Origin of the sequence: Mesorhizobium sp. WSM4313, assembly GCF_002294725.1 — a bacterium.
Lineage (GTDB): Bacteria > Pseudomonadota > Alphaproteobacteria > Rhizobiales > Rhizobiaceae > Mesorhizobium.
The window spans coordinates 1-57,671 of sequence record NZ_NSFT01000011.1 but is presented as its reverse complement, the minus strand read 5'-3'; the positions used below and the strand labels follow the sequence as shown (position 1 = coordinate 57,671).

Sequence of the window (57,671 nt, the reverse complement as noted above, 5' to 3'; positions counted from 1 at the left end):
AGCGAGGCGTGACCCTTCTCGTCCATCCAGTTCTCCAGCCCCGCGATCATTTCCTGCACGATCTTGAAGCCATAGGTCATCGCCGCCGTGCAGACCTGCACGTTGCCGGCGCCGAGCGCCATGAATTCGGCGGCGTCGCGCCAGGTGGTGATGCCGCCGATGCCTGAGATCGGCAGGCCATGCGTTTCCGGATCGCGGGCGATCTCGGCCACCATGTTCATGGCGATCGGCTTCACCGCCGGGCCGCAATAGCCGCCATGCGAGCCCTTGCCATCGATGGTCGGCTGCGGCGCGAAACTGTCGAGATCGACGCCGGTGATCGAGTTGATGGTGTTGATCAGCGACACCGCATCGGTGCCGCCGGCATGAGCCGCGCGGGCCGGCTTGCGGATGTCGGTGATGTTGGGCGTCAGCTTGGTGAGGACCGGCATGCGCGTGTACTGTTTGCACCAGCGCACGACCATCTCGATATATTCCGGCACCTGGCCGACCGCCGAGCCCATGCCGCGCTCGCTCATGCCGTGCGGGCAGCCGAAATTGAGCTCGATGCCGTCGGCGCCGGTCTCCTCGACCAGCGGCAGGATCGCCTTCCAGCTCTCCTCCACGCAAGGCACCATGATCGAGGCGATCAGCGCCCGGTCCGGCCAGTTCATCTTGACCTGCTTCATCTCGCGCAGATTGGTTTGCAGGTCGCGGTCGGTGATCAGCTCGATGTTGTTGAGGCCAAGCAGGCGGCGGTCGGCGCCCCAGATAGCACCGTAGCGCGGGCCGTTGACGTTGACGACCGGCGGGCCCTCCTCGCCCAGCGTCTTCCATACCACGCCGCCCCAGCCGGCCTTGAAGGCGCGCTCGACATTGTAGGCCTTGTCGGTCGGCGGCGCCGAGGCCAGCCAGAACGGGTTGGGCGATTTGATGCCGACGAAATTGTTGCGGATGTCTGCCATGCTCATGCCCTCCCGTTAGAGGTCAGCGCCCGGTGGATGCTCTCGGCCGCGTCGCGCCCGTGCGCCACCGCCGAGACAGTCAAATCGTCGCCGCCGAAAATGCAGTCGCCGCCGGCCCAGACTTTTGCCAGCGAGGTGCGGCCTTCGGCATCGACCTTGATGCGGCCGCCTTCGAGCTCGATCTGTTCCGCGCTGCCGTTGAGATGCGCCGGCACGAAGCTCTGGCCGATCGCCTTGAACACCTGGTCGGCATTGAGCCGCAGCGTTTCGCCAGTGCCGATAAGCTTGTCGCCGCTCATGGCGGTGTATTCGAGCTCGATGGCCGACACCTTGCCGTTCTCGGCAATGACGCGCTTCGGCTGCAGCCAGTGGCGGATGGTGACGCCGTTGGCGGCGGCCAGATCCTGCTCGAACTCCGAAGCATTCATATGCTCCTGGCCGCGCCGGTAGCAGATCGTCACCTCTTCCGCGCCAAGCAGCTTCGACTGCACCGCGGCGTCGATTGCCGTCATGCCGCCGCCGATGACGACGACGCGCCGGCCGACCGGCAGGCCGGAAAGATCGCTCGTCTGGCGCAGTTCCGAGATGAATTCCACCGCGTTGGCGACGCCGTCGGCGTCCTCGCCATCGGCGCGCAGCGCGTTGACGCCGCCAAGCCCCATGCCGAGGAAAACCGCATCATAGTTCCGGATCAGGTCGGCAAGCTGGAAGTCGCGGCCGAGCGCCTTGCCGTTCTGGATGTCGATGCCGCCGATCGCGGTGACATAGTCCACTTCCGCCTGGGCGAAATCGTCGACGCTCTTATAGGCGGCGATGCCGTACTCGTTGAGCCCGCCGGCCTTCGGGCGCGCCTCGAGGATCGTCACATCATGGCCGTGGCGGGCAAGCCGATGCGCCGCCGCCAGCCCCGCCGGGCCGGCGCCGACCACGGCGATGCTCTTCCCGGTCGGTTCGGCGCGCTTGTAGAACTGCTTGCCCTCGCCCATGGCGACATCGGTGGCATAGCGCTGCAGCCGGCCGATCTGCACCGGCTTGCCTTCGGCGACCTCGCGCACGCAGGCCTCTTCGCACAGCGTCTCGGTCGGGCAGACGCGGGCGCACATGCCGCCGAGAATATTCTGGTCGAAGATCGTCTTGGCCGAGCCCAGCGGATTGCCCGTCGCGATCTGCCGAATGAATAGCGGGATGTCGATCGACGTCGGGCACGCGTTCATGCAAGGGGCGTCGTAGCAGAAATAGCAGCGATCGGACTCGACCAGCGCCTCGTGATGATCGAGCGGCGGATGCAGGTCGGAAAAATTGTCGGCATATTGCTCGGAAGACAGCCGGCCGCCGGCAATGCCTTCGATGAAATGACCAGTCGCCATTCCAGTTCCCCTTGTTGTCGTTTTGGGGAAGGCTAGCACGTTTTATTTTTTTATCAATTGGTCAATTTTCGGCCAAGCCACTGTATTGTTTGCGCAAAAACATGATGAATGTAGTCATGTTATAGCCGGCTCGGCAACCTTTGCTGTGTCATGGCTTGCGACGCTGTGGCCATGGATGGACCGGATCTCGTCCGCCACCAGTTCCTGCAGCCGCACAGATTGCGGTCATGGATGCCAAAGGTCTCGAGGTGGCTGACGGTGTTGTAGAGATATTCGGCGCCAGAGCCGACATGGCCGCAGGCGCGTGCCAGTATCTTCGCCACGCTTTCCAGCGGCTGCCCGAGCGAAGTGCCCTTGCCGGTCACGCCGACCCAGAAGCCGAGCGCCCGCAAAGACCCTTGCGCCGTTCTTACCGGAACCCAGCGGACCGAGCTGACGCTTTCGTGGTCGTCGATTTCACGCCGCAGCAATCGCTCGATCTGGGCTGGTTTCTCGCCCTCCGGCAAACGATAGATAACCCCGTCGCAGCGCCCGCCCCGTTCCAGCGCCATCATCAATCCAGGCTGCTCGCGGCTGCCGCGCCAGCGCTTTATGTCGAGGCAGAACGAGCGGTGCCAGCCATGCGCGGCCGCGCGCCTTTGCTCGACCGATTCGAAGGCCGGCTTCCAGATCAGCGAGCCATAGGCGAACACCCACAGCGGACCGTCGTCGGCTTCGCCGGACAGGCGCATGGCAAGCGTCCGGAAATCATCATCGCTTAGCTGTGTCCAGCTGCCGTCGGGACCAGGGTCGACCTCGTCGCGATGGCACAAGGCCACGAGCTCAGGCGTGAGTGACATTCGACGCATGAAGACAGCCCCCTCTTTGAGGCCAGCAAAGTCGAAAAGCGCCGGATACGCAAGATCGTGGGCCTAATGCATGTCAGCGAGAAGTGTGCAGCGGTTCTGGGTGACAACGACATGCATCAAGACAAGGACTTAAAGCGCGCCGCCTGAATCCGTTTCAGCGCGACGCGATTTAAGCCGCTTGCCGTCCTCGAATTCTGGCCCAGATGTCGGATTCCTGTCGTCAGGATCGTCCTAGGGCGTGTTGAGATTCAGGTCAGGCCGCGCCGAAACGGGGGTTTTCGAGAACCGGAGCGGAGCGTACTCAAGTACGTGAGCACCGGAAGCGCAGGAAGCCGCCATTTGCAGGCCGGCATCACCTGGACATCAACATACCTTAGGATGGATCGAACAACGATCGCTGCCTGAACCGGTGAGGAGACCGACCATGCCGAAATCCCCGCAACCTTTCTTCTGGTACGAGTTGATGACCACCGACCTCGACGCCGCCGAGGCTTTCTACACCGCCGTTGTCGGCTGGCGGGCCGAGCCTTTCGACAAGGCGCCCGGCATGCCCCGCTACATCGTCGTGAACTCCGCCATGCGCGGCGTCGGCGGGCTGATGACGATGCCGGAAGAGCCCGCCAAGATGGGCATGCCGCCAGCCTGGATGGGCTACATCTACACCAAGGATGTCGACGCCTCGACGCAAGCGCTCAAGGACGCCGGCGGCGCCGTCCACCGCGCGCCGGACGACATTCCGGGCGTCGGCCGCTTCGCCGTCGTCGCGGACCCGCAAGGGGCTTCCTTCATGTTCCTGCAGCCTAATCAGGCCGAGCAGCCGCCGGTGCCGGCGACCACGCCCGGCCATGTCGGTTGGCATGAGCTCTACACATCGGACTGGAAAGCCGCCTTCGATTTCTATTCCAGCCAGTTCGGCTGGGAGAGCGCCGGCCAGTTCGACATGGGCGAGATGGGCATCTACCAGACTTTTGGCGCCGGCCCCGAATCCGGCGGCGGCATCATGAACAAGCCGCCGCAGATCCCGGTTCCCGTCTGGCAGTTCTATTTCAACGTCGACGCCATCGACGCCGCCGCCAAGCGCGTCACCGACAATGGCGGCAAAGTCATCATGGGTCCGATGGACGTGCCGAGCGGCCAGTGGATCATCCAGTGCCAGGACCCGCAAGGCGCGCATTTCGCGCTGCTGGCACCGGTTCGATAATAGCACCACTCGGCGGTCTGGCGCTGGATCATTCCGGCGTCAGTACCGCCAGCTTCAGATCGGCTTTCTTGGCGCCGCTGAGCTGGACGACGGCCGCTCCGCCCTGGAGCTTGGAACGCACGCTTTTGCGAATGCCCGGGCAGGTCTTCACGCCGCTGAAAGCCGCCGATTTCACGATCTTGCCATCCTGCACGACATCGATCCAGGCCTCGTCGGACAGGCTGAACTGCAGCTCGCCTTCAGGCGGCACGGTCACATTTGCCGTCGCGCCGAAGGTGCCGGCTTTCGGTGCACGGTCAGGCGGCACTTCAAAGCTGACCGTGTCGACAGCCGCGAGCGAGAAATCCACCGCTTCGCCGACCGTCAGGGTGGCGCCGGATTGGGCGGCGGGCGCGGCCGGAAACAGGGCCTGCTCACGTTCAACCGGCCATTTGAAGGCGTCGCAGCCGGTATCCGCGGCTGCGGCGAAGCTGGTGCCTGCAAGGATTGCGAATAGGCTGATGGCGACTTTTCTCATGGTTAAGAAACCTGCCTGGTTTGATGCGTCACCCCTAGTCATACAACCATAAGGATACATATGCAACCATAGAGAGAAGAAACATGGGGTTGAAACCATTTCCACTCACCGATTGTTGATGGCAGGCCACGGGAAGTGAGTGGTCCGTCGCCGGGCGATAATCTAAGGCCGAGCGGGATAGAACGGAGTTCTAGATGAAGCTTTTCGAAAGCCTGGCTCGGTACAGCCCGCAGGCGCTGGGTGTGTTGCGCATCATGACCGCCTTGCAGTTCGTCGAACACGGCTCGCAGAAACTGTTCAACTTCCCGGTCAGCGCCGAGCCGCACGTCCTCACCGGGCTGACGACGGCTGCCGGTATTCTCGAATTCGCCGGTGGCATCCTGCTGGCGCTCGGCCTCTTCACCCGCCCGGTCGCTTTCCTCCTGGCCGGCGAAATGGCGATCGCCTATTTCATGGCGCACATGCCGCGCGACTTCTTCCCCGTCAACAACGGCGGCGACTTGGCGATCTCCTTCTGCTTCATCTTCCTCTATCTGATCTTCGCCGGGGCCGGCGCCTTCGCGCTGGATAACCGCCGCAGCGCCTGAAGCATCGAAGGGTGCGCGCCTGGAGGCTTTTTGTTTTGACGCAATTCCGGATCGGAAACCGCTTCGCACTTTTCCTGGAATTGCTCTAGAGCATGATCCCGAAAAGTGGGAACCGGTTTTCGGAAAAGATCATGCTCCAACAAAGAGTTAGAGCAGGATGACGATTCAACGAAACGTCATCCTGCTCTAGCCGCGCATCCGCTCGAAATTGGCGTCGAACAGCGGCGCCGCCTGGATGCGCGCCGCATGGCGCTTGCCGAGGATCTCGATCTCGAAACCGTCCGGTCTGTCGGCGATCTCCTTGGGCACATAACCCATCGCGACCGACTTCTTCGAGTGATGCGCATAGCCGCCCGAGGTGACCCAGCCGCGCACAACGCCGTCATGCCAGATCGCCTCGTCACCGATCACATCGGCATCGGTGGCGTCGACGATGAAGCTGCGCAGCCTGAGCTTGCCGCCGTCTTTGCGCTCGGTAAGTGCTGCTTCCTTGCCGATGAAATCAGCGTCCTTGCCATAGGCGACGAAGCGGTCGAGCCCGGCCTCAAGCGGCCCATAGATCGGCCGGTACTCGCGCGCCCATGAGCCATAGTTCTTCTCGAGTCTCAGCGCATTGAGCGCGCGCGAGCCGAACAGGCCGATGCCTGACGCTTCGCCCGCGGCCAGCAGCGCCTGGTATGCGGCGCGCTGATATTCGGGCGCTACCCAGATCTCGTAGCCGAGATCGCCGGTGTAGCTGACACGGCCTACCAGGCATGGTGCCATGCCGATATCCATCCGCACAACCGCCATGAAAGGGAACGCCGCGTTGGAGACATCGGCGCGGGTGACCTTGGCGAGCACTTCTCTGGCCTTCGGTCCGGCGATCGCAAGGCCGGTGAGCTTCTGTCCCAGCGCCTCGATTTGCACCGAGCCGTCCTTCGGCAGATGCGCCTCGAACCAGCGCATGTGGTATTGCTCGGCGATGCCGGAGCCGGCGATGAACCACTCTGCGTCGTCGATATTGGCCAAAGTGAAATCGCCGATGAGTCTGCCGTCGTCCTTCAGCATCGGCGCCAAGGTCATGCGGCCGCGCTTTGGCAGCCTGCAGGCAAGCATGCGGTCGAGCCAGGCGGCCACGCCCTCGCCGGTCACCTTGTATTTGGCGAAGTTCGAGATCTCCGACAGGCCGACGCCGTCGCGCACCGCCGCGACTTCCTTGGCAACATGGTCGAAGTCGGTCGAGCGCCGCCACGAGAACTCGTCCTTGACGCCGTCCGGCGCATACCAGAGCGGCACTTCGAGCCCATAGGACACGCCCCATTGCGCGCCCTTGGCCGACAGCGTGTCATAGAGAGGCGTCGTCTTCAGCGGCCGCCCGGCCGGCAGTTCCTCATTCGGGAAGCGGATCGAGAAACGACGCGAATAATTCTCGCGCACCTTGGCGTTGGTGTAGGCTATCGTCGCCCAGTCGCCGTAGCGCGCCACATCCATCGCCCAGATGTCGGCGCCCGGATCACCCTCGATCATCCAGTTGGAGAGCGCGAGCCCCACGCCGCCGCCCTGGCTGAATCCGGCCATGACGCCGCAGGCGACCCAGAAGCCCGGCAGGCCGCGCACCGGGCCGACCAGCGGATTGCCGTCCGGCGCAAAGGTGAAGGGGCCGTTGATGATCTGCTTGATGCCGGTTTTCTGGAAGGCGGGGAAATGGCGGAAGCCGACTTCGAGCGACGGCGCGATGCGGTCGATGTCCGGCTCCAGGAGCTCATGGCCGAAATTCCAGGGTGTCTGGAACTCGGACCAGACCTTGTTGGCCTTCTCGTAAGTGCCCATCAGCATGCCGCCGCGCTCCTGGCGCAGATAGAGCTCGCCGTCGAAGTCCACGGCATGAATGATCTCGGTGCCGGTCTTCTTGTTCCAGTCGGCGACCTCCGGCATGTCCTCGGTGATCAGGTACATGTGTTCCATGGCCAGCACCGGCAGCTCGAGCCCGACCATGCGGCCGACCTCGCGCGCCCACAGCCCGCCGGCATTGACGACGTGCTCGGCAATGATATCCCCCTTGTTGGTGATGATCCGCCACAGCCCGTCGGGACGGCGCACGATGTCCTCGACCTTGGTGAAGCGCTCGACCTCGGCCCCCAGTTTCCGCGCCGCCTTGGCATAGGCATGCGTCACGCCGGACGGGTCGAGATGGCCGTCCTCCTTGTTGCGGACGGCGCCGACAAACTGGCTGGGATCGATGAGCGGCATCAGTTCCGCCGCTTCCTTGGCCGAGATCACTTCGAGGTCGATGCCGAGATAGCGGCCCTTGGACACCACGCCGCGCAGCCAGTCGAGCCGCGCTTCGGTCGCCGCTAGTAGCACGCCGCCCGTGAGGTGCACGCCGGTGGCTTGCCCCGACAGTTCCTCGATCTCCTTGTAGAGCGAGATCGTGTATTTCTGCAGCTTGGCGACGTTGGGGTCGCCGTTGATGGTGTGCATGCCGCCGGCCGCGTGCCAGGTCGAGCCGGACGTCAGTTCGTCGCGCTCCAGAAGCACGACGTCGGTCCAGCCATGGCGGGCAAGATGGAACAGCACCGAGCATCCGACGACACCGCCGCCGATGACCACGACCTTTGCATGCGACTTCATGGACTTTTCTCGTTGGTTCAGTAAGTTGAGAGATTGAAATGAATCAGGATGGGAAGCTGTTCCCTCACGGCTCACCCTGCCCGATCGCTTCCTTGCGGCGCGCCATATAGGCTTCGAGCGCCTCGCGCACCGCGGGATCCATGGCCGGCTGGACATATTCCTCCAGCGCCTTCTTCCACAGCCGCGTCGCGCGCGCCGTCGTGTCGAGCGCACCCGCCTCCTGCCAGGCCTCGTAATTCTGCCAGTTGGAAAGCATCGGCTGGTAGAAGGCGGTGGCGTAGCGCTCCAGCGTGTGCGGCTCGCCGAAGAAATGGCCGCCGGTCGGCACCGCGCCGAGCGCCTCGACCGCAAGTTCCGCCTCGTCGACGACGATCGGCCGCAGGAACTCCATCATGTGCTGGATCATCTCGACATCGATGATGAGCTTTTCGAACGACGCCGTCAGCCCACCTTCCTGCCAGCCGGCGGCGTGGTAGACGAGATTGCCGTGGCCGAGCACCGCGCCCCACAGCGCCATCAGCGTCTCGTAGGCGCCCTGCGCATCGGCGGCATTGGAGGCCGAGCCAGGCGTCGTGCGGTAAGGCAATTTGTAACGCCGCGCCAACTGCCCGGAAGCGATGTTGGCCTTGGTGTTCTCCGGCGTGCCGAAGGCGGGCGCGCCCGACTTCATGTCGACATTGGAAGTGAAGGCGCCATACATCACCGGCGCACCCGGACGCACCAGCTGCGTCAGCACGATGCCGAACAGCGCTTCGGCATTCTGCTGCGCCAGCGCGCCGGCCAGCGTTACCGGGCTCATCGCCCCCATCAGCGTGAACGGCGTCACCGCCACCGACTGGCCGTATTCGGCCATCGTCATCAGCCCTTCGGCCATCATCTCGTCGAAGCGGCGCGGCGAGTTGACCGAAATGATGGTGGTGACGCCGGGGTCCTCTCCCATCTGCTCAAGCGTCAGCCCGCGCGCGATCGCCATCATCTCGATGCCGTCTAGCGCCCTGCCCCGCCCGATCGCCGAGACGTGGAAGCATTTGTCGGTCAGCGTCAGATTGGCGAAATAGGTATCCATATGCCTGGTGTTCGCCGGCAGCTCGACCGGGGCGCAGACCTGGTTGCCCAGCATGTGGATGCAGTTGAAATGCTGCGCCAGCCGGACGAGGTCCGAGTAGTCGGCGAGGTTGCCGGCGCGGCGGCCGCGTTCCATGTCATGCACATTGGGCGGCCCGGCGACGAGCGTGAAGTTGATGGTGCTGCCGCCAAGACGGATGGCGTGCTCCGGGTTTCGGGGCGTCAGCGTGTAGGCCGAGCGCGTCGACTTCAGCGCCTCCTCGACCATGCCGCGGTCGACGCGCACATTCATCGAGCCGTGGTCGACCTTGGCGCCGGCGCGCTCGAACAGCGACAGGGCGCGTGCGCTCATCACCTCGATGCCGAAATTCTCCAGTATGTGCATCGATGCCTGGTGGATGGCTTCGATCTGCTCGGCCGACAGCAGCGCCATCGGCGGATAGGGATTCTCCACCCGCCGCGCCGGCAGTTGCGGGATGGCGGCTGGTCCCCGGTTGCTGGTGCGCTCGGCGCCCCGCTTGCGTCTTGGTTCGCTCATGCGCGCATCAGAGCGCCGGCATCGCATGCGAGCTGTCAGAAATTCGCCATTTGCCGGCGCGATTTTAGCCAAGGCGGCATTTTTCAAATTCGAGGAAAAGAATAGCGACACGAGTAGTCGTGATATCGATACTTAGCTTTTCGCGCCTCCCACCCCTCGTTAAGGAAGCGCGCAACACTCCTTTTATGATTTCGGCCTATTCGTCTTCCAATGCGTAGGTCGAGTTTTAGTAAAATTGTCGCTGTCTCGGTGCTGCTGGCGCTTTCGGCCTGCGCGACGGCGCCCAGTCATATCAACAATGTCTGCGCGGTCTTCGACCAGAATGACGGCTGGTTCGACAACTGGCAGTCCGCCGCCGAACGGACCGAGCGGAAATACGGCGTTCCCGTCCCCGTGCTGATGGCGACGGTGCGCAAGGAATCCGGCTTCAAGAGCAATGCCCGGCCGCCGCGCACCAAGCTGCTCGGCTTCATCCCGTGGACGCATGTCTCGAGCGCCACCGGCTACTCGCAGGCGCTCGACGGCACATGGTCGCAATATCAAAGCGAGACCGGCAACTGGGCGGCGCGCCGCACGCGCTTTGCCGACGCCATCGATTTCGTCGGCTGGTACCACTCAAAGACGGCCGACACGTTCGGCGTCGCCCGCAACGACACCTACAATCTCTATCTGGCCTATTATCTCGGCTGGACCGCCTATGGCCGCGGCAACCGCGGCGATGGCGGCGTTCAAAACTACGCGCGCGCCACCGACCAGATGGCGCGCGATTACGCCGCGCAGATGCGGCAGTGCGGCAACTAGTTCCTCAACACGGTGATTTTGAAAGATTGAAGGCTTGTCGGGCAAGGCTATCAACGCAAACGCTGGCGATGAGCTGAGGCTCCTGAACCTCGTCATTCTAGGGCGGAGCAAGGAGCGTAGCGACGCGCGCAGACCCTAGAATCCATTCCGTTACCTAGACCGAAGTGTGCAACGGTGCAGAATTTCTGCCGCCGCGGCGCTTCCATGTCACGGCATGGATCCTCGGGTCTGCGCGCGTCGCTACGCTCCTTGCTCCGCCCGTGGATGACGATCGCGATAGGCGTCTCGGCCAATCGCCAAGGCATGGGCTTTGCCAACGCACACATAGCCAACCGGTCAAAACTTCTATGTTAAGGAACCGGGTCTAGTGCCGCCTTGTCGTGTCCTTCGGCCTTGAGACACCGGTTTCCGAATCCTCGTCGCGCACTTCGTGGCGACGGGCTTTGAGCACCTCGTCGTTCTCCTCGACGCCCTTTCCGATCGCATCGGCCTCCGCGCTGGCGTTTTTGCCGTCGGGACGCTGCGGCGGCGAACCGGCAAAGCCTGGCCCCTCGCCGTGCGGCGCATCATCCGGCACGCCTTCACGCGCGGCATGTTCCTTGTCGAACTTGATGACCGGTTCCATCTTGGCCAGGACATCGTCCGAGAGCCAGCACAGGCTCATATGGCCGTTGCCGAGATTCTTCACCGGCGGCACCTTCGTCTCGCACAGATTGTCGGGCACCAGCCTCTTGTAGCCGCAGCGCGTCTGGAACGGGCAGCCGGTCGGCGGGTTCATCGCCGACGGGATGTCGCCTTCCAGCACGATGTGCTTCTTGACCACGCTGGTGTCGGCGATCGGGATCGCCGACAGCAGCGCCTCGGTATAGGGGTGGTAAGGCGGCGAGAAGATCTGATCGGTCGTGCCTTGCTCGACGATGTAGCCGAGATACATGACGACGACGCGGTCGGCGATGTAGCGCACCACCGACAGATCGTGGCTGATGAACAGCATCGTGGTCTTGTTCTTGCGCTGGATGTCCATCAACAGCTCGGTCACCGCCGCCTGCACCGAGACGTCGAGCGCCGAGACCGGCTCGTCGGCCACCACCACCTTGGCGTCGCCGGCAAAGGCGCGCGCGACGCCGATACGCTGCTTCTGCCCGCCCGACAACTGGCGCGGCTTGCGCGTTTCGAAGGCGCGCGGCAGCTTCACCAGGTCGAGCAGTTCCAGCATCCGCTGGCGCCGCTCGGCGACTGTCCTGCCGACTTTGAACTTCTCCAGCGTGCGGATGATCTGCGAGCCGACCGTGTGGCTGGGGTTCAGCGTGTCGAACGGATTCTGGAACACCATCTGGATCGAAGACACCGTCTCGACATTGCGGCGCTCGATGCCGGTCGACTGGATCTCCTTGTTGCCCAGCGTCACGGTGCCGGAGCTTGCGGTCTCGAGGCCCAACAACACCTTGGCGAGCGTCGACTTGCCGCAGCCGGATTCGCCGACGATCGCGACCGTCTCGGATTCGCGCGCGGTGAACGAGATCGTCTCGTTGGCCTTGACGACGCGGCCTTCGCTGGAGCCGAACACCTCGCTGCCGCCGACCTTGTAGTATTTCTTGAGATCGTCGATCTTGAGCACCGGCGCGCCGGGCTCGACCTTTTCGTTGACCTTCTTGGCACCGGGCGGCAGCGCCTCCCAGTCGATCTCGTTGAACCGCACGCAGCGCGAGAAATGGCCCTCATGGCCCTCGACCGGGATCATCGGGATTTCCGCGGCGTTGCAGACGCCCTCGACGAAATGGTGGCAGCGTGGCCCGAAATTGCAGCCCTTCGGCCGCTCATGCGGCAGCGGCAACTGTCCAGGAATGGAGATCAGCGGCCGCGAGTTCTTGTCGGCGCCAGGCAGCGGGATCGAGCGGAACAGCCCTTGCGTGTAGGGATGGCGCATCCGGTCGAACACGTCTTCGATCTTGCCGGTCTCGACCGCCTCGCCGGAATACATCACCGTGATCTTGTCGCAGGTCTCGAGGATGAGGCCGAGATTGTGCGACACGAAGATCATCGAGGTGCCGAACTTCTCGCCCAGACCCTTGACCAATTCGACGATGCCGGCCTCGACAGTGACGTCGAGCGCGGTGGTCGGCTCGTCGAGCAGAAGCAGCGCCGGTTTCGACAGCAGCGCCATGGCGATGACGATGCGCTGCTGCTGCCCGCCCGACAGCTGGTGCGGATAGGAGCGCATCATGCGCTCCGGGTCGGGCAGCTTCACCGCCCGCACCATCTCCAGGGCGCGGTTGTAGGCCTCTTCCTTCGACACCTTGTCGTGGATTAGCGGCACTTCCATCAGCTGCTGGCCGATCTTCATCGCCGGATTGAGGCTCGCCATCGGCTCCTGGTAGATCATGGCGATCTTGTTGCCGCGGATCGAGCGCAGCTCATCCTCGGAGAGCTCGCCCATGTCCTTGCCCTGGAACTTGATCTTTCCGCCGACGATCTTCCCGATGTTGGAGAGGTCGCGCATGATCCCGAGCGACACGGTCGACTTGCCGCAACCGGACTCGCCGACGATGCCCATCGCCTCGCCGGGCATGACCGTGCAGGAAAAATCCATCACGGCCGGGATCTCGCCCTTGCGGGTGAAGAAGGAGATCGAGAGGTTCTCGATCTCGATGATCGGCTGACTGGTCGCCTTGGCTGGATCTCGAACTGCCTCGTTCATGGGTCGCTCCAATCCTTGGTCCTTGGAAGATGGGGCCGAAAACCCCGCCATCAATCTTTCATCGACTGTTCACGCAGCGAATCCGCCAACAGGTTCAGTCCCAGCACGAACGACATCAGCGCGATGGTCGGCGGCAGCGCCGGGTGGATGAAGGACCGCAAGAGGCGGCTGGCGTCCTTGATCGCTGTGCCCCAATCGGGGCTTTCCGGCGCCAGGCCCAGGCCGAAATAGCCGAGCGTTCCGAGCAGGATCGTCGTGTAGCCGATGCGCAGGCAGGCATCGACGATCAGCGGACCGCGCGCATTGGGCAGGATCTCCCACAGCATGATGTACCAGGGCGATTCACCGCGAGTCTGCGCCGCCGCCACATAGTCGCGCGTCTTGATGTCCATGGTCAGCCCGCGCACGATGCGGAACACGCCCGGGCTGGAGGCGAACACCACCGCAACGAAGATATTGAGCTGGTTGGGATCGATGTGGACGATGCGCAGCGGATCCTTGTCGAAGACGAGGCCCGTATAGATCCAGCCGCCTAGGACCAGCGTGATGCCGAGCAGGATATAGAGCCGGTCCGGCCGGTTCTTGTAGCGAGTCCAGAACAGCACGCAGAAGAAGATGATCGGGAACAGGAAGAACAGCCCCGCCATCCCATAGGGGATCGGCGTGTCCATGATGCCCGGCGTTACCAGCAGGTAGAACAAGAGGATGACCGGGAAGGCCAGCACCAGATTGGCAAGGAACGACAAGAACGTGTCGATCTTGCCGCCATAATAACCGGCCGGCAGGCCGAGCGTGATGCCGACCATCAGCGCGAAGCCGGTGGCGGCCGGCGCGATGATCAGCACGATCTGGCTGCCATAGACCATCCGCGAGAACACGTCGCGGGCAAGCTTGTCGCCGCCGAAATAATAGACGAGCTTCGATGCCGGCTCGATCGCCCCGGGCAGCGTGTCCTTCATCACCGAGACCTGCGCCAGCGGATCGAAGGGCGAGATGGTGGAGGCGAAGATCGCCGTGAACAGCCAGAACAGGCAGATGAAGACGCCGGCAATGCCGACGCCGCTGTCGAAGAGCTGGCCGTAGAGCCCGAGCCGCTTCTTGTAGGTAAAGCTGGCGCCCATCACCAGGATGAGCCCGACCCACACCGGCCAGAACCGCCAGAGCACGCCGATAACCACGTTGAAGGCGCTGATATATTCGGTTTGCATCGGCCCCTGCCCCTACTGAACCCTGATACGCGGATTGAGAAACGCGTAGCCGACGTCGGAAATCAGCTGCGTGATCAGCACGATGAACACCGAGACCAGCGAGCAGCCGAGCAGCAGGTCGATGTCGTTGTTGCCGGCGGCCTCGACCAGCGTGTAGCCGAAACCCTGGTAGCGGAACATCACCTCGACGATGACGACGCCGGTGAGCAGCCATGGGAACTGCAGCATGATGACGGTGAAGGGCGCAATCAGCGCGTTGCGCAACGCATGCTTGATCACCACGCTGCTGAAGGAGAGGCCCTTCAGCCGGGCGGTGCGGATATATTGCTGTGTCATCACCTCGACCATCGAGGCGCGTGTCATGCGCGCGATATAGCCGATGCCGTAGATCGCCAGCGTGATCACCGGCAGCGTGAAATTGTAGAAGGTTATGCCCTGGCTGGCGGACGCCGCCGAGCCGTTCAGCCAACCGAGCCAGGATGCGAAGATGACGGTGAAGATGACGCCCGACACATATTCGGGCGTCGCCGTCGAGGCGATCGAGGCCACCGACAGCACGCGGTCGGTGCGCGAGCCCTCGCGCATGCCGGCGAGAATGCCGATCAGCAGCGAGATCGGCACCATCACCGCCAGCACCCAGAACATCAGCAATCCGGTGGCGCCGAGGGCCGGGAACAGCTTGGCCGCGACCGTCGTCTTGAACTTGGTCGAGCAGCCGAAATCGCCCTGCAGGACGCCGGAGAATTGCGGCTCGGCCGGGTCGTTGCAGAACGAGAAGCGCTGCGTCGTCTTGCCGGTCGCCGGATCGGTGATCGGATGCTTCGGCAGGACACCCAGCCACTGGCCGTAGCGCACAAAGAAGTTCTGCCGGTAGCCATGATTGACCAGCCAGCTTTCGAGCTGGTCGGCTGGCGTATGCATCTCGGTCTGGCTGATCGCCAGTTTCTTCAGATTGGGCTCGAGATTGACGAGGAAGAAAACGACCAGCGTCAGGCAAAGCATCGTGAGCAGTATCGTGCCGATGCGTCTGGCGATGAATGAGAACATGTGCCCCCCTGCCGGCCGGGTTGGGGTCAGATACGTTCAACCCTGTTTCGAAAAGCGGATGACGCCCCGCCGCCGCTGCAGGATATGCAACGGCGACGAAGCTGCAAATACGAGGGGCCGCGGCCCCTCGTATCCATCGCGCTATGGATCATGCCTGCTCGAGCCAGACCTTGCCGAAGTCGTGCTCGTAGGTGGGGTGCATCGAGTGGTTCTTCACCTCGGGCTTGATGTTGATGTAGAGCTTGCGCCAGTAAGGCTGGATGATGATGCCGGAATCCTGCAGGGTCTGCTCGATATCCTTCATCACAACCTTGCGCTTCTCCGCATCGGCGATGCCGAGCGCCTCGTTCACCTTCTTGTCGAAGTCCGGATTGGCGTAGGCCGTCTCGTTCCAAGCTTCACCGGTGCGGTAAGCGATGGCGATCACCTGGATGCCCAGCGGGCGCATGTTCCAGTTGGTTTCCGAGAACGGATACTTCGTCCAGTCGTTCCAGAAGGTCGAGCTCGGCAGCACGGTGCGCTTCACCTTGATGCCGGCTTCGCGCAGCTGGGCGGCGATCGCGTCCGTGGTGTTCTTGTGGTAGTCCTCGTCGTTGCTGATCAGCTCGTGCTCGAAATCGATCGCGCCGGCCTCCGTCAGCATCTGCTTGGCCTTGGCGATGTCGCGCTTGACCTCCGGCAGCTTGACGTATTCCGGATGGATCGGCGCGACGTGGTGGTTTTCGGCCGGCGTGCCGGCATTGCCGTAGCCGAGCTGCAGCACGGTGGCGTTGTCGACGGCAAGCAACATCGCCTGACGAACCTTCTGGTCGTCATAGGGCTTGTGGGTGATGTTGAAGCGCGACACCACGGTGGCAGCCGTCACGACTTCCGAGACCGGAGCGCCGACGTCGGCGATGATCTTGATGTAGTCGGCGGTCGTTTCGTGGTTGGTCTGGACTTCGCCCGACTCGAAGGCCGAGACGGTCGCGGCCGGATCGGTGCCGTAATCGATGAACTCGACGCCATCGAGGAAAGCCTCGCCCTGCCACCACTTGCCGGTCTCGCGGCGCTTGTAGACCACCTTCTGGCCGACGTCGTAGGAGACGAGCTCGAACGGACCGGTGCCGATCGGGCAGCTCTTGAAGTTGGCGCCCTTCTCGTCGAAGGTCTTGTGCACGACCAGCGCCGGATAGTCGCAAAGGTTCGGGATGATGGCGATGTCGGGCTTGGTCAGCTTGAGCTTGACGGTCATGTCGTCGACCTTGACGACGGAGCCTTCGCGCAGCTTCTTGGTCGTGTCGTCGACGAGGCTGCCGAGACGGCCAGGCATCGAGTTGCCTTCCGCGCCCTTGTCCGCCCAGCGGGTGAAATTGTAGATCACGTCGTCGGCGGTGAACTTGTCGCCGTTGTTCCATTCGACGCCCGGCCGCACATGCAGCGTGTATTCGGTGGCGTCGTCATTGATGTCCCAGCTCGCCAGGAGATACGGCGCGAAGGTATATTCCTTCGTGTATTTCACCAGCGGCTCGAGCGCCTGGCGCTCGGCATTTGAGATTTCGGACCAGTCGGCGGTGCGCGGATCCTTCGGATCCTTGATCGACATCGCGACCTTGAGCACGCCGCCCTTCTTGCCCTGCACGTCCTCGGCCCGGGCCGGGGTCGGCGCGGCGAGGCCGAGCATGCCATAGGCCATTGCCGTCGATGCGCCGAAGACGCTGGCCAAAGCCAGAAATTCGCGGCGGTCCACGCCGCCCGATTTGGCTTCTTCGGCCATTTTCAAAATGTGATCGGGAACGCGATCACCATTGCTCTTATAGATTGCCATGACTTACTCCCATTGTTGGCTTTCCGCCTTTTAACATTCCGCATCCAGACCGCGTTGTCAAAAGACGGCGTGGAGCAGGAACATGCGAGGGAATGTGCATCTTTGGCTGCAACCCGGTTCGCGCGATAGCGACAGTCATGACGCAAATTTGTTATCGCGAGGCGGATTTCCCAAAAAATCGTCGCGGGCGATTAATATCAGTACATTTTAACGGATAGCGGCCCCGCCCCCGCGGCGGTCAGTCCGCTGGGGAGGCAGAGAAGCACCGGCGCGGCCTCAATATTCGCGTTCGTAAAAGACGCCGCCCTTTGCTTCGCCGGCGTCGTTGGCCTCGCCGCGCAGCTTCACGCCGCGACCGACATTGAGGTCGATCGTGGCCTTGCCGGAGCCCGGCTTGTCGCCCTTCTGTATGGTCACATAGGTGCGGTCGTTGAGGTACTTGCCGGCCGAAACCGCGGTACCGCCCTTCTCGTCCGTCGTCACGTCGAGATCGTCGATGCCGATCGCGTTGCGCAGGTTGTCGAGCAGCGAGGTCGAGCCGCCGGCGCCTGCCAATTGAGCGGCAGCGTCGGCCAGCTGGGCAATCTGCAGCGGCGAAAGATTCGACATCGAACGGCCGAAGATCAGCTGCGCCAGCACCTCATCCTCCGGCAGCGCCGGAACAGAGGAGAAGTTGAATTTTGGATTGGTCGCCTCGCCGGAAACCACGATTGTCACGGTGGCGCTGCTTGTCGTCGTGGTCGCGGTGAGATTGAGGTAAGGCACCAGCGATCCCTGGAATCCGACCGTACCCTCCGTGAATGTCAGCCGTTTGGCGAGGATCGTCAGCCGCCCGCGCTGCAAGGTGAAGGTGCCGACAGCCTGCGGTGACGATGCCGGGCCGGTTAGCTTGAGCGATCCGCCGAGCTCGGCGTCGACGCCCCTGCCCTGGATGAAAATCTGGTTAGGCGCATTCACTGTCAGATCGAGGGTGAGCCCGCTGCCGCTTTTGCTGCCGCTGGATGTGGCCGGGCGCAACGCCTTGTCCTGTGCCCGCACGGCGCGAGGCGCATTCTTATGCTTGACGTTGAGTTCCGAGAGTGACCCGGGCAGTTTGTCCGGAACGGTGATGACCGTCCTCGCCAGGTTGACGGTGCCGGCGATCACCGGCGCCGAGACGAGCGGCCCCTTGATCGTCAGGTCGCCGCCAAGATTGGCGGTCACCACCCGACCGTCGGTGTAGCGGCCATCGGTGAGCTTGATCGACAGGTCGGCCGGAAAGCCCTGCGCCGGCGTGATGCCCACCGTGCCGCTCGCCGACAGGCTGCCGCGCGTCGACAGCGTTCCGGTCAGGCGGTTGATCCTGGCGACGCCGCCGCCGATCGAAACGTCGGCGGCGATGTCGTTGACCGCCAGGCCGGAACGCGCATCGATAAGGCGCGCGCCCGATGTCGTCACTTTGCCGCTGATCACCGGCGCGGACGCAGGACCGCGCACCTGCACATCGACATTGGCGGTGCCGTTGAGCGCCAAGCCTTGCGCGGCAAGCTTGGCGGCAAGGAAGGAAAACGGCACCTTGCCCTTGAAGTCGAGCGCCAAGGTGGGCGTGCCTGCCGTCGTCACCGTGCCGCCACCCTTGAGGCCGAGGCCGGCGCCATCGCTGATGTCGGCATCGAAAGCGAGCTTGTTGCCGGCGAAGGTTCCCGACGACGACACATTCATGCCGCCGAGGCCGGCGCCGCGCGTCTGCGAGGTCTGCACGCCGGAAGCATCGATGTTGAAGGCGGCCGAGGGGGCCGCCGGCGCGCCGGTGACCTTGACCGTGCCCGAGACCGAGCCGGCCGCGTCGAGACCCGGCGAGAAACTATTGGCGAGCGAGATCGGCACCCGAGCCAGATTGGCGTTGATGTCGAGCGCCTGCGCGACCTTGCCCGTCACCGTCGCCGTGCCGCCGCCGAGGTTCAGCACCAGCCGGTCGAGCGTCGTCACACCGTTGGTTATGGTGATCGTCGAGGTCTGCGCGATCGCGGCCTTGACGCCCTGCACCGTCGCCTGGCCCGATGCGAGCTCGACGGTCGTCGTGCCGTTGGCGACCTTCACGCGGCCGGCGGCTTTGGCCGGAATATTCTTGACGGTGGCGCCGCCTGAAAAGCCGGTCCAGTCGCCGTCGCGCTTGAGGTCGACATCGATGCCGGTGATGGCGGTTCCGCCGGAAGTCACGCTCTCGGCGCGTATCGTGCCGCCAATAACCGGTGCTGCCATGTAATTCGCGATCTGCGCGTCGATGGCGACATTCCTGGCGGAAAGATCGCCGCGCTTGATCTCCGAGGTGTTCGCCTTGACGGCGACATTGGCCCCGTTGGCTGCCTTGGTAAAAGCGATCGTGCCGCGCACATTGCCCTCGGCCTTTTCCAAGGCCAGCGCTGCCAGCGGCCCGATATCGGGCAAGTCGAGCGAAACGGTGCCGACCGGCACGAAGGCATCGTCGAGAGTGAGATCGCCGGCAATCTTGTTCGGACCGAGCGACAGCAAAAGCCCATTGATCGCGCGGCTGCCATTGGTCGTGGCGAGCACCGCGCTGCCTTGCAGATTCTGCCCGGCGACATTGCCGGTGAGTTCAACATTGGCCGCCGGATTGGCGGCATCGGCCTTGCCGCTGGCCGTAAGCTTCAGTCCCGTGATCTCGCGCGCCGCCACGGAAAGCCGGTCGCTGCTCACCGTCATCGACAGGTCCGGCGTGGTGACCGGGCCTTGCGCGTTCAAGACAAAGGCGATGGCGCCCTTGGCGTCTTTCGACAGCCCCGAAACGTCGCTCAACGCGCCTCTGATCCCGGCGGCCAGCTTGCCGTCGGCAAGGCTCGCCTGCCCGTCGGCGCTGAGCGCGCCGGAATTCAGTTTCAGCCCGTCGACATTGACATTGCCATTGGCATCGCGCTTCAGCGAGGCGCTCAACGCAGCGCTCTCGCCAAGCATGCCGCGCACCGCCGCCGGCAAGGCTGAAGAGGCGACATTGGCGTTCATATTGAGGTCGACCGAACCGTCGCCCAGCGATATCCGGCCGGCGACCTGGCTGTTGAGTGCATCGCTTCTCAAGGAGCCGCTGTCGACGGCAACGGCATCGGTCGTCAGGCGGCCATTGACCTTGGCCGTGACCTTGCCGGCGATCAGCGGCGCGATCGTCGGATTGTCGAGGCCGATCCTGTCCACCGACACCGTGCCGGAAACCGGACCAGCCCGCCCCCTGAGGTCGAAGGCGTCCGAATGCAGCGCCAGGATGAGGCCGTCGACCGTCGCCTGGCTGGCGGCAATGGAAGGCAGGATCGCGGACACATCGAGCCGCGCCTGCGTGCTTTCGCCCGCCATCTTTGCCGACAAGGACCGGACGGCGATCTTGACCGGGCTTTGAGCGCTGCCGACCGTCAACGGCAGGCTGGCTCCGGATGAGGTAAGATCGAGAGAGAAATCGCTGGCGCCGTTCGGGTTGAGGGTGCCGGCGGCCTTGCCTGAAATCCCTTCGCCCGACAGCGTGGCGTGGTCCAGGGCGACGCCGCCCGCCAGCGTGTAGCTGCCCGCGGCGTCCAGATCCAGCGGCCCGAGCCCAGCCTGGCGGGTCTGGCTGGTCTCGGCGCCCGCCACCTTCGCGTCGAACTGAATGTCGGGATTGGACGATGGACCCGTGACGTGTGCCGTGCCCTCCAGCGTTCCGGCCCCGTCGAGGCCGGGCACGAAATCATTGGCGAGTGCCAGCGGGAGGTTGGCGAGATTGGCCGTCAGGTCCAGTGCCTCACCGGCACTGCCGGAAACCGTCGCCGAGCCGCCGCCGAGATTGAGCGCGAGCTTCTCGATGGCGGTCACGCCATTGGCGATGGAGAGGCTGGAAGGCTCGACTATGGCCGCCTTGATGCCGCGCACCGTCGCCTCGCCGGAAGCGATTTCCACGCTTGTCGTGCCGTTGGCGATCTTTACCCGGCCGGTGGCGGTGGCCGGAATGCCGGACGCCGTGGCGCCGCCGGTAAAGTCCGTCCAATCGCCGTCGCGCTTCAAATCGATGCCGATGCCGCTGATGACCGTGCCGCCGGAGGTCACGCTATCGGCCTTGATCGTGCCTGAGATCGCCGGCCCTTTCAGATAGTTGGCGATCAGCGCGTTGACGGTGATGGCTTTCGCCGCCAGATCGCCGCGGGCGATCGACGTGCTGGTCGCATTTACGGTGACGGTCGGCGCCTCGCCGTTCTTGGCGAAGGCGATCGTGCCGTTGATATCGCCGGTCGCGCTCTGATTTGCGAGCGCCGCGACCGGTCCGATGTCGGGCACGGCAAGCGTCAGCGTGCCGAGCGGCAGGAACTTGTCGTCGAGCGCGAGATCGCCCGAGACCTTGTTGTCGCCCAGCGCCAGGCTGAGACCCCTGATCGAGCGCTTGCCGTCGGCCGTCACCAGCGAGGCTTCGATGTCCAGCGCCTGCCCCTCGGCGCTGCCCGTCAGCGAGATTTCGGCGGACGGGTTGGCGATGTCGGCCTTGCCCTTGGCAGAGAGTTTGATGTCCTTCACCGTGCGGCCGGCGGCCGTCAGGCTGGCGCTGTCTGCTGAAACGGAGAAATCCGGCGCCCAGCGCGGGCCGCTCGTGGTCAGCGCGAAATTGACCCCGCCGGCAAGCGGCGTGCCGGCGAGCGACGACAGTGGCGAGACATCGCCCAACGTGCCTTTGACGCTGGCCTGGATATCCGATCCTTGCATGCTGCCGGTACCGCTGGCGCTGAGCGAGCCGGAACTGATCTCCAGCGAATTGGCGGCGAACGCGCCTTGCGGATCGCGCGTGGCGGTGGCCGAGAATTTCACCCGCTCGCCAAGCAGCGAGCTGATCTGCGGCGGCAATGCCTTCGAGACGGTGTCGGCATTCATCTTCAGCGTCATCGACAAATCGGCCAACGCCACATTTGCCGTCAGCCCGGCATTGAGCGCATCGCTGCGCAAGGTGCCTTTGTCGATGGTTACGGTCTCGCGGCTGATCGTGCCGGAAAGGTCCGCGGCGAGCTTGCCGGTCACCAGCGGCGCCAGCGTCGCGACGTCGGTCTTCAGGCCGGCGGCCGCGAGCCTTATGGCGACCGGGCCGCTAACGGTCTCGATGTCGAAGCCGTCGGAATGGATCTCGCCCGCAATATTGTTGAGCTGCGTGCCGCCGACGGCGACCGAAGTAAGCGACGTGCCGATATCGATCATCGGCGCCTTGCCGTCGCCGAAGGCGCGCACCGTAGCTTTTTCGACCGCGACCAGGATCGGAACCGCGCTGTTGCCGACATCGACGGTGACCGGCTTGTCCTTGGCGGAGAGCTCGACCGCCAGGTCGCTGGCGCCCTTCGGATCGACATTGCCGGTGGCAGTGCCGTGCACCGCATCGCTCTCTATGATGGCCTGCTCGATATCGATCCCACCCGACGCGGTCGCCGTTCCGGCAAGGTCGAAGCTCGTCTTACCGGCAAACAGAGCCTTTATCTTCTCCGGCAGGAACTCTTCGAACTGGCCGTCGCCCTTGGCCTCGATGCGGTGGCCCTTGTCAGTGAGCTGGTGCCGACCGGTCAGCTGGCTGACGATCCGGCCGTCGACCATGAAGGTGCCAACGCCGCTCCAGTTGGCCAAAGGCCCGCCGCCGGAAACGACGATGTTGACGGGCGGCGCATCCGGCAGCTTGAGCAAATTGGCGATGATGCCGCCGGCCGGTTCCGACGCCTTGAGGTCGAGGTCGAGCTTGTTGTCGGCCGGTGCAAAGTGGATCTTGGCGTCGACATTGCCTTGCTTGCCGTCATGGCGGCTGACGTTGAGCACGCTTTCGATCGCCAGCGGCGACGGATCGGCCTTGAGCGAACCCATGGCGGCCCATTCGGCGATGCCGCTGCCGGCAAGCTCCTGTCCAAGCGCGATCTCCGGCAGGTCGATCTGCTTCACGTCGATCGACACCGGCAGGCTGGACGAGCCACCTTGCGATGGCTGCTGGCTCGGCTGCGGCAGCCGCGCCAGCTCGATGCGCTCGGCGGCTAAGTGATCGGCATCGAAATTCCAGGACAGCAGCGCCGCCGGCGACCAGTCGAGCGCTACCTTGCGCGCCACCATCCAGGGGCCGGCGCGGTCTTCCAGCACGATGTGGTCGACCCTGAGCGCGCCCGACCAGATGCCTTCGATGCCGCTGACCGTCACCTTGCGGTCCTCGTTCGAAGCCATCTTCGATATCAGGCCGGCAAGATTCTGGCGGCCGCCTTCGGTGCCGGTCAGAACGACAAGCGCGCCGATCGCCACCACGAGCAGCACAAGCAGCGCGTAGAGGCAGATACGGACAATGCGCCAGACCATCTTCATCGTCAGAACGCCTGGCCGATGCCGGCATAAATGCCGAAATGCGGATCACCCGGATCGCGGTTGAGCGGCACGGCAGCGTCGATGCGCAACGGCCCGAAGGGAGTAATATAGCGCAGGCCGACGCCGGCGCCGACCTTCACATTCGAGAAATCGGGGAAGGATTTGGTCGAGACCGTGCCGGCATCGACGAAAGGCACGATGCCGATCGTGTCGGTGACGCCGATGCGCATCTCGACCGAGGTTTCGAAGAAGGAGAGACCGCCGATCGGCTGGCCGTTGATATCCTTCGGGCCGATGCCCTGATATGCATAGCCGCGCACAGAGCCGCCGCCGCCGGAATAGAAGCGACGGTCGGCCGGCACGTTCTGCAGCCCGGTGCCGACGATCGAGCCCAGCGTCGCGCGCTCGGCGAGCACGAACCGGCTTGCCGTGTCGAGCGACTGGTAGGTGTAGCCCTCGCCCTTCAGCTTCAGGAACGTCGCGCCGTTCAATATGTCGTAGCTCGGCTCGGCATAGGCTAAGAATCGGAATCCCCTGGTCGGGTTCAGCTTGTTGTCGCGGCTGTCATAGACATATTGCAGCGGCACGCTGGCGATCAGATAGGTATGCTTGCCGAAGGCGTCGGTGATCCTCGAATAATCGAGGTCGAATTCGGCCGACACCCGCTGCTTCTTGTCGAGATCGTAGGAAACGCCGACGTCGCCCTTGACCGAGAAATGGTCATAGGCATCGGGGTGTTCGAACACCGTCTTGATGCCGGTGAAGAATTTCGACGTCGGCCCGAGCACGCCCGGCTTCTCGAACATGACGCCGGCGTTGTAGTTGAGAGCGGAAAGGCTGTTGTTGCCGATGCCGCTGATCGATCCGTCGATGCGTAGCTTCTCCGCCTGGCCGAACAGATTGCGATGCCCCCAATAGCCCTCGAGCCCCAGGCCTTCCGTATTCGAGAAGCTGCCGCCGACGCCGAAATAGCGCGGCTTGCGCTCGCTCACCTGGACGCCGATCGGAATGTTGCCGTTGGCGTCGAGCCTGTCGCCTTCCTTGATCGTCACGCTGTTGAAGACCTCGAGCCCGAGCAGCCGGTCGCGCGCATCGTCGATCTCCTGCGGCGAATATTGCTGGCCACGTTTCAGCCCGGTCATGTATTCGGTGAAGTCGCGATCGACCTTTTCCGTGCCCTCGACCGTCGTGTCGCCATAGCCGGCGACTGGGCCGGCGGCCACCGTCAACGTCACGTCCAGCGTCGAGCTGGTGTGCTCGGCGACGATCTCGCGGTTCGTGACCCTGGCAAGCGGCCTGCCCTCTTCCTTCAGCGCCCGCACGATCAGCAGTTCGGCCTTGAGCACCGCGCCTGAACCGGCATCGCCGCCGGCGATCAGGCCGAAATCGGCTGCCGCCAACCCCGCCGCATCGCCCTTCAGCCGGATGTTGCCAAGCGTGAATTTCGCCCCGGGGGAAACCGTAATGACCACCGGAATGGGCTGTGGCCCTTTGAACTCGGCATCCGGCGGCAATTCGTCGATCGACTTGCCCTCGATCGTGATGGTGACCACGCCTTCGTAGCGGGCATCGGCGTAGAGGGCGGCGACGAGCTGTTCGCGGTCGCCGCGTGCCTTGGCCATCAGGCCGAGCGACCCCGACACCGGATGATCCTCGTCATTTTTCAGCGCCGAGGCGTTTTCGAGCCTCTTGATCAGATCCTTGTCGGCATCAGGCGCATTGATCGTCACCGAGTAGCGCAGCGGATCGACGATGTCGGCATCTTCGTCCTTGGACGAGCCCCAAAGCTTGATGCCGAAAATCTCGAAAGCCGCCGCCTGCCGCACCTCGGCGGTCAGCACGGTCGAGCAGACGAGCGCCAAAAGCAGGGCGCGCGGAAGCCCGCGCCCTGGCGCGATCCCCTTTGACATCTGCGTTTCATGCGCCGGCATTAAGACAACCTAGTCGACAAAACTAAAATTGGAATGAAGTTCCGCAACGTTCGTAAAGGGGCCACAATCCAATTGTCTGAAATAGACCGGGCTTGGAATTCACACCTTTTGCATTTTCGCAAGAATGTGTGATCCGTCTCACAGAGGTTCTGTCGAAATACCGGCCTTTGGCCGGCATGGAAACCGTTCGCGGGTGATAAACCTGCGGCGCTCCGGCGTTGACAAGCCTGCACGAAGCTTGATCATGCCCGGACGCTGGCGATGTCTGGAGGGTGGTATGGCAATGCGCGCGGCTCGTGGTCTCTCTTTGCTTCTTCTCATCTTTTTCGCCCTGGGCGGAGCGGCCTTTGCGGCCGAAGCCCGGAGAATCGTGACGACCGATAATTCCGACTATTTCGGCTTCGACCTGAGATCGGAGCAGAATGTCAGCCTCGACCAGTGCAAGACCGCATGTCTCGGCGATCCCGCCTGCCGCGCCTTCACCTACAACACCAAGGCCAAATGGTGTTTTCTCAAATCCGACTATAACCAGTTGAAATCCTTCACCGGCGCAGTCGCCGGCAAGGTCGCCAATGTCGACGGCGATCCCGATATCGGCGCTCCGCCGGCACTGGCTTTTTTTCCCAACTGGATGGCCGACCAGGCCCAGCAGTTCCGCAACAAGCTGACCGATCCGGCCTATGACAAGCCGACCGAAGGGCTTGCCGCCCTGCAGGCCGCCGCTGAGCAGGCATCGCTTACCGGCGACCATCGTCTTGCCATGCAGAAATACCAGGCCGCGGTCTCGGTGCTGCCCGATGACGGCGCGCTGTGGCTGGCGCTGGCGCGCGAGACGCTTGCCGTGCAGCCGGCGTCGAACACCACTGAACCTTCGACTTTGCCGATGAATGTCACCTCGGCGGCCTTCAACGCCTACAAGCTGGTGCGCACGGCAAAGACTCGTGCCGAGGCGCTGGCGCTGCTTGGCGCCGGCCTCGACAAGCGCGACCTCTACCGGCCCTCGCTGCAGGCCTATGAGGCGAGCCTTGCGCTGGTGAGCTCGCCGGCCGTCCAGGCCGACTATGCCGATCTCAAGGCGCGCAAGGGCTTTCGCGTCGTCGAGCACACTGTCGATGCCGATTCCTCCTCGCCGCGCATCTGCGCCCAGTTTTCCGAGCAACTGGTCAAGACCGGGGTCGATTATTCGCAATTCGTGACGGTGGACAACGCCGCGCCCAAGGCCGTGGAGGCCAAGGACAAGCAGATCTGCGTCGAAGGCCTGGAACACGGCCAGCATTATGACGTGACCTTCCGCGCCGGCCTGCCGTCGGCGATCGGCGAGACGATCGCCGCGCCCGTCGTGCTGTCGATCTACGTCCAGGACCGCGCTCCCTCCGCCCGCTTCACCGGCGACAGCTTCGTGCTGCCGGCCGGGGCGCGCCGCGGCATCCCGGTCGTCACTGTCAACATGAGCGCCGCCAAGATGATGCTCTACCGCATCGGCGATCGTTCGCTGGCGCAGCTCCTGTCCGGTTATCAGTTCCTGCATCAGCTCGACGGCTATGACATTTCCACCATTTCCGACCAAATGGGCTCGCCCGTCTGGTCGGGCACGCTCGAAATCGCCAATGATCTCAATAAGGAGGTTACCACTTCGTTCCCGGTGGATGAGGCGATCCCGCAGCGCAAGCCCGGCGTCTATGTGCTGACCGCGCAGCCGGTCGACGACAAAAGCGACGACTATGGTTCACGCGCCACGCAGTGGTTCGTTGTCTCCGATATCGGCCTTTCCACCTATACCGGCCAGGACGGCCTCAACGTCTTTGCCCGTTCGCTGGGCTCGGCCAAGCCGATCTCCGGCGCCGAATTGACGCTGCTTGCCAGGAACAACGAGATTCTCGGCACGGCGACGACCGACGCCGAGGGTCACGCCGTCTTCAATCCGGGCCTCACCCGCGGCGAGAACGGCATGGTGCCGGCCGTGCTGATGGCCAAGCAGGGCGACAACGACTTCGTCTTCCTCGACATGGGCAAAGCCGGCTTCGACCTGTCGGATCGCGGCGTCGAGGGGCGCGCCTCGCCAGGCGCCCTCGACGTTTATGCCTGGACGGAGCGCGGCATCTACCGCGCCGGCGAGGACGTTCACGTCGCGGCCCTCGCCCGCGACGGCGCGGCAAAAGCGGTTGAGAACCTGCCGCTCACCTTCATCTTCACACGTCCAGACGGGGTCGAGAACCGCCGCATCATCAGCAATGGCGAGTCCGCCGGCGGCCACGCCGTCGACCTGCCGCTGGAGGCCAACGCCATGCGCGGCACCTGGACGGTGTCGATCTACACCGATCCCAAGCAGTCGCCGGTCGCAAGCCAGATGTTCCTGGTGGAAGACTTCGTGCCGGATCGCATCGAATTCGACCTGACCGCCGACAAAAAGGAGATCGCCCAGGGCGAGACCGCCAACGCCACCGTCGACGGCCGCTTCCTCTATGGCGCGCCGGCCGCGGGCCTGGCGCTGGAAGGCGAGCTGACGCTGTCGACCACAAGCACCTGGGACAGCTTCAAGGATTTCACCTTCGGCCTGGCCGACGAGCAGTCGGGCGAGCCGACCGTGACGCCTCTCGCCAACCTTCCGGTGGTCGGCGATGACGGCAAGGCGACTTTCCCGGTGACGATCGACCAGTTGCCGTCGACCACCAAGCTGGTCAACGCCAAGGTCATCGTCCGCATGCGCGAGGCCGGCGGCCGCGCCGTCGAGCGCTCGCTCGACATCGGCGTTCGCCCGCAGCGCGACGTCATCGGCATTCGCCCGGATTTCGAGGGCGATGAGGTGCCGCAGGGCGGCACCGCCAAGTTCAGCATCATTGCCGTCGACCCGAACGGCAAGCGCGAAGACTTGAAGGGCGCGCAGTGGTCGCTGGTCAAGGTCGAGCGCAACTATCAATGGTACCGTTCCAACAATTCGTGGAACTACGAAGCGGTCAGCCTCACCAAGGCCGTCGCCAACGGCGCGGTCGACCTGAAGGCCGATGGCGAGGCGACGGTGTCGCTGCCCGTCGACTGGGGCCGCTACCGGCTCGAGGTCGAGACGGCCGATCCCGACGGTCCGGCGACCAGCTATGAGTTCGACGCTGGCTGGTACGTCGCCTCGACCACCACCGAGACGCCGGACGGCCTGGAGATCGCGCTGGACAAGGACACTTATGCCGCCGGCGAAGTCGCCAAGCTGAAGGTCTCGCCGCATTTTGCCGGCGAGCTTCTGGTCACCATCGGTGCCGAAAAGCTGCTGAAGACCGTCACCGCTTCGGTGCCGGCCGGCGGCAGCACGGTCGACATCCCCGTCGGCGACGACTGGGGCGCCGGCGCCTATGTCACGGCGACCTTGTTCCGGCCCGGCGACGCGCAGGAATCGCGCATGCCGGCTCGCGCCATCGGCATCCAATGGCTGTCGGTCGATCCGGGCTCGAAGAAGCTCGCGGTCAGCCTGACGCCGCCGGAAAAGACCGTGCCGCGCCAGCAGCTGTCGATCCCGGTCGCCGTCAACGGCGCTCAGGCCGGCAGCAATGCCTATGTGATGGTGGCTGCCGTCGATGTTGGCATCCTCAACCTCACCAACTACAAGGCGCCCGATCCCGAGGACTGGTTCTTCGGCCAGCGCATGCTGGGGCTGGAGATCCGCGATCTCTACGGACGCCTGATCGATGGCTCGCTCGGCGCCATGGGCAAGATACGCACCGGCGGTGATGGGGCGAACATGCAGGCACAAGGCAGCCCGCCGACGGAAAAGCTGGTCGCCTTCTTCTCCGGCCCGGTCGAGCTCGATGCCAATGGCAAGGCCCGGGTCGATTTCGACATTCCGCAGTTCAACGGCACCGTGCGCATCATGGCCGTCGCCTGGACCAAGGATGCGGTCGGCCATGCCCAGACCGACGTCATCGTTCGCGATCCGGTGGTGATCACCGCCGGCCTGCCGCGCTTCCTGGCGCCGGGCGATGCGGCGACCATGCGCCTCGACATCGCCGACACCGACGGCCCGGCCGGCGACTATGCGCTCTCGGTCACCACGACCGGCGACCTGTCGACCGGCGACAAGCCACTGCCCGAGAAGCTGACGCTCGCCCAGGGCAAGCGGCAGTCGCTCTCCTTCCCGCTGGTCGCCAAGACCGCGGGCGACGCCTCGGTCACAGTCAAGCTCGCGCATGCCGATGGCACGGAAGTCGAGCAGACGCTCTATTTGCCGGTGCGCCCGGCGCAGCTTCCGGTCACCAACCGCATGGTTGTTGACCTCAAGCCCAATGGCGGCTCGCTGCGCGTCGACAAGGAACTGCTTGCCGCAAGCGTGCTCGACGGCGCTTCGGTCAGCGTCGGCGTCTCGCAGTCGTCCGCGCTCGACGTGCCGTCGCTTCTGATGTCGCTCGACCGCTACCCCTATGGCTGCGCCGAGCAGACCACCAGCCGCGCCATGCCGCTGCTCTATGTCAACGACATGGCCAAGAACATCGGCATGGAGAGCGATCCGGACCTGCATGGCCGCATCCAGGACGCCATCTACAAGGTGCTGTCCTACCAGGCGGCAAGCGGCAGCTTCGGCCTATGGGGCCCCGGCTCCGGCGATCTGTGGCTCGACGCCTATGTCACGGAGTTTCTGACCCGGGCGCGTGAGCAGAAATACGATGTGCCGGCGCTGGCCATGAACCAGGCGCTCAACAACCTGCAGAACGCACTCGGCTACGACCAGGACGTCCAGGACAAGGGCAGCGAGATCGCCTATGCGCTCTACGTGCTCGCCCGCAACAAGAAGGCCTCGATCGGCGACCTACGCTATTATGCCGACACGCAGCTCGAAGCCTTCTCCAGCCCGATGGCCGTCGCCCAGTTGGCGGCAAGCCTGGCGCTCTATGGCGACGCGCAGCGTTCGGAAGCCACCTTCCAGACGGCGCTCAGGCTGGCGAAGTCGGAAACCGACTACGACTACTACCGCTCGGACTACGGCTCGCGGCTGCGTGACGGCGCGGCGATGCTGGCGTTGGCGGCAGAATCGAAGCCGGTGCCGAGCATCATGCCGCAGCTGATCAAGCTGGTGGGAGTGGCACGCGCGGACGCCCGCTGGACGAGCACGCAGGACGAATCCTGGATGCTGCTGGCCGCGCGGGCGCTGAAGGAAGGCAATGATTCCATCACGCTTTCCGTCAACGGCGCGCCGCATTCGGGCGGCTATTCCGACCAGGTCGCCGGCAGCGAGCTTGTCGACAGCCCGCTCACCATCGCCAATACCGGCGCGACGCCGCTGCAGGCGGTGGTGACCGCGGTCGCCGCGCCGGTCGAGCCGCTGCCGGCCGGCGGCGACGGTTTCACCATCGCGCGCACTTACTACAAGCTCGACGGCACCGAGGCCAACGTCACCGAGGCCAAGCAGAACGAGCGCTACGTGATCGTGCTCAAGGTCTATGAGCAGAACAAATGGCCGTCGCGGCTCCTGATCACCGACCTGTTGCCGGCCGGCTTCGAGATCGACAATCCGAGCCTGGTTTCCAGCGCGCAACTATCGAACTTCTCCTGGCTGGCGCAAACCGACGCCGCGCATCTGGAGTTCCGCAACGACCGCTTCGTCGCCGCTTTCAATCCGAACGAAGGCGACGGCGACCGCAACATCACGCTGGCCTATGTCGTGCGCGCCGTGACGCCGGGCACCTACGCCCATCCGGCGGCGACGGTGGAGGACATGTACCGGCCGCAATATTCGGCCCGCACCGCCACCGGCGTGATGGAGGTGAAGGCCGAGTAAGGAGCCGGACGATGGCGCTGCCCCTCATCCGCCTGCCGGCACCTTCTCCCCCTGTAGTGACGGGGAGAAGGGGACCGTCACGATTGTTGGCCACTTTCCTGCAGCGTTGGAAATTGGCGAAAGCCTCTGCGCAGGCCCCTTTCTCCCCGTCACTATACGGGGAGAAATGCCCGGCAGGGCAATGAGGGGCAGCGCCATGCTCTCGAGGAAATTCCTGCGTCGAACAGCCATCGCCGGGATTTCTCTAGCCGGCTTCGCGGCGCTTTCAGTTGCTGCCCTTTGGGAAATCGACCGCGCTTTCCCGCCGCCGCTGCCGGCAAAGCTGACGGTCTCGACGGAGGTGCAGGACCGCGACGGTCAGCTGCTGCGCGCCTTCGCCACGCCGGACGGCTATTGGCGGCTCGAGACCCGCCTCGACCAGGTCGACCGGCAATTCGTTGACATGCTGGTAGCTTACGAAGACAAGCGCTTCTGGGATCACCGCGGCGTCGATGTCCTGGCGCTTTGCCGTGCCGCCGGCCAGCTCGTCACCAGCGGCCATATCGTGTCCGGCGGCTCGACCTTGTCGATGCAGCTTGCAAGGCTGATCGAGCCGCGCGACAGTCGCAGCCTTGCCTCCAAGCTCAAGCAGATGCTGCGCGCCATCCAGATCGAGCGGCGGCTCACCAAGCAGGAAATCCTCGAGCGCTATCTGACGCTGGCGCCTTATGGCGGCAATCTCGAAGGCGTGCGCGCCGCATCGCTCGCTTATTTCGGCAAGGAGCCGAAGCGGCTTACGGTTTCGGAAGCCGCCCTGCTCGTCGCGCTGCCGCAATTGCCGGAGAAGCGCCGGCCCGACCGCAATCTCGGCATTGCTCATACCGCGCGCGACCGCGTGCTCACCCGTATGGTCTCGGCCGGCCTGCTCGGCGAACGCGAAGCCGCGCGCGCCGCGCTGGACGACGTCTCCGGCCTGCGCAGAAAATTGCCGGCGCTGGCCGCGCATGCTTCCTATGCCATGCTGCCCAGGGCCGTGCCAGGCAAGCCGCTGCAGCTCACCATCCGCAAAAGCGTGCAGCAGGGGCTGGAACAGGTGGCACGAGATGCCGCCAGGAAGCTCGGGCCGAAACTTTCCGTCGCCATGGTCATGGCCGATGCGCGCACCGGCGACATTCTGGGCGAGGTCGGCTCGGCCGATTTCTTCGACGCCAGCCGCTCCGGCTGGATCGACATGACCAAGGTCGTGCGCTCACCCGGCTCGACGCTGAAGCCCTTCATCTATGGGCTGGCCTTCGAGCAGGGGCTGGTGGCGCAGGAGATGATCATCGAGGACAGCCCCGCCGATTTCGGCGGCTACCGTCCGAAGAATTTCGACATGGGCTACCAGGGCGATGTCTCGATCCGCCAGGCGCTGCAATTGTCGCTCAACGTGCCGGCGATCCGCGTGCTCGACGCGGTCGGCCCCGCGCGGCTCACCGCGCGCTTCCGCCAGGCGGGCGTCAACCCGATCCTGCCGGTCAACGAAGCGCCGGGCCTGGCGATCGGACTTGGCGGCGTCGGCGTGACCTTGCGCGACCTGGTGCAGCTCTATACAGGGCTCGCCAATGGCGGCAAGATGCATACGCTGCATGACGGCACCGAGCCCGCCAATGCCGAGCGCATCACCGCCACCATTCTCGACGACCAGGCGGCCTGGCAGATCAACGACATCCTGTCCGGGGTGAAGCCGCCGGAAGGCGCCATGCAACGCGGCATCGCCTACAAGACCGGCACCTCTTACGGCTATCGCGATGCCTGGTCCGTCGGCTTCGACGGCCGCTACGTGCTGGGTGTGTGGGTCGGCCGCGCCGATGCCAGCCCTGTCCCCGGTCTGTCGGGCTATGTCTCGGCAGCACCCATCCTGTTCGAAGGCTTCGTCCGTTCCGGTCTTGCCGGCGTGCCGTTGCCAAGCCGTCCGCCGGGCGTCTTCAACCCCAAACGCGAGGAATTGCCGGTGACGCTCGCCCGCTTCGGCGCCGGCGCCGACGGGCTGGTGCAGGCCACCGCCACCGAGCCGGCGCCGACCATCATCTTCCCGCCCAACGGCGCCCGCGTCGACCTCGGCACCAATTCGGCCGATGCCACACCGCTGGTGCTGAAGCTACAGGGCGGCCGGGCGCCGTTCCGATGGCTCGCCAACGGCAAGCCGCTCGCCGGCATCGACCGCCGCCGCACCGCGACCTGGCAACCCGACGGCACCGGCTATTCGACGCTGACGGTGATCGATGCTGGGGGGCGAGCGGCAAGCGTGAAGGTTTTCGTTGAATAGGATGCGGCAAGCGATTCAGGGGATTGCGTTTTTCCATCTTCTGGATGGTGCGAGGCCCCCCTCTCTGGCCTGCCGGCCATCTCCCCCTCAAGGGGGGAGATCAGCAGCTTCGTGGCCTTCGCTAATCTTCAAAGTCGGAAAGGCGGGCCCAGCGCCGAAACTGCCAATCTCCCCCCTTGAGGGGGAGATGCCCGGCAGGGCAGAGAGGGGGGCCTCGCGCCGACTTTTGTCGAGAGCATTCTTCGCGGCGCTTGCGCTAGCAATCGCGAGCCCTCTCTCAGTCCGCGCCGATCCCCTCCCCGCCGGCTTCGTCAGGCTGGCCGAAATCGACCCGACCATTCGCCAGGATATCCGCTACGCCGGCCTGGAAAATTTCCTGCACCGCAAAGCCGACGGCTATGACGCGCCGGTCTGCATCCTGACCACGCAGGCGGCGAAGGCGCTGTCCAGCGTTCAGAAAGCCATGACTGCTAAAGGCCTGACGCTGGTCGTGTTCGACTGCTACCGCCCGGCGCGAGCGGTTGCCGATATGGGCAGGTGGACAAGAGAAGGCGGCCGGCCTGACCCGCATTGGTATCCGACCGCCGAGCGTGGCGATCTCATCGCCAAAGGCTATATCGGCGAGTTCTCCAGCCATTCTCGAGGTTCGACGGTGGACCTTGCCATCGCCGAGCCCGGCAATAAAAGCGCGGTTCATCCGGCCTGCGGTGCGCCGGACGGCGGCACGCTCGACTTCGGCACCGGTTTCGACTGCTTTGACCCAAAGAGCGAAACCGCCAGCGCCTTGATCGACGCCGAAGCCACCGCAAACCGCAAGACGCTGCTGATCGCAATGCGCGCCGCCGGCTTTCGCAACTATGCGCGTGAATGGTGGCACTTCACCCTGGCCAAAGAGCCTTTCCCAAAACAGCGCTTCGATTTCCCGGTTAACGCCAATTGACGCGCCCGGGGTTGTCATCACCCTGACCGCTTCTAATTAGGGCCGGCGGATGAAGCCCTGCGGCCGCCGGCTGAGGAAGTTATTTCCTCAACCGGCCTAAGCTCGGCGAAAAATTGCTTCGAGGAGATGAAAAAGGCAACATTCAATGCATCTAAATTCTATAAACTCGGTAGAGTTCGCAGCAGTTCAACGGAGGCCGGAATGACCAAACCTCATTTCAGGAAACTGCTCGGCGCGCTGGTCGCCACGTCTGTCCAGTTCGGCACGCTCGGTTTCGCGTTTGCCGATACGACCATTCTGAATGTGTCCTATGACCCGACACGTGAGCTCTACAAAGCCTATGATGAGGCGTTTGCCGCGCACTGGAAGGCTGAGACCGGCGAAACAGTCACCATCCAGCAGTCGCATGGCGGTTCCGGCGCGCAGGCCAGGGCGGTGATCGACGGCCTTGACGCCGACGTCGTCACGCTGGCCCTCGAAGGCGACATCAACGCCATCGTCTCGAAGACGAAGAAGATCAACCCGGATTGGCGCTCGAAGTTCGAGAACAACTCGGCACCTTACACCTCGACCATCATCTTCCTGGTGCGCAAGGGCAATCCCAAGGGCATCCACGACTGGAGCGATCTGGTGAAGGACGGCGTCCAGGTGATCACGCCGAACCCGAAGACGTCCGGCGGCGCCCGTTGGAACTATCTTGCCGCCTGGGCCTACGCAAACGCCAATGACGGCAACGATGAAGCCAAGACCAAGGAGTTCGTCGGCAAGCTTTATGCGAATGTTCCGGTCCTCGATACCGGCGCGCGCGGCTCGACGGTGACCTTCGCTCAGAAGGGCCTGGGCGACGTGCTGATCGCCTGGGAGAATGAAGCCTATCTCGCGCTCGACGAATTCGGCGCCGACAATTTCGACATCGTCTACCCGCCGACCTCGATCCTGGCGGAGCCGCCGGTCGCGGTCGTCGACGCCAATGTCGACGCCAAGGGCACGCGCAAGGTCGCGGAGGCCTATCTGGGCTGGCTCTATTCCAAGGAAGCGCAGACCATCATCGCCAAGAACCACTATCGCCCGGCCAAGCCCGACCTGGTGCCGGCCGAGGACCTTGCCAAGCTGCCGGCAATCAAGCTGGTCACCATCGACGACCCGCAATTCGGCGGTTGGAAGAAAGCGCAGCCTTACCATTTCGGCGACGGTGGTATATTCGACCAGATCTACAAACCGGCGCAGTGAGGCCGGACGGCCGGTGAGCCTCGGGCATGCCGGCGGACTGCAACTGCGCAAAGCCATTCTGGTTTGAATAGAAGGGACGATCCAGAACAGCATGACCACAGCACCCGTCAAGGCGGGGTGGCGATTCAAGCAGCCGAGTGTCATTCCGGGTTTCGGACTGACGCTCGGCTTCTCACTTGCCTACCTCACGCTCATCATCCTCATCCCGCTTTCGGGGCTGGTCTGGCGTTCGGCAGCGCTCGGCTGGGCCGATTTCTGGGCGATCGCCGTCGACCGACGCACCCTCAACGCGCTGAAGATAAGCTTCGGCACCGCCTTGCTGGCGGCTGTTGTCAACGTCGTGTTCGGCACCATCGTCGCCTGGGTGCTGGTCCGCTACCGCTTCCCTGGACGCCGCATCGCCGACGCGATGGTCGACCTGCCCTTCGCCCTGCCAACGGCCGTCGCCGGCATCGCGCTCACCACGCTCTATGCGCCGAACGGCTGGATCGGCCAGCTTCTGATGCCGCTCGGCCTCAAGGTCGCCTACACGCCGATCGGCATCGTCGTCGCGCTGGTGTTCATCGGCCTGCCCTTCGTGGTGCGCACCGTACAGCCGATCATGGAAGAGATCGACAAGGAGGTCGAGGAAGCAGCCGCCACGCTCGGCGCCAGCCGTTTCCAGATCATCACCCGCGTGCTTTTCCCAGGCCTGGCGCCGGCGATCATCACCGGCTTTTCGCTCGCCTTCGCGCGCGGCGTCGGCGAATACGGCTCGGTCATCTTCATCGCCGGCAACCTGCCCTTCAAGTCCGAGATCGCGCCGCTTCTCATCGTGATCAGGCTCGAGGAATACAATTACGAGGCGGCGACTGCGATCGCCGCGATCATGCTGGCGCTGTCCTTCGTGATGCTTTTGGTGGTCAATCTCGTCCAGACATGGAGCCGCAAGCGCTATGGCTGATCCCGAGATCAAATCCTACGAGCCGCATCACGAGAGCCAGTCGGCTGCGGTGACCGAAAGCCGGCCCGTCAAGGCCGTGCTGATGGCAATCGCCTTCGCCTTCCTTGCAGTCTTCCTGCTTTTGCCGCTGATCGTCGTCTTTCATGAGGCGCTTGCCAAAGGCATCGGCGCCTACACGGAAGCCCTTTCCAGCCCCGATACGCGCTCCGCCATCCGTCTGACATTGCTTGTGGCGGCGATCTCGGTGCCGCTCAACGTCGTCTTCGGCATCTCTGCCGCCTGGGCCATCGCCAAGTTCGAATTCAAGGGCAAGGCGTTCCTGACCACGTTGATCGACCTGCCCTTCTCGGTCTCGCCGGTCATTTCCGGCCTGGTCTATGTGCTGCTCTTCGGCGCGCAAGGGCTGCTCGGCGCCTGGTTGAAGGCGCATGGCATCGTCATCCTCTTCGCCGTGCCCGGCATCGTGCTGGCCACCATCTTCGTCACCTTCCCCTTCGTCGCCCGCGAGCTCATCCCGCTGATGCAGGAACAGGGCAATGGCGACGAGGAGGCGGCGCTATCGCTGGGCGCCGGCGGCTGGCAGGCGTTCTGGTATGTGACGCTGCCCAACGTCAAATGGGGACTGCTCTACGGCGTGCTTCTGTGCAATGCGCGCGCCATGGGCGAGTTCGGCGCAGTCTCGGTGGTGTCGGGCCACATACGCGGCCTCACCAACACCATGCCGCTGCATGTCGAGATCCTTTATAACGAATACAACGCTGTCGGCGCCTTTGCCGTCGCTTCGCTGCTCGCCGGTCTGGCGCTGGTGACGCTGGTCTTGAAAACGCTTCTCGAGATGCGCTACGGCGCCGAGATCGCCGCGACGCGCGGACACTGAACACAATCTGTCGCCGAAGAGTGCCTGGCAATTTTAGGAACAACGACAGCATCAACGGACTGAGGGATTTGCATGGAAGTTCGCGTCGTCAACGTGCGCAAGGAGTTCGAGCGGTTTCCAGCGCTCCACGACGTATCGCTCGACATCAGGTCTGGCGAGCTCATCGCGCTGCTCGGGCCATCCGGCTCCGGCAAGACGACTCTGCTTCGGCTGATCGCCGGCCTGGAACGGCCGACCAAGGGCGCGATCTTCTTCGGCGACGAGGACGCCTCGCAGAAGTCGATCCAGGAGCGCAATGTCGGCTTTGTCTTCCAGCATTACGCGCTGTTCCGCCACATGACGGTTGCCGACAACATCGGCTTCGGCCTGAAGGTCCGGCACGGCGCCGCAAGGCCGTCGGGGCAGGAAATCCGCCGCCGGGCCCTGGAATTGCTCGATCTCGTCCAGCTGTCGGGCCTGGAGAAACGCTACCCCGCTCAGCTTTCAGGCGGCCAGCGCCAGCGCGTCGCGCTCGCCCGCGCCATGGCGATCGAGCCCAAGGTGCTTTTGCTCGACGAACCGTTCGGCGCGCTCGACGCACAGGTTCGCCGTGAGCTGCGCCGCTGGCTGCGCGAGATCCACGACCGCACCGGCCACACGACCGTCTTCGTCACGCATGACCAGGAAGAAGCGCTGGAGCTTGCCGACCGCGTCGTCGTCATGAGCCAGGGCCGCATCGAGCAGGTCGGCACCGCCGACGATATCTACGACACGCCGAACTCGCCCTTCGTCTACTCCTTCATCGGCGAGTCGAGCTCACTGCCGGTCAAGGTCGAGAACGGCGAGGTGTGGATCGCCGACCGGCCGATCGGACTCTCGGCGCCGCATGCGCCTTCCGGTGAGGCGATCCTCCACTTCCGTCCGCATGACGTCGACCTGGTCGACGGCTGCAGCGGCTGCATCGCCGGCACCGTTGCCGCCAGCCGCCGCGTCGCCGGCACCAGGCGCGTCGAGCTCGAGATCGGCGGTGAGCGCCAGCGCGTCGAGATCGAGCTGCCCGTAGACCATCCTGCGGCGCAGAAGAGCCGGGTGGCTTTCAGGCCGCGACGCTGGAAGCTTTTTCCGGCGTCGTGATCGTCGCGTCGAGCGCTACTCCAACCAGTTCTCGAGCTTCAGCCTGCCGATCCGGCTGAACTCGGCCATGTTGGCTGTCACCAGCGTGGAACCTGACGCGCAGGCGTGAGCAGCGATAAAGAGGTCGTTGTGGCCGATGGTCTCGCCCCTGCCTTCCAGTTCGGCGCGCAGCGCGCCGTACTCGGCATCCGCCGGCACATCGAGCGGCAGCACCGGAATCTCGGCCAGCAGTTCCTCGACCTTCTTGAGCAACTTGGCTGATCCCTTCCTGGCGCAGCCGTACCGCAGTTCCGAAGCGACGACGATGCTGGTGCACACGGCAGCGTCTCCCTCGCGCGCCATGACGCCGGCGGCTTTGCCGCCTGGGTTTCGGATCATGTCGCTAATGATGTTTGTGTCGAGCATGAACCGCATCAAAAAATGTCCTCGGGTCCGACAGGACTATCCTTGATCTCGGGGAAGTCATCCTCAGGACCCAGCGGGGCTTCCTTCGCCCACTGGGCGAGCAGCGCCGTGAGACCTGATTTACGAATGGGCTCGATAACAAGACGGTCGCCCTCGCGGCTGATCAGGACCTTGTCGCCGGGGAGTTCGAACTCGACTGGAATCCGCACCGCCTGGCTGCGGTTGTTGCGGAACAGCTTTGCCTCTTTCGGCGGCGTCGCTGCATGGCGTTGTTGGCTCATCACGGTATTCCCTTGTATATGCCATATGTATATGCCAAGGCGCCGAAGCGCAATCTTTTTGCCTATGGATATCGCTCCACAATGACTCTTGCTGGAAAGAAATACTAACAACCGACTGTTCCGGCGGTGACTTTTTTCACCTGACGCCGTCTAGCCGGCGCGCGTGTCTCGCCGCTCAACAGCGCCACGGCTATCATCGGCCATTGCCATATTTTCCTCGGAGTCCGTTTTCATGAAGCGTCTGTTGCTCGGCATCGCGGCTGTTGCCGGTCTCGTCCTCGCGTCCACCCAAGCCTGGTCGGCCGACAAGCTTTTGAATGCATCCTATGATGTCGGCCGCGAGTTGTTCGCCGACATCAATAAGGCTTTCATCGCCAAGCACCCCGGCGTCACAGTCGATCAGTCGCATGCCGGCACCTCGGCGCAGGCGCGCGCAATCGCCGAAGGTCTTGGCGCCGATGTCGTCACCTTCAACCAGGTCACCGACGTCGACTTCCTGGTCAAGAAGGGATTGATCTCAGCCGATTGGCAGAAGGATTTTCCGGACAACGCCTCGCCCTTCTATTCGCTGCCGTCCTTTCTGGTGCGCGCCGGCAATCCCAAGCACATCAAGGACTGGAACGATCTGGTGCGCGACGACGTGCAGGTGATCTTCCCGAACCCGAAGACATCAGGCAATGCGCGCTACACCTATCTCGCCGCCACCGCCTACGCCAAGGAAGCCTTCAAGGGCGACGACGCCAAGGTGAAGGAGTTCATCACCAAGCTCTTCAGCAACGTGCCGATCTTCGACACCGGCGGCCGCGCCGCCACCACAACTTTCGTTCAGCGCGAGATCGGCGACGTGCTGATCACTTTCGAGTCGGAGACGCGCGGCATTCGCAAGGAGTATGGCGACGACAAGTTCGAGCAGGTCACGCCTTCGGTCAGCCTGCTGGCCGAGTTCCCCGTAGCGGTCGTCGACAAGGTTGCCGACGAGCATGGCAGCCGCGATCTCGCCAAGACCTATCTCGACTTCCTCTATACGCCGGAGGGCCAGGAGATCGCCGCCGGGAACGGCTTGCGTGTCCGCGACGCGACGGTCGCCGCCAAGCACAAGACGGACTTCCCGGATGTCCGGCTGCTGACCGTGGAGGACGTCTTTGGCGGCTGGGACAAGGTGCAGAAAGAGCATTTCGCCGCCGGCGGGCTGCTCGATCAGGCCTACGGCAGCCGTTGAAAGCTCCGCAATCAGGAAGAGCAGGAAAGCCGGCTTTGCCGGCTTTTTTCATGTAAGCGGGGCTGCATGAGTTCGCGGGGAAATCCCAACCCAAATGTGAAAAACGTTACGAAGAATCAACGCGTTTGTGCCTAAGCTGCGGTGCGAATTATTGGGCCAGGCGGCGTCAGGCGGTCAAACTGTCATGATTTGCACACAAACAACCGCCAGATGCAGGCGCATTGGGGTTGATGAACTGAATCGGGCATGCTGACCAAAAAAGGCAAATACGGCCTCAAGGCCCTCGTGCATCTTTCCGGCCTGCCGGCTGGCCAGCTTGCATTCGTCAACGACATCGCCGTCGCCAACAACATCCCGAAGAAATTCCTGGATGCGATCCTGGGCGAATTGCGCAATGCCGGTTTCGTCCAGAGCCGCAAGGGCAAGGAAGGCGGTTATCGCCTTGCCCGTCCCGCTTCCGAGATCAAGATCGGCCATGTCGTGCGCGTGCTCGACGGGCCGCTGGCGCCGATCCCTTGCGCCAGCCGCACGCAATACCAGCGCTGCGAGGATTGCGACGAGGCCACCTGCCAGGTCCGCCACATGATGCTGGAAGTACGCCAGGCAATCGCCGAGGTGCTCGACAACCGCAGCCTCGCCGCCATGCGCGACGCCGACAACGACGATTTCCCGGCGGAGCTCACCTCTCAGATTTGAAGCGACCCGGCCCTGACGGCAGTCCCGTCGGTTGCTTGTCTGCTTTCCACGCAGTAAAGCGGCTGGAGGATGAAACGGGGCTCTGACGCATGAGGCTGCCTTGGCTTGGCAATTCCCGTAAGGCCAGCCGGCAACCATCGTCGAACGACATCTATCACACCGAGATCACGGCCGACGTGCCGGTGCCGGAGCGCGGCGAGTCCGTTCGCTTCTTCAGCCGCAAGGTGGTGCGCCCCGGCAAATTGCGTCGCTTCACCAATCGGGATCCGCGCGAGAGCCTGTTGTCCTGTTTCTATCTCGGCGTCGCGGCGATGCTGCCGGTCTCCTGGTGGAGCTCGATCTGCGGCTGGGTGTCCAGGCTCAGGCGCAAGCGCCACTTCCGCAAGGAGTTTGCCCGTTACGACGTCGCGGTGAAGGCCGTGCTCGGCAATACCGTCGACACGAAAAGCATGTTCGAGGCGCAACTCGCCGCCGTTCACCGCCGGCGGCTGACGCTTGCGGCGCATCTCGTCGCCGGCTGGCGCTGGTCGCCGGCGATACGGCTCGAAGGCCTCGAGGCTCTGCAACAAGCCCTGCGCAACGGGCGCGGCGCCATCGTGTGGTGCGACCAGTTCACGGCGCAGACGATCATGGGCAAGCGCGCCCTGCATGAGGCCGGCGTCGATGCCCATCAGGTGAGCGCACGCTACCACGGCTTCTCGCCGAGCATGTTCGGCCTGCGCGTGATCAACCCGCCGCTGGTCAGGCTCGAGAACCGCTTCCTGAAAAGCCGGATCGTCTTTGAGCGCACCGACGCCTATCAGGTCACCACGCGTATCCAGAAGGTGCTGAAAGAAAACGGCGTGGTGCTGATGACCAACACCGTCTATGCCGGCTCCGCCTTCACCGAGGCCGCCATGGGCGAGCGCGGCTGGACCCACCTCGCCTCGGCGCCGGCAAACTTCGCCGCGCGCGCCGGCGCTGCGCTGTTTCATATGGCGACCATCGAGACGGCGCCCTTTCGCGAGTATAGGGCGATCGTCAAAGAACTGAGCGCGACGCCAGAGGCGCCCGCATCGCCTGCCAAGGACACGGCAGGGAAGAACCTCGTCGTTCAGGCAGGATTTATCCTGTCGAAGCGCGACCGGATGCTGGAGACGCTCAAACTCTGTCCTGAACAGATGATGGCCTGGTCGAGCGCCGTGCGGCTGACCGAGCAGCCAGCCGAAGCCGCGATCGGCAACGACGAAGCCTGATTACCAACTGATCTAGCGGATGATCTCTTGCAGGATTCCCGCTACACTTCGCGTTCCGTCGACCGCTACCGCCTGTTCGTCCGCCGTAGGCTCCTCCAGCGTGGCGAACTGGCTGTCGACCAGGCTGGCGGGCATGAAATGGCCCTTGCGATCGGCGACGCGCCGCCAGGCGGTCTCCCGATCGATCCTGAGATAGAGGAAGACCATACCGGGGCAGAAGCGGCTCAGCCGGTCACGATAACTTCGCTTCAGCGCCGAGCACGCCGCCACCGCCTTCCGCCCATCGGCAACCGAGGTCGCGATACGCTCGCCTATGGCGTCGAGCCAGCCGGCGCGCAACGCATCGGTTAGCGGCTCGCCGCGCGCCATGCGCGCCACGTTCTCCGGCGGATGCAGCAGGTCTCCTTCGATGAAGTCGGCGCCCAGCGCCTTGGCGAGCGCCTCGCCGACGGCGGTCTTGCCGCAGCCGGCAACGCCCATGACGACGATGGCGGGCGCCGTCCGAAGATCGTTCATGCCAGGCTCCGGGGTCTGCGGTCTTGCGCTCGCCTCATTTACCGTCAGCGGCTTGCCGGCGCGCGCCCGTAAAGCAGGAGCATGGCGACGATGACGACGCCATAGATGATCTGCCGCCCCGCTTCCGGCATCTGCATGACCGAGAGGATGGATTGCAGGAGCGTGATCAGGATCACGCCGGCCACCGTGCCGAGATAGGAGCCGCGCCCGCCCAGGATCGATGTGCCGCCCAGGACAACCGCCGCGATCGACGGCAGGAGATAGGCATCGCCCATGGACTGCGCCGCCTTGGATGCATAGCCCGCCAGAAGCACGCCGCCAAAGGCAGACAGCCCGCCGGAGACGGCGAAGGCGATCATCACGATGCGACGCGTGTCGATGCCGGACAGGTAGGCGGCGCGCTCACGGTTGCCGATGCCGTAAACGGCGCGGCCGAAGCTTGTGCGGGTCAGCGCGAAGACCATCGCGGCGCCGATCAGCACCCAGATGATGACGGCATTGGGAACGCCCGGGATGGTGAAACCGGTTGCCAGGTAGCGCATCGCGGCGGTCGCCGAATCCTGTGGCGAGAACCCGCCTGTGTAGACCACCATCAGCCCTTGCGCCACGGCATTGGTGGCTAAAGTAATGATCATCGAGGGGATGCGCAGGTAGGCGACGCCGATGCCGTTGACGATGCCTATCGCCACGCCGCACAGGACGCCGAAGGGGATGGCGAGAGCAACGCCGATCGGCCCGTAGGCCGCGGCCGCGCAGGCCATCATGGCGCCGGCGGCCACGGCCCATGGCACGGAAAGGTCGATCTGGCCAAGCAGGATGACCAGCATCATGCCGGTGGCGATGACGCCGAGGAAAGACGCGACCTTCAACTGCTGCAGGAGATATTCCGGCGATAGGAAGTTGCGCGAATAGAGGCTGCCGAGCAGGAGCAGGACCACGATGCAGGCAAAGGCCGTCAGCACCGCCGGGTCGGCGCGCCGGATGAATTTGGGCACGCGGCCGGCGATGCCGCCCATGATGCCGCCATGCGTCGTTTCGCTCACAGGAACCACTCCAGCCGGTTGCGTACCCGAAACAGCGCGAAGGCGCCAAGGCTGACCGCGATCAACAGGATAACGCCCTGGAACAACGGCTGCCAGAGCGGATCGAAATCGAAGACGAACAGGAGGTCGCCGATGGTGCGAAAGGCAAGCGCGCCGAAGATCGCGCCGATGGCGCTGCCCTTGCCGCCGAACAGCGACACGCCGCCGAGCACGACGGCGGCGATCGAAAACAGCGTATAGGCATTGCCGCTGGCATAGGCCGCCTCGCCCGTATAGGTGAAGAAGGTCAGGAACAGTCCGCCGATCGCCGCAAGCAGGCCGGCAAGCGTATAAGCCAGCAACTTGCCTCTGCGGATCGGCACCCCGGACATGTAGGCCGCCGTCTCCGACGAGCCCGCAGCATAAGCGGCGCGCCCAAGTTCGGAGCGGCTGAACGGCACCCAGACGACAAGCACGATGACGAGCAGCGCCACGAGGCTCGCCGGCACGACGCCGAAGAAACGTCCGGTCAGGAAATCGGCAAGATCCTCGTTGACCGATCCGCCCGGAACGGGGCGCAAAAGCAAGGCCAGGCCGAAATAGACGGCGCCCGTGGCGATGGTGGCCACGATCGGCTGCAGCCGCCCGTAGATGACGATGGCGCCGTTGACCGCCCCGCAGATGAGCCCGGTGCCCAGCACCGCCAGCACGCCGAACGCCGTTTCCAGGCCGGTGCCGACCACCAGCCATGAAGCCATGCAGTTGGTCAGCGTGAAGATCATGCCGACCGACAGATCGATGCCGGCGGTGATCACCACCAATGTCTGCGCCATCGCGACGAAGGCGAGCAGCACGCCCTTGTTGGCGGCCGTCTGCACGACATTGGCGGTGAAGCCGGCCGGATGGTTCGCGCTGTAAATTGCGAACATGACGATGAAGATGCCGAAGGCCAAAAGCGTTCCGCGTTGTTCGGCCAGCCGGTAGCGCCAATCCTTCACGCGTGCTCTCCCTGCCCGATGCGGACGTCATCGCCGTGGATGTTGAGCGCGCTGGCGATAAGCGCGTGCTCGGTGAGCCCCGCGCCGACCAGCTCGCGTTTGACCGCGCCGTCATAGAGCACGAGCACGCGGTCGCAGCAGCCGATCAGCTCGTCATAGTCCGTCGAATAGAACAGGATCGCGGCACCCGCATCCGCCAGCTTGCGCATCAGTTGGTAGAGCTCCTGCTTGGTGCCGACATCGATGCCGCGCGTCGGATCGTTGAGCAGGATGATGCGCGGCTGCCGCATCAGCCATTTGGCGATCACCACCTTCTGCTGGTTGCCGCCGGAAAGCGCGCCGACCGGAATGTCCAGGCCCGCCGTCTTGATCGCCAGCAGCCCGACCATGTCGTCGATCAGGCGCTGTTCGGCGGCGCGGTCGATGATGCCGGCCTTGGACAACCGGTCGAGTGCTGCAAACGACAGGTTCTCGCGCACCGTCATCGGCAGCATCAGTCCTTCGGTCTTGCGATCCTCGGGGATCAGCGCCATGCCGATGCGGCCGTGGCTGGCCGCGGTCGGGCTGGCGATCGAAACCGGCTTGCCATCGATCAGCACCTCGCCGCGCAGGCCGCGCAGCACGCCGAAGAAGGCAAGCAGCAATTCGCGCTGACCCTGCCCGTCGAGACCGCCCAGGCCCACAACCTCCCCTGCCCTGACGCTCAGCGAGATATTGTCCAGCCGGTCGGCCCAGGAGAGATTACGCGCTTCGAGCACCGTCGCAGCGGCCGGAGCGGAAGCGGGTTTCGGCGGGAAGATATGACTATATTCGCGGCCGATCATCAGCTCGACCACCTCATTGTCGCTCTTCGAGCCGGCCGGGTAGCTGGCGACGTTGCGGCCGTTGCGGAACACCGTGCAATGGTCGGCGAGTTCCGCGATCTCGTTCATGCGGTGCGAGATGTAGAGCAGCGCCAGCCCTTCCGAGCGCAGCCGTTTCAACACCTCGAAGACCTTGGCGACGTCCGCCGCCGTCAGCGCCGAGGTCGCCTCGTCGAGGATCAGGATGCGCGGCTTCCGAGCCAGCGCCTTGGCGATCTCCACCATCTGCCGGCGCGACAGCGGCAGGTCCTTGACCAGCGCGCGGGGATGAATGTCGGAAGCGCCGGCGCGTGCCAGCGCTTCCTCAGCGATCTTCCGCTGCGCCTTGCGGTCGATCATGCCGAAACGCTTGGGTGGATTGGAAATGACGATGTTGTCGGCGACGCTGAGTTCCGGAATCAGCGACAGCTCCTGGAAGATGCAGACGATGCCGGCCTGGTTGGCGGCGGCAGGCGAAGCGAAGGTGACCTCGCTTCCGTCCAGTGTCATGCGCCCTTCGTCCGGCGCCACGACGCCGGCCATGACCTTGATCAGCGTCGATTTGCCGGCGCCGTTCTCGCCGAGGATGGCGTGGATGCTGCCGGCGGTGACCGTCAGCTCGGCCTTCTCCAAGGCCCGCACGCCGCCATAACGCTTGGATATGCCTTCCATGCGGAAGAGCGGAGCCGTGCCGTCCATCAGCCCTCCCCGGCCGGTTTTGATTGGGGAGACAGTGCCGCGGGCTCGCCGCGGCACTGTCCAGTCAGACTATTTGTTTTCCTTGGTCTGGCCCATGATTTCCTGCGCGGTGAAATTGATGCCGCAGGTCGGGAAGGAATTGCCGACGAAGAAATTGTCGGACTGGTCGGGGAAGAAATCCTGACCTGCCTTGAAGTTCGGATCCTCGACGATAGCCAAGGGCAGCTTGACCGATTGCGGCACGACATTGCCTTCGAGCGCGGCAATCGCCGTCTTGATGGCAACCGCCACCTGGGCCGGACCGGTACCGGCGGACGAGCATTTCAGCCCGTCGGCCGCATGCGCGGCGCAGAATTTGCGGAAGCCGTTTTCCGTCTCGCCGCCGAACGGCACGAACGGATGCTTGGCGTCGATCATCGCCTGCACGATGCCGGTGTCGCCGCCCTGCCCGGTGATGCCGTCGAACGGGCCGCTGGTGGCGATCGCGTCGGCCGTGGCCTTTTGCGCCACACCGTCATCCCACTTGCCGACCACCTCGGTGACGGCCCACTTCTTGCCGGAACCGTCGAGCACCTCGTGGATGCCAATGTGGCGGTCGGTATCGACCGAAGTGCCGGCGACGCCGCGCACCTCGAGCACCTTGCCGCCGTTCGGCACATGCGCGACCAGCCACTTGCCCCAGAGCTCGCCGAGGCCCTTCTGATCGACATTGACGTTGATCGCGTCCTTGGTGTCGAGGATGTTGTCGAAGGCGACAAGCACGACACCGGCTTCCTTGGCGCGCTTGATGACCGGCCCGAATGCGGTCGGGTTCTGCGCGTTGACGACGATCGCGTCAAAGCCGGAATCGATGAAGTTGTTGATCGCCGAGATCTGCGCCGGCACATCCTCGCCGGTCGACACGACCTTGAATTCCTTGAGCTTCTTGGCGACATCCGGCTGCGCCGCATAGGCCTTGGCCGTCTGGATCATCTGGATGCGCCAGGTGTTGGCGATGTAGCCGTTGGCAAGCGCGATGCGGTATGGACCGTCCTTCTTCGGATACTTGAAAAACTGCGTGTCGGCCGACCACGGCGCGAAGCAGTCCGGCTCGGCCGCGGGCCCCTTGACGACCTCGGGTCCGGCGATCGCCGACGAACTCAGCATGACAAATGCGGTGGCGGCAATGACGCCGCCAACGAGTGACTTGATCATCGATATTCCTCCCAGTTGCAGTTCTGCTTGTTATGAATCTTTGGCGATACCGTCGGCAACCCTCCGGCCAACCAGACACCCACACAGGACGGCCGCGCCGCCCAGATCCTCCTCGTCCCCCTCAGCTCTCTGGCAATTTAGAAAACTATCATATTATACATAATAAACAAGTACGAGCTGTTGCTTATGTATAATAAACAGCCTTCCCGCCTCGCCGAGCCTTTACCGGCATGCAAATGGTAGCGCTACCATCTCAGGCTGTAAAGAATCATCTTAAGGAACCAACAGTACCGCGTCAGCGCCCGGTGCTCTCGCGCCGCATCAGCTCGAAACCGAGATCGACGATCCGCTGTTCCGGCCGGTTTCCGGCGATCGCTGACAGCGCCATGGCGACGGCACGGGTGCCGATTTCATAGCGATGCGTGCGCACGCTTGTGATTGAAGGAAACGACACCTGCATCATGTCGAGATCGTTGAAACCGACAATGCCGATCTGCTTCGGCACGTCGATCGATGCGCGATGGCATTCGAACAGAACGCCAAGCGCGATATCATCATTGTTGCAGAACACGCCGTCCAGCGTCGGCATCTTGGCCAGCGCCTCGCGGAACAACTCGCGCCCGAGCGTCACGCTTGACGGCACCGGCGTTGTGGTGACCAGCCGCGCGTCGAATAGGCCGGCGGCGTCCATCGCGGCGCGGTAGCCGGCAAGGCGCCGCTGCGAACGCGGATCCATCCGCGCGCCGATGAAGCCGATCTTGCGGTATCCGGCTTGCAGCAGGTGTTCGGCGGCGGTCCTGCCGCCGTCGAGATGCGAGAAGCCGACCATCATGTCGACCGGGTCCGGCCCGGTCTCCATCACTTGCACCACCGGGCAGCCGGCATTCTCCAGCAGTCGTCGCGCGCTGGGCGTCTGGTCTATGCCGGCCACGATCAGCGCCGCCGGGCGTTGCGATCCGAAGACCTGCAGCAGCCGCTCTTCCTCGAGGCCTGAATAATGGGTGTTGCCGATCTGGATGCGGAACGGACTGTCGGAAAGACTGTCATAGATGCCGCGCACCACCTCGGCGAAGACGTTGTTGGTCAGCGAAGGCACCAGCACGCCGAACACCTCGGCGCGCGCCGAGGCAAGCGCGCGGGCGTTCGGGTCGGGCACGTAGCCGAGCTCGTCGACCGCGGCCTGTATCTGCCGTCGAAGGTCTTCCGACACCCGCCCGGGCTCACGCAAGGCCCGCGACACGGTGATCGCGCCGACACCGGCCTTGCGCGCCACGTCCGCAATGGTCGGACGGCCGCCGCCACGGCGGGAGCGCGGCTTGGTCAAGGGCGAGCCTCGTGCGTCAAATCCAGCCTGCTGCGCGCTTGCAATGCCATTGACCCTGGTGTCGCCATCTAGCAGGCCTGTACCACATTCCCTGCCCTTGGCGTCGCGCAGCCGCGATTTGTTGTCAAGCTGAGGGCATTTCAGGAGAAGCGCCGGCGCGAGCCGTCAGGCCATGACGACGCCGCTGCGCCTTGCCCTCCAGAACACCACGACCATCATCAGGATGTTGAGCAGGTTCCACCCAATTCCGTTGAGGAACGCGGCCGCGTAAGATCCGGTGAGATCGTAGATCCAGCCCGACATCCAGCCGCCGATAGCCATGCCGAAAATGGTCGCCATGATGACGATGCCAACGCGCTGGCCGGCCTCCTTGGCGGGCATGTATTCGCGCACGATGATCGCATAGCAGGGCACGATGCCCCCTTGCGACAGGCCGAACACCAGCGAGACGACATAGAGCGAGGCAAGACCGTCGAAGGGAATGTAGAAGAACAGCGACAGGCACTGCAGCACCGAACCGATCAGCAAGGTCTTCACCCCGCCGATACGGTCGGCGACGAAGCCGGAAACAAGGCGGCTGACGACTCCGGCGGCCATCATGATCGACAGCATATCGGCGCCGTGGGCGACGCCATAGCCGAGGTCCATGCAATAGGCGACGATATGCACCTGCGGCATCGACATCGCCACGCAACAGCCAAGACCGGCTATGACGAGCAGCGCCTGAAGGGCGGCCGGCGACAATGAGATCGGCTGGACCGGGCGTGCGCCTGGCGAGCCGGCGACGACCACCGGGGCGCGACGTCGCAGCATTATGACCAGCGGCGCCATAGTCACAAGGCAAGCGATGCCGATGGCCACATAGGTGAAGCGCCAACCCTCCGCCTTCATCAGCGGCGGTATGATTGCTGGCCAGACCGTTCCGGCGAGATAGCTGCCCGCCGCCGCCGTAGCCACGGCAACGCCGCGCCGACGATTGAACCAGTGCGAGATGTCGGCGATCAGCGGCCCGAAAATCGCCGATGTCCCCACCCCGATGAGCAAGCCTTGGGCGAGCGTGAATTGCAGGATCGAAGTGGAGAGCGACGCCAGTGCGAAGCCTGCAACCAGGGCCATCGAGGAAACCAGCGCCGGGATCCAGTAACCGACACGGTCGATGGCGCGGCCGACCAGCACATTGCCGGCAGCGAATCCTACCATGGTAGCGGTGTAAGGCATCGAGGCGGCGGCACGATCGACGCCGAACTCGGCCTGCACGGCGGGCAGGACCACGACTACGGCCCACATGCCGACGCCGCCGATCGTCGCCAGCAGCAAGGAGATCCCGAGCCGCGTCCATGCATAGAAGCTATCGATGCCGGCGCTGTTTGCCGCGTTTCCTGGAATTGTCGTCACGGCGTCTCCTGTTCGCGATTTCTTCGAGATCGCGCGTTTGAGCGCACTATCGGCCCATTTCCTGAGCCGAGCAGCGCCACGACAGGCAAATCCGTGGCTCCAGAACCGGGAACCCGCCTCACCTCATGGGGTTTCTCTGAAGGAAGGAGTTTGTCATGACCGCCAAGAAGAAATGGTCGGCCGACGTGACCGAACACAGCGACGCCCTCAATCTCGAGGAGCACGTCTTCGAATCCGATGACGCGAAGAAGATCGCCGCCTCGCTCAAGCGCTCGGCCGAGCACAGCCACCGCCGCAAGGCAGAGCCGTTCCAATCCGCCATGTCGATGTTGAATTTCTACATCAACCGTGCCGGCAAGAATCTGCCTGACGAGCGCAAGAAGGTGTTGGAAAAGGCGAAGGACGAGCTGCGTGTCGCCTTCGGTCGCGAAAAGCAGGATTGAGGGTTGCTGGGAGCGCTAGCACCAGTTCCTCAACGCAGGGATCTGGAAAGATTGCAGGCTTGTCGGGCAAGGCTATCAGCATCCGTTTGGGGTGTTCAGCGCAAACGCTGGCGATGAGCTGAAGCCCCCAACCTCGTCATTCTAGGGCGGAGCTACGCGAAGCGGAGCGCAGACCCGAGGATGACGACCGCGATAGGCGTCTTGGCCAATCGCCAAGGCATGGGATCTGCCAACGCACGCACGGGCAGCGGTCAAAGTTTCTGTGCTGGCGAACTGGTCCGGTACAAGACCTCAGCGCGACTGGATCACTTCGTCGGTATTGGCCAGCAGCTTGCGCACCGCATTGCGCGCCGCGTCCGGCCTTTGCAGGCGGATACTGCGTTCGATCGCCTCATGCAGTTTCTGGGCGTGCTGCAGATTGTCGAGCTCGCGCGTCGTATAGGTGAAGAGATGGTCGAAGGCAGATTCGATCAAGACGCCCAGCGGTACCAGCAGGTCGTTGCCCGAAGCCCTGAGGATGGCAAGGTGGAAGCGCGTGTCGGCCCGGGTGCGCTCCTGCAGGTTGGTCGCCTCGCCCATCTCGCGACAGGCCTGGCTGATCTCGGCCATCTGCTCGCGGGTGCGCCGCATCGCCGCGAAGGCCGTCGCCTCCGGCTCGATGATGTGGCGGAACTCCTGCACGGTCTTGAGGAACACCTCGCGGTCCGGCGAGGTCGCGTACCAGGCGAGCACGTCGCGGTCGAGAAGGTTCCAGCGTTCCTTCGGTTCGACCCAGCTGCCGATCTTCGGTCGCGAGGCCAGAAGGCTCTTTGCCATCAGCATCTTGATCGCCTCGCGCACCGCCGAGCGGCTGACGTCGAAGGTCTCCGACCATTTGGCTTCATTGGGCAGGATGGTGCCCGGCGGATAGTCGCCGCGCACGATCCGAAGGCCGATTTCGCTCGCAAGCGAAGCATGCACGCTGGAGCCCGGGATGCGTGGCGCGTCGGCCCGGCGAACGCCGGCCGGACGCTCCGCGGCCGCTGCCTTTGTCGGCCTTTTTTCTTTGTTCGGCTTCGCGTCCCTCATTGTTCCACAAAATCCCGTTTTCAGAAGCTGTCAAGCACGGCAAGCCCGCTTTGCCGCAACGCGCGAGGATGTGCACAGATCAACCGGCATTTGCCGGCGGCTCACGCCGTCTTGACGTATTTGCGCCAGCTGTGCTGCGGCCGGAAGCCAAGCACATCGCGCGCCTTGCGGTTCGAAAGCAGCGTCTCATATTCGCCGAGTTCGGCCTTGACCGGCACGCCCGGATAAAAGCGCTTCAACAGCTCCGCCGTCGGCAGGTCCGACGAGGTGTCGTCGTTGGCCGCGTTGAACACCTGATAGCCCAGGCCATCCTTCTCGATGGCGCGCAAGGTGATCTGGCCGAGATCGCGCGCATCGATATAGCTCCAGGCGATGCGCTTGCGGAAACCGGGATCAGCGAACCATTTCGGGAATAGCGAATATTCATGCGGCTCGATGACATTGCCGATGCGCAGCGCATAGATGTCGAAGCCGCTGCGCAACGCGAAAGCCCGCGCGGTCTTCTCGTTGACGATCTTCGACAGCGCATAGGAGTCCATCGGGTCGACGTCATAATCCTCGTCGAGCGGGAAATGCGTCGGATTGCGAGGCTCGTTGGCGAAGACAAGACCGTAGGTCGTCTCGCTGGAAGCGATGATAACCTTGCGGATGCCGAGCTTCACCGCCGCCTCGATGACATTGTAGGTGCCCATCGCGTTGATGCGGAACACCTCGTTGTCCGGCGTGATCATGATGCGCGGGATCGCCGCGAAATGCACCACGGCGTCGACCGGCTGCGATCTCAACGACGGGTCGAACTCGTGCAGACCCATATAGCTCGACAGCGCGTTGAAAACCTGGCCGCTGTCGGTGATGTCGGTGACCAAAGTGCGCACCTTCGGATTATCGAGCGGCTTGGTGTCGATGTTGAGCACCTGGCAGCCATGTTCGACCAGATATTCCACGACATGCCGGCCAGCCTTGCCGCTGCCGCCGGTGAACATGATCCGCTTCGTCATTTTGCTCTCCACAATGCTAGGTAATTATGTGTATTGTCAGACAATATGACATTCCGCGATCGCCCGCCACCCGCGATCCGCGGAAACCTTCTGGACAATCGCCCGCCGCGCGGGCGCCCATCACCATGAAAGACAAGGAAGAGACGACATGAGCACCACCGCTGCCCGCGAGAACATCGGTTTCATCGGCCTTGGCCTGATGGGGCACGGCATCGCCAAGAACATCGTCGACAAGGGCTATCCGCTGACCTTCCTCGGTCGCAAGAACCGCAAGCCGGCGGAAGACTTGGCCGGACGCGGCGCCAAGGAAGTTGCCACGTCCAAGGAGGTGGCCGCGGCCTCCGACATCGTCTTCATCTGCGTCACCGGCTCGCGCGAGGTGGAGGCGATCATCCGCGGTCCCGACGGGCTGAAGGAGGGCCTGAAGCAAGGCTCGGTCGTCGTCGATTGCTCGACCTCCGATCCGGTCTCGACAGTGGCCCTGGCCGCCGAACTCAAGGCGCTCGGCGTCGACTATGTCGATGCGCCGCTCAGCCGCACGCCGAAGGAGGCCTGGGAAGGCACGCTCGACGCCATGGTCGGCGCGCCGGACGCCGTGTTCGCCAGGCTGAAGCCGGTGCTCGAGACCTGGGCCGGCCGCATCGTTCATATCGGCGATACCGGCGACGGCCACCGCATGAAGCTGCTCAACAACTTCATCTCGCTGGGCTACGCCGCGATCTATTCCGAGGCGCTGGCGCTGGCCGAGAAGGTCGGCATCTCGCCGCCCCGCTTCGACAGCGTCATTCGCAACGGCCGCATGGATTGCGGCTTCTACCAGACCTTCATGCGCTGGACGCTGGAGGGCGACCGCGACGCCCACAAATTCACCATCGCCAATGCCTTCAAGGACCTGACCTATCTGGAATCGATGGCGGGCGCGGCCGGCATCGCCAATCCTCTGGGCAACGCGACCAAGAATTCCTTTGCGACAGCCTTCGCCGCCGGTCCCACGGAACAGTATGTGCCGATGCTCGCCACGCATATCGGCAAGCTTAACGGCGTCGACCTGATGCCTTCGAAGGACGGCGTGAAGCAGAAGATTTAGGCGGGAGCCGCCCTGCCCTGTTCGACGGCGGGAGCAGGCGCTGGAAAAGATGGGGCGCCCACCGGGCGCCCCTTTTTGTCACTTCTGGATGCAGCCGGCGCCTACTTCTGGATGCAGGTGTCGGCCGTTTCCTTGGTGCATTCGTCGAGGCCGGTGAAGACCGGATCGTCGACCTTTTTGCCGCCGATGAGGTCGATCATCACCGAAGGCGCCTTGTAGCCCATTTCGAACGGCCGCTGGCCGACCAGCGCGGTCACCAAGCCTTCCTTGGCGATCGCCACCTCGTCGCCGATCGTGTCGGCGGCGCCGATGACGAACTCGTTCTTGGCGATCTTGTCGGCCATCGGCTTGAACAGGTCGCGATAAGGCTGCGGCGCGCCGAACAGCGGCCAGCCACCCATGATGCCGAAGGCGTCGAGCTTCGGGTTGGCGGCGAGGATGTCGGTCATCGCCTGCACGCCTTTGGCGCCGTCGTCATTGGTGAACACCGGGCAGCCGGGAGCTTCGGTCCAGCCGCCTTCGCCGGCAAGTGCTGCAAGACCTTCCTTCCCGGTCAGCGCATCGCGCATGCCTTGCGCGCGACGCAGGATGTTGTCGGCCGCCGGATTGCCCTCGATCGTGCAGATCGTGCCGCCATTCGGCTTGGCCTTCTTGATGTACTCGCCGATCTTCTTGCCCATCAGGTAGTTGTCGGTGCCGAGATAGGTCTTGCGAAGGGCGGCGTCTTCCTTGGCAAGGTCGGCGTCGACCGTCATGATCGGGATCGACGGATTGGCGCTCTTGATCGTCTGCGCGATCAGCGGCGCGTTCGACGGCGAGATCGCCATCGCCACCGTGTCTGGCTTGCTCAGCATATCCTGCACGATCTGCGCCTCGCCGGCCTCGTCGGAAGTCGATGCCGGGCCGGTGTAGAAGCATTCATATTCGGAGCTGGCGTTTTCCTTGTTCCACTTCTCGCAGCCCTGATGGATGGCTTCGAAGAACGGATTGTCGAGACCCTTCACAACGATGACGAGCTGTTTCTTGGCCAAAGCCGGCCCGGCGCCCAACGCCATGGCGGCGACGGCGGCAAGCAAAAGTGTTTTCCTCATGTCAGTCCTCCCTTGAAACAGACGGACACCGCGTGCCCGCCACACTGATCAACCCGGATACACAAGAACCACGACGAGCATCTCATGATGTTCGCGCCCCGCGCCGGGCTGATAAGCATTTGCCGATCCGTCCGCCCGAATACCGATGCAGCCGAATCCTTTACCCTCAAACCATCTGCCTGCCTCCGCCGGATAGACGGACGATTGGCAAAGTCTTGTTCCGAAGCTTAGCTAATATCGGCTTTTCGCCAGCGTCAATTGCTATTTGTCCTACAAAACCGATTTTTCGTCGAGTCTCGAAATTAATCGTCAGACAATTGATTGACGCCCCCGTCCGCTTTTGCCTAAATGCGTGGACGCACCGTTCGGGAGGAGATGGACGGGGCGAGACGCAAGCGCCGCCGCCGGGTTCGGTGGCCAGTTGCGCCAACAACGGGGAGGCTTAAGGCTGGTGTCGGTTCTGGAACTCGCCAACATCTCGAAGCATTTCGGCGCCATCCAGGCGGTCAACGATGTATCGTTTTCGCTGGAAGCTGGTGAGGTCGTCGGCCTGATGGGCGACAACGGTGCCGGCAAGTCGACGCTGGTGAAGATGATCGCTGGCAATTTCCACCCGAGCCACGGCACCATGCGGCTGGAGGGCAAGGACCTTGTCATGCACAAGCCGGCGGATGCGCGCCAGCACGGCATCGAGATCGTCCACCAGGACCTTGCGCTCTGCAACAACCTGACCGCCGCGGCCAACGTCTATCTCGGCCGCGAGCTGCGCCGCGGCTTCGGTCCGCTGCGCATTCTCGACTATGGCGCTATGTACAAGCGTGCCGGCCAGCTCTTTGCCGAGCTGAAATCCGAGACGCGGCCGCGCGACCTCGTCAAGCAGATGTCGGGTGGCCAGCGCCAGGCGGTGGCGATTGCCCGCACCATGCTGTCGCAGGCCAAGATCGTGCTGATGGATGAGCCGACGGCGGCGATTTCGGTCAGGCAGGTCGCCGAAGTGCTCAATCTCATCCGCCACCTGCGTGATCAGGGCATCGCCGTGGTGCTGATCAGCCACCGCATGCCCGACGTGTTCGACGTCGCCGACCGTGTTATCGTCATGCGGCGCGGCCGCAAGGTGGCCGACAAGAAAATCGCCTCGAGCTCGCCCGAGGAAGTCACCGGGCTGATCACCGGCGCCATCGAACAGGTTGCGTAGTCGCGTGGATCGGGCGTCCACGCCTCAGGAAAGGTCGATAATGGCAGTCACACTTGACCAGACGATCGCGCAGAAGCAGCACACCTTCCTGTCGCGGCTCTTTGCCAACCAGACTTTCTGGGTGGTGATCGCGGTCATCCTCGCCTGCCTGTTCCTGTCCGTCGCCACCGATTCCTTCGCCACGTCGAAGAACATCTTCAACATCACGCGCAATATCACCTTCGTCGCCATCGTCGCGCTCGGCATGACCTTCGTCATCATTACCGGCGGCATCGACCTTTCGGTCGGCTCGGTGCTTTGCCTGTCCTCGATGGTGCTCGCCGTCACCATGCATGCCGGCTATTCGATCGAGGTGGGCATCCTGGCCTCGATCGCCACCGCGCTTGCGATCGGCGCCTTCAACGGCCTGCTCATCGCCTATCTCGGCTTCCCGCCTTTCGTGGTCACGCTCGGCATGCTGTCGGTGGCGCGCAGCCTTGCCATGGTCGCCTCGAACAACACCGTGGTGTTCCAGTTCGGGCCGGACCACCAGAAGCTTTTGTCATTGGGCGGCGGCGCCTGGGTTTTCGGCATCGCCAATCCGGTGCTCTACATGATCCTCCTGGCGGCGATCACCGGCTTCATCCTGCGCTGGACCAAATTCGGCCGGCACATCTTCGCCATCGGCGGCAATGAGCATGCGGCGACGCTGACCGGCGTTCCCGTCAAGCAGATCAAGGTCGTCGTCTACATGATCTCGGCGCTGTCGGCAGGGCTTGCCGGCATCATCCAGACCGGATGGCTGGGCGCCGTCACCACCAATCTCGGCAACGGCATGGAGCTGCAGGTGATTGCCGCCACCGTCATCGGCGGCGCCAATCTCGCCGGCGGCGTCGGCACCGCGCTCGGCGCCGTCGTCGGCGCCGCCCTCATCGAGGTGATCCGCAACAGCCTTGGCCTGCTCGGCATCAACGCCTTCTGGCAAGGCACCTTCATCGGCGGCGCGATCATCCTGGCGGTTCTGTTCGACCGCATCCGCAATTTCAGGCGTAGCGACTGAAGCGCGCCGCCTCGCCTTCTCCCCTTGTGGGAGAAGGTGGATCGGCGCGATAGCGCCGAGACGGATGAGGGGTGTTCCAGCGGAGTGAGACGCTGGCTTTCCCTGGAGCACCCCTCATCCGTCGCCTTCGGCGACACCTTCTCCCACAAGGGGCCTGTTGCGTAATTGGCTGGTTGTGATTCTCTGAGAGGAAGCTCGGAGGGAATCGCGATGGCTGTGAAGCAGACGGGACAGTTGAGCCTGGCGGAGGCGTTTCTAGGCGACAAGCTTGCGGGCG

At 63.9% G+C, this 57,671-nt stretch carries 40 protein-coding genes and 1 pseudogene (1 of these 41 running past the window's edge); 17 read left to right on the top strand and 24 right to left on the bottom strand.

Annotated elements, in window-relative coordinates; translation table 11 throughout:
- The 3 genes and pseudogenes from preA to CK219_RS22455 all read right to left on the bottom strand — a co-directional run.
- Positions 1–944: the 5' portion of an NAD-dependent dihydropyrimidine dehydrogenase subunit PreA gene (preA, locus tag CK219_RS22465; protein ID WP_095768943.1), read on the bottom strand. It extends 370 nt beyond the left edge of the window; only the first 944 of its 1,314 coding nucleotides appear in the window; its start codon is at positions 942–944; its stop codon lies beyond the left edge, outside the window.
- 2 nt (positions 945–946) lie between these two features.
- Positions 947–2,311, bottom strand: coding sequence for an NAD(P)-dependent oxidoreductase (locus tag CK219_RS22460; protein WP_095768942.1), 1,365 nt, complete (start codon positions 2,309–2,311; stop codon positions 947–949).
- A 114-nt stretch (positions 2,312–2,425) separates the two neighbouring features.
- Positions 2,426–3,159 (bottom strand): annotated as a pseudogene (locus tag CK219_RS22455) (gamma-glutamylcyclotransferase).
- A 424-nt stretch (positions 3,160–3,583) separates the two neighbouring features.
- Between CK219_RS22455 and CK219_RS22450 the strand changes: the two are divergent.
- Complete coding sequence (locus CK219_RS22450) at positions 3,584–4,360, top strand: VOC family protein (RefSeq protein WP_095768941.1); 777 nt, start codon at positions 3,584–3,586, stop codon at positions 4,358–4,360.
- Between the two features lie 28 nt (positions 4,361–4,388).
- On the opposite strand, the gene CK219_RS22445 is transcribed toward CK219_RS22450, so the two are convergent.
- A complete protein-coding gene (locus tag CK219_RS22445) occupies positions 4,389–4,976 on the bottom strand; it encodes a hypothetical protein (protein ID WP_348628343.1) in 588 nt (195 codons plus the stop codon).
- Positions 4,977–5,071: 95 nt separating this feature from the next.
- Between CK219_RS22445 and CK219_RS22440 the strand changes: the two genes are divergently transcribed.
- Positions 5,072–5,464 (top strand): DoxX family protein, encoded by a 393-nt coding sequence (locus tag CK219_RS22440; RefSeq protein ID WP_095768939.1) that lies wholly within the window; start codon positions 5,072–5,074, stop codon positions 5,462–5,464.
- Positions 5,465–5,650: 186 nt separating this feature from the next.
- On the opposite strand, the gene CK219_RS22435 is transcribed toward CK219_RS22440, so the two are convergent.
- Together CK219_RS22435 and CK219_RS22430 are read right to left on the bottom strand one after the other, a co-directional pair.
- A complete protein-coding gene (locus CK219_RS22435; RefSeq protein ID WP_095768938.1) occupies positions 5,651–8,077 on the bottom strand; it encodes an FAD-dependent oxidoreductase in 2,427 nt (808 codons plus the stop codon).
- Between the two features lie 64 nt (positions 8,078–8,141).
- Positions 8,142–9,680: a trimethylamine methyltransferase family protein gene (locus CK219_RS22430; RefSeq protein WP_095768937.1), complete on the bottom strand. Its 1,539-nt coding sequence runs from the start codon at positions 9,678–9,680 to the stop codon at positions 8,142–8,144.
- Between the two features lie 210 nt (positions 9,681–9,890).
- Here CK219_RS22430 and CK219_RS22425 point away from each other — a divergent pair, with 210 nt between their 5' ends.
- Positions 9,891–10,481, top strand: coding sequence for a hypothetical protein (locus tag CK219_RS22425; protein WP_095768936.1), 591 nt, complete (start codon positions 9,891–9,893; stop codon positions 10,479–10,481).
- A gap of 364 nt (positions 10,482–10,845) precedes the next feature.
- On the opposite strand, the gene CK219_RS22420 is transcribed toward CK219_RS22425, so the two are convergent.
- From CK219_RS22420 to CK219_RS22395, 6 genes are all read right to left on the bottom strand, one after another.
- The gene (locus CK219_RS22420; RefSeq protein ID WP_095768935.1) at positions 10,846–13,179 is read right to left on the bottom strand and encodes an ABC transporter ATP-binding protein; all 2,334 of its coding nucleotides are present in this window, start codon (positions 13,177–13,179) and stop codon (positions 10,846–10,848) included.
- Positions 13,180–13,229: 50 nt separating this feature from the next.
- Positions 13,230–14,387 carry an ABC transporter permease gene (locus CK219_RS22415; RefSeq protein ID WP_095768934.1) on the bottom strand — a complete coding sequence of 386 codons (1,158 nt, stop codon included), beginning with the start codon at positions 14,385–14,387 and terminating at the stop codon, positions 13,230–13,232.
- A 12-nt stretch (positions 14,388–14,399) separates the two neighbouring features.
- Positions 14,400–15,434 carry an ABC transporter permease gene (locus CK219_RS22410; RefSeq protein ID WP_095768933.1) on the bottom strand — a complete coding sequence of 345 codons (1,035 nt, stop codon included), beginning with the start codon at positions 15,432–15,434 and terminating at the stop codon, positions 14,400–14,402.
- 148 nt (positions 15,435–15,582) lie between these two features.
- Positions 15,583–17,241 (bottom strand): ABC transporter substrate-binding protein, encoded by a 1,659-nt coding sequence (locus CK219_RS22405; protein ID WP_095768932.1) that lies wholly within the window; start codon positions 17,239–17,241, stop codon positions 15,583–15,585.
- A gap of 276 nt (positions 17,242–17,517) precedes the next feature.
- Positions 17,518–23,568, bottom strand: a complete 6,051-nt coding sequence (locus CK219_RS22400) for a translocation/assembly module TamB domain-containing protein (RefSeq protein WP_095768931.1) — start codon at positions 23,566–23,568, stop codon at positions 17,518–17,520.
- A gap of 2 nt (positions 23,569–23,570) precedes the next feature.
- Positions 23,571–25,499 carry an autotransporter assembly complex family protein gene (locus tag CK219_RS22395; protein WP_095768930.1) on the bottom strand — a complete coding sequence of 643 codons (1,929 nt, stop codon included), beginning with the start codon at positions 25,497–25,499 and terminating at the stop codon, positions 23,571–23,573.
- A gap of 277 nt (positions 25,500–25,776) precedes the next feature.
- On the opposite strand from CK219_RS22395, the gene CK219_RS22390 reads away from it, so the two are divergent.
- From CK219_RS22390 to CK219_RS22355, 7 genes are all read left to right on the top strand, one after another.
- Complete coding sequence (locus tag CK219_RS22390) at positions 25,777–31,257, top strand: alpha-2-macroglobulin family protein (RefSeq protein ID WP_095768929.1); 5,481 nt, start codon at positions 25,777–25,779, stop codon at positions 31,255–31,257.
- Between the two features lie 196 nt (positions 31,258–31,453).
- Positions 31,454–33,544 (top strand): penicillin-binding protein 1C, encoded by a 2,091-nt coding sequence (gene pbpC / locus CK219_RS22380; RefSeq protein WP_245340583.1) that lies wholly within the window; start codon positions 31,454–31,456, stop codon positions 33,542–33,544.
- Between the two features lies 1 nt (position 33,545).
- Entirely contained in the window at positions 33,546–34,484 is a 939-nt protein-coding gene (locus tag CK219_RS22375; protein WP_095768928.1) for a M15 family metallopeptidase, read from the top strand.
- Positions 34,485–34,685: 201 nt separating this feature from the next.
- A complete protein-coding gene (locus CK219_RS22370; RefSeq protein WP_095768927.1) occupies positions 34,686–35,714 on the top strand; it encodes a sulfate ABC transporter substrate-binding protein in 1,029 nt (342 codons plus the stop codon).
- Between the two features lie 91 nt (positions 35,715–35,805).
- Entirely contained in the window at positions 35,806–36,657 is an 852-nt protein-coding gene (gene cysT / locus CK219_RS22365) for a sulfate ABC transporter permease subunit CysT (RefSeq protein WP_095768926.1), read from the top strand.
- Positions 36,650–37,534 (top strand): sulfate ABC transporter permease subunit CysW, encoded by an 885-nt coding sequence (cysW, locus tag CK219_RS22360; protein ID WP_095768925.1) that lies wholly within the window; start codon positions 36,650–36,652, stop codon positions 37,532–37,534. The genes cysT and cysW overlap by 8 nt, the downstream gene beginning before the upstream one ends.
- Positions 37,535–37,606: 72 nt before the next feature.
- Positions 37,607–38,647, top strand: coding sequence for a sulfate/molybdate ABC transporter ATP-binding protein (locus tag CK219_RS22355; RefSeq protein WP_095768924.1), 1,041 nt, complete (start codon positions 37,607–37,609; stop codon positions 38,645–38,647).
- 15 nt (positions 38,648–38,662) lie between these two features.
- On the opposite strand, the gene CK219_RS22350 is transcribed toward CK219_RS22355, so the two are convergent.
- Both CK219_RS22350 and CK219_RS22345 read right to left on the bottom strand, forming a co-directional pair.
- Positions 38,663–39,061, bottom strand: a complete 399-nt coding sequence (locus tag CK219_RS22350) for a type II toxin-antitoxin system VapC family toxin (protein WP_095768923.1) — start codon at positions 39,059–39,061, stop codon at positions 38,663–38,665.
- Entirely contained in the window at positions 39,061–39,333 is a 273-nt protein-coding gene (locus CK219_RS22345) for an antitoxin (protein ID WP_095768922.1), read from the bottom strand. Before CK219_RS22345 ends, CK219_RS22350 begins: the two co-directional genes overlap by 1 nt.
- A 232-nt stretch (positions 39,334–39,565) precedes the next feature.
- On the opposite strand from CK219_RS22345, the gene CK219_RS22340 reads away from it, so the two are divergent.
- The 3 genes from CK219_RS22340 to CK219_RS22330 all read left to right on the top strand — a co-directional run bounded on the left by CK219_RS22340 (position 39,566) and on the right by CK219_RS22330 (position 42,483).
- Positions 39,566–40,552 (top strand): sulfate ABC transporter substrate-binding protein, encoded by a 987-nt coding sequence (locus tag CK219_RS22340; RefSeq protein ID WP_095768921.1) that lies wholly within the window; start codon positions 39,566–39,568, stop codon positions 40,550–40,552.
- Between the two features lie 246 nt (positions 40,553–40,798).
- On the top strand, positions 40,799–41,248 hold the full coding sequence (locus CK219_RS22335) for an Rrf2 family transcriptional regulator (RefSeq protein WP_040984137.1): 450 nt from the start codon (positions 40,799–40,801) through the stop codon (positions 41,246–41,248).
- Positions 41,249–41,337: 89 nt separating this feature from the next.
- Positions 41,338–42,483 carry a hypothetical protein gene (locus CK219_RS22330; protein ID WP_095768920.1) on the top strand — a complete coding sequence of 382 codons (1,146 nt, stop codon included), beginning with the start codon at positions 41,338–41,340 and terminating at the stop codon, positions 42,481–42,483.
- A 12-nt stretch (positions 42,484–42,495) separates the two neighbouring features.
- On the opposite strand, the gene CK219_RS22325 is transcribed toward CK219_RS22330, so the two are convergent.
- The 7 genes from CK219_RS22325 to CK219_RS22295 all read right to left on the bottom strand — a co-directional run bounded on the left by CK219_RS22325 (position 42,496) and on the right by CK219_RS22295 (position 50,473).
- Positions 42,496–42,999 (bottom strand): gluconokinase, encoded by a 504-nt coding sequence (locus CK219_RS22325; protein ID WP_224531855.1) that lies wholly within the window; start codon positions 42,997–42,999, stop codon positions 42,496–42,498.
- Positions 43,000–43,043: 44 nt separating this feature from the next.
- Entirely contained in the window at positions 43,044–44,042 is a 999-nt protein-coding gene (locus tag CK219_RS22320; RefSeq protein WP_095768919.1) for an ABC transporter permease, read from the bottom strand.
- Complete coding sequence (locus tag CK219_RS22315; protein ID WP_095768918.1) at positions 44,039–45,019, bottom strand: ABC transporter permease; 981 nt, start codon at positions 45,017–45,019, stop codon at positions 44,039–44,041. The genes CK219_RS22320 and CK219_RS22315 overlap by 4 nt, the downstream gene beginning before the upstream one ends.
- Entirely contained in the window at positions 45,016–46,560 is a 1,545-nt protein-coding gene (locus CK219_RS22310) for a sugar ABC transporter ATP-binding protein (protein WP_095768917.1), read from the bottom strand. Before CK219_RS22310 ends, CK219_RS22315 begins: the two co-directional genes overlap by 4 nt.
- Before the next feature lie 69 nt (positions 46,561–46,629).
- On the bottom strand, positions 46,630–47,754 hold the full coding sequence (locus CK219_RS22305) for a sugar ABC transporter substrate-binding protein (protein WP_095768916.1): 1,125 nt from the start codon (positions 47,752–47,754) through the stop codon (positions 46,630–46,632).
- A 295-nt stretch (positions 47,755–48,049) separates the two neighbouring features.
- Entirely contained in the window at positions 48,050–49,078 is a 1,029-nt protein-coding gene (locus CK219_RS22300; RefSeq protein ID WP_095768915.1) for a LacI family DNA-binding transcriptional regulator, read from the bottom strand.
- 165 nt (positions 49,079–49,243) lie between these two features.
- Positions 49,244–50,473: an MFS transporter gene (locus tag CK219_RS22295; RefSeq protein WP_176477121.1), complete on the bottom strand. Its 1,230-nt coding sequence runs from the start codon at positions 50,471–50,473 to the stop codon at positions 49,244–49,246.
- 155 nt (positions 50,474–50,628) lie between these two features.
- Here CK219_RS22295 and CK219_RS22290 point away from each other — a divergent pair, with 155 nt between their 5' ends.
- On the top strand, positions 50,629–50,916 hold the full coding sequence (locus CK219_RS22290) for a DUF3175 domain-containing protein (protein ID WP_095768914.1): 288 nt from the start codon (positions 50,629–50,631) through the stop codon (positions 50,914–50,916).
- Positions 50,917–51,207: 291 nt separating this feature from the next.
- Here the strand turns inward: CK219_RS22290 and CK219_RS22285 are convergent, their stop codons facing one another.
- Together CK219_RS22285 and CK219_RS22280 are read right to left on the bottom strand one after the other, a co-directional pair.
- A complete protein-coding gene (locus CK219_RS22285) occupies positions 51,208–51,984 on the bottom strand; it encodes a FadR/GntR family transcriptional regulator (RefSeq protein WP_095768913.1) in 777 nt (258 codons plus the stop codon).
- A gap of 101 nt (positions 51,985–52,085) precedes the next feature.
- Complete coding sequence (locus CK219_RS22280; RefSeq protein WP_095768912.1) at positions 52,086–52,982, bottom strand: NAD(P)-dependent oxidoreductase; 897 nt, start codon at positions 52,980–52,982, stop codon at positions 52,086–52,088.
- Between the two features lie 97 nt (positions 52,983–53,079).
- Between CK219_RS22280 and CK219_RS22275 the strand changes: the two genes are divergently transcribed.
- Entirely contained in the window at positions 53,080–54,069 is a 990-nt protein-coding gene (locus CK219_RS22275; protein ID WP_224600992.1) for an NAD(P)-dependent oxidoreductase, read from the top strand.
- A gap of 101 nt (positions 54,070–54,170) precedes the next feature.
- Here CK219_RS22275 and CK219_RS22270 read toward each other — a convergent pair whose 3' ends face one another.
- Positions 54,171–55,160 (bottom strand): sugar-binding protein, encoded by a 990-nt coding sequence (locus tag CK219_RS22270; RefSeq protein ID WP_095768910.1) that lies wholly within the window; start codon positions 55,158–55,160, stop codon positions 54,171–54,173.
- A gap of 421 nt (positions 55,161–55,581) precedes the next feature.
- Here CK219_RS22270 and CK219_RS22265 point away from each other — a divergent pair, with 421 nt between their 5' ends.
- The gene (locus CK219_RS22265) at positions 55,582–56,355 is read left to right on the top strand and encodes an ATP-binding cassette domain-containing protein (protein ID WP_224531874.1); all 774 of its coding nucleotides are present in this window, start codon (positions 55,582–55,584) and stop codon (positions 56,353–56,355) included.
- Between the two features lie 40 nt (positions 56,356–56,395).
- On the top strand, positions 56,396–57,394 hold the full coding sequence (locus CK219_RS22260) for an ABC transporter permease (RefSeq protein WP_095768908.1): 999 nt from the start codon (positions 56,396–56,398) through the stop codon (positions 57,392–57,394).
- Positions 57,395–57,671: the final 277 nt, after the last annotated feature.

Coding starts and splice junctions, on each gene's coding strand:
- CK219_RS22325 (WP_224531855.1), bottom strand. CDS start 42,999: ATGAACGATCTTCGGACGGCGCCCGCCATCGTCGTCATGGGCGTTGCC.
- CK219_RS22430 (WP_095768937.1), bottom strand. CDS start 9,680: ATGAGCGAACCAAGACGCAAGCGGGGCGCCGAGCGCACCAGCAACCGG.
- CK219_RS22350 (WP_095768923.1), bottom strand. CDS start 39,061: ATGCGGTTCATGCTCGACACAAACATCATTAGCGACATGATCCGAAAC.
- CK219_RS22400 (WP_095768931.1), bottom strand. CDS start 23,568: ATGAAGATGGTCTGGCGCATTGTCCGTATCTGCCTCTACGCGCTGCTT.
- CK219_RS22310 (WP_095768917.1), bottom strand. CDS start 46,560: ATGGACGGCACGGCTCCGCTCTTCCGCATGGAAGGCATATCCAAGCGT.
- CK219_RS22345 (WP_095768922.1), bottom strand. CDS start 39,333: ATGAGCCAACAACGCCATGCAGCGACGCCGCCGAAAGAGGCAAAGCTG.
- CK219_RS22335 (WP_040984137.1), top strand. CDS start 40,799: ATGCTGACCAAAAAAGGCAAATACGGCCTCAAGGCCCTCGTGCATCTT.
- CK219_RS22370 (WP_095768927.1), top strand. CDS start 34,686: ATGACCAAACCTCATTTCAGGAAACTGCTCGGCGCGCTGGTCGCCACG.
- CK219_RS22410 (WP_095768933.1), bottom strand. CDS start 15,434: ATGTTCTCATTCATCGCCAGACGCATCGGCACGATACTGCTCACGATG.
- CK219_RS22425 (WP_095768936.1), top strand. CDS start 9,891: ATGCGTAGGTCGAGTTTTAGTAAAATTGTCGCTGTCTCGGTGCTGCTG.
- CK219_RS22435 (WP_095768938.1), bottom strand. CDS start 8,077: ATGAAGTCGCATGCAAAGGTCGTGGTCATCGGCGGCGGTGTCGTCGGA.
- CK219_RS22285 (WP_095768913.1), bottom strand. CDS start 51,984: ATGAGGGACGCGAAGCCGAACAAAGAAAAAAGGCCGACAAAGGCAGCG.
- CK219_RS22440 (WP_095768939.1), top strand. CDS start 5,072: ATGAAGCTTTTCGAAAGCCTGGCTCGGTACAGCCCGCAGGCGCTGGGT.
- CK219_RS22390 (WP_095768929.1), top strand. CDS start 25,777: ATGGCAATGCGCGCGGCTCGTGGTCTCTCTTTGCTTCTTCTCATCTTT.
- CK219_RS22340 (WP_095768921.1), top strand. CDS start 39,566: ATGAAGCGTCTGTTGCTCGGCATCGCGGCTGTTGCCGGTCTCGTCCTC.
- CK219_RS22375 (WP_095768928.1), top strand. CDS start 33,546: ATGCGGCAAGCGATTCAGGGGATTGCGTTTTTCCATCTTCTGGATGGT.
- CK219_RS22395 (WP_095768930.1), bottom strand. CDS start 25,499: ATGCCGGCGCATGAAACGCAGATGTCAAAGGGGATCGCGCCAGGGCGC.
- cysT (WP_095768926.1), top strand. CDS start 35,806: ATGACCACAGCACCCGTCAAGGCGGGGTGGCGATTCAAGCAGCCGAGT.
- CK219_RS22450 (WP_095768941.1), top strand. CDS start 3,584: ATGCCGAAATCCCCGCAACCTTTCTTCTGGTACGAGTTGATGACCACC.
- pbpC (WP_245340583.1), top strand. CDS start 31,454: ATGCTCTCGAGGAAATTCCTGCGTCGAACAGCCATCGCCGGGATTTCT.
- CK219_RS22460 (WP_095768942.1), bottom strand. CDS start 2,311: ATGGCGACTGGTCATTTCATCGAAGGCATTGCCGGCGGCCGGCTGTCT.
- CK219_RS22305 (WP_095768916.1), bottom strand. CDS start 47,754: ATGATCAAGTCACTCGTTGGCGGCGTCATTGCCGCCACCGCATTTGTC.
- CK219_RS22420 (WP_095768935.1), bottom strand. CDS start 13,179: ATGAACGAGGCAGTTCGAGATCCAGCCAAGGCGACCAGTCAGCCGATC.
- CK219_RS22405 (WP_095768932.1), bottom strand. CDS start 17,241: ATGGCAATCTATAAGAGCAATGGTGATCGCGTTCCCGATCACATTTTG.
- cysW (WP_095768925.1), top strand. CDS start 36,650: ATGGCTGATCCCGAGATCAAATCCTACGAGCCGCATCACGAGAGCCAG.
- CK219_RS22415 (WP_095768934.1), bottom strand. CDS start 14,387: ATGCAAACCGAATATATCAGCGCCTTCAACGTGGTTATCGGCGTGCTC.
- CK219_RS22330 (WP_095768920.1), top strand. CDS start 41,338: ATGAGGCTGCCTTGGCTTGGCAATTCCCGTAAGGCCAGCCGGCAACCA.
- CK219_RS22260 (WP_095768908.1), top strand. CDS start 56,396: ATGGCAGTCACACTTGACCAGACGATCGCGCAGAAGCAGCACACCTTC.
- CK219_RS22280 (WP_095768912.1), bottom strand. CDS start 52,982: ATGACGAAGCGGATCATGTTCACCGGCGGCAGCGGCAAGGCTGGCCGG.
- CK219_RS22355 (WP_095768924.1), top strand. CDS start 37,607: ATGGAAGTTCGCGTCGTCAACGTGCGCAAGGAGTTCGAGCGGTTTCCA.
- CK219_RS22290 (WP_095768914.1), top strand. CDS start 50,629: ATGACCGCCAAGAAGAAATGGTCGGCCGACGTGACCGAACACAGCGAC.
- CK219_RS22270 (WP_095768910.1), bottom strand. CDS start 55,160: ATGAGGAAAACACTTTTGCTTGCCGCCGTCGCCGCCATGGCGTTGGGC.
- CK219_RS22445 (WP_348628343.1), bottom strand. CDS start 4,976: ATGGTTTCAACCCCATGTTTCTTCTCTCTATGGTTGCATATGTATCCT.